This window comes from Nocardioides sp. (assembly GCF_014360585.1).
In the GTDB taxonomy this organism is placed as follows: Bacteria; Actinomycetota; Actinomycetes; order Propionibacteriales; family Nocardioidaceae; genus Nocardioides.
Map to the genome: position 1 here is coordinate 1 of NZ_JACIXG010000043.1, position 43,595 is coordinate 43,595.

Genomic DNA, 43,595 nt, shown 5'->3' on the forward strand with positions numbered 1-43,595 from the left:
GCGTGGCGAGGGCGTCACCACCCAGGCCAAGGCCGACTACGCCGACTACTCGGCCCGTTTCGACCAGGCTCGCTCGGACGCTCTGGCCGGCGGGATGACGTACCCCTACACGAAGGACTCCTTCTCCGACCCCGGCGCCGAGATCCGCTCCGGTGCGCTGGAGATGTTCGAGACCGCCAAGAGCGACCTGAAGGTCGCCGCCGGTCGCTGTGCCCGGGAGGTGCGCGTCGGTTGCAAGGACGCGCCCGAGAAACGCAACTGGTTCGAGTCCGGGCTCGCCTTCGTCGGCGGCATCTTCGAGGGCGCCGGCGAGGCAATCTGGGACATCGGCAAGATGATCTACAACGTCTCGATCCTCCACGACATCATCGAGCTGGCGTCAGGTGACCTCACCCCCGAGGAGATCGCCGCCCAGAAGTCGATGATGCTCGAGGACGCCGAGGCGCTGTGGCAGGCGCTCAAGTCCGATCCGCTCGAGTTCGGCAAGCAGCTCGGCAAGGGTCTGCTCGACTGGGACACCTGGGCCGACGATCCCGCCCGAGCGATCGGCCACCTCGTCCCGGACATCGTCGCTGGTGTGCTGACTGGAGGGACCGGAACTGTCGCCACACGTGGCATCAAGGGCGGTGCCGACGCGCTCGATGCGCTCGGCGACATGTCCTCCGGCCTCAAGGGCCTCGACAACCTCGACGGCCTCGGTGACGTCGGCAAGCTCGACAACGCCATCGACGACCTCGACGATCTCGGCAAGCTCGACGACGTCGGCGATGGCGCGACGGGCGACTCTCCTCTTACGGATGCCCAACGTGACGAAATTCTGGAGATCGAGAAGGGCGATCGCCCCGACCCGTCTACGTACCTTCCGCCCGAGTACATCGAGCAGCACCTTGGAAAGTTCGATGACGGCGCAACCAGGTTCATGACGGAGACCAACCTGGACAAGTACGGGATCGCGCAGCGGGACGGTACGTCATATGTGATGCCTAAGGCGGAGGTCGACGCACTGTTTGAAAAGACGGGCGGTGACCCTCGAGCAATGGAAGAAGCACTGGGCCTCCCAGAGGGCTTCTTCGAAAACGGTGTCGTACGGGTCGACATTCCAGATGCCCGTGACCATGGCCTCCGTATGCCCTCGGGTAACGAGGCAGGAGCGAATGACCAGTGGCTGCCAGGGGGCAAACTGCCAACGGGATTGTCGGAGGCTGTCATCGACTGCGGGGATATCGCGCCAGGCGGCTATAGAGTCACACCGGTCGAGTAGATAGGACGGACGAGCATGAAGTTCACGGATAGCTACTTCTCGCGGGAAGACAGGTTCTCGCTAGGGATCGAAGAGGAGACAGGACGCTTCTATGCGTCCATCCCCGTTAGCAATGGCGTCGTTGACTACGAGGAGTACTACGAGCTCACCAAGGAGCAGTACGACACGTACCTTGCCGCCCCCAGCACGGCCGTGTCCTTCATCGAAGACTGCCGCAGGCGCAAGCATGACGCTCTACTCATTCAGAAGCCAGGCTGGAACCGCGGCACACCAGTTTGATCTTTCCGGGACGCCGACGACGTTGATGTCGACGCAATACGACGCCATCCGACGCGGATAAGGGCACGATGACAGACAACGACGAACCGTTTGAGGCCAGCAACGTCAAGAAGCAGGTCAATGCGGACTGGCCCCAGACAAACTGGGCTTCCCCACTGCTCAAGCGCGCCTGGGTGCGTATACGCAACGGCCACGACGTACGCGATGGCCGCGTGCTCGGCAGCCGAAAGTTGGTAGGCGAGAACGCCATGATTCCGGTTGCGTTCATCGCCGGCATCGGACTGCATGCATTGCGTGCTGCCGAGGGCATCCGCCGCTTTGAAGATCCTGACGACAGCAGGAAGGAGTACGTACCGATGATCCTCTGGCCGGTCGAGGACTCCGCCGAGATACCCGAGCCCGGTCCGGACGCCGCCGAGTGGTGGGTGCGCGCGGCTTGGAAGCAGGAGCACCTGTGAACCCCGACGCATTCCTCAAGACACTGGAGAAGCTTCCACCGTTCCAGGGAGTCGTGTTCCGCGGTTGCCCGGCCGACGCGGGATTCGCCCACGACGGCCAGGTGACGGTGACCACCGGCTTCACCGCGACCACGCGACGTCCGGATCTGGTCGCGGGCAGCGGGACGATCTACGCCATCTACACGACCACCGCCCGTGAGATCTCGGCGTTCTCGGCACAGAAGGACGAGTACGAGACGGTCATCCTGCCCGGCACCACCCTCGCGCTCGCCGAGACCCGGCGGCTCGCCGGCCTCGACGTACGACTGGTCTTCGAGTTCACCCCCGGTCAGCAGATCCCGCCCGAGACGGTCGAGACCGTCGCGACGACCGTCGAGTCCTGGCTCGCCGATATCACTCCGTCAACCGAACCCCGCCCCCGCTTCGTCGGCGACATCGCCTGATGGGTCTCTGAGCGAAACTGAGTCGCGGGAGCGGCAGGGTGCGTGTGAGGATCGGGGCCGTGAGTGATCTGAAGACGTTCATCGCAGGACTGCCCAAGGCCGAGCTGCACGTCCACCACGTCGGGTCGGCGTCGCCGCGGATCGTGGCGGAGCTGGCCGCGCGGCACCCGGGGACCGTGCCGGCCGATGTCGAGCTGCTGCGGGAGTACTTCACCTTCAGCGACTTCGCGCACTTCGTCGAGGTCTACCTCTCGGTCGTCGACCTGGTGCGTACGCCGGAGGACATCCGCTACCTGACCTACGAGATCGCGCGGGACCTGGCCCAGACCCAGCAGGTCCGTTACGCCGAGCTGACCTGCACCCCCTACACCTCCGTCCGCCCCGACCTGGCGGTTCGAGAGCCGGGCACCGGACACACCGGGATGGCGATCGAGGCCTACACCGAGGCGCTCGAGGACGCCCGGGTCAGCGCCGAGCGCGACTTCGGGATCACGCTGCGCTGGATCTACGACATCCCGGGCGAGGCGGGGATGCCGGCGGCGGATGCGACCCTGGCGTACGCCGCCGACCACGGCCCCGAGGCGCTCATCGGCTTCGGTCTCGGCGGGCCCGAGATCGGGGTTCCGCGGCCGCAGTTCGAGAGGCACTTCGACGCCGCCCGCGCTGCCGGGCTCCGCTCGCTGCCGCACGCCGGCGAGTCCACCGGACCACAGACCATCTGGGACGCCCTGACCGTCCTGAAGGCGGAGCGGATCGGCCACGGCACCTCGGCCGCCCAGGACCCCGAGCTGCTCGCCCACCTCGCCGAGCACCGGATCCCCCTCGAGGTCTGCCCGTCCTCCAACGTGGCCACGGGTGCCGTCGCGTCGCTCGAGGAGCACCCGCTGAAGACGTTCGTCGATGCGGGCGTGCCGGTCACGATCAACTCCGACGACCCGCCGATGTTCGCGACCACGCTCAACCAGGAGTACGAGATCGCGGCCGACCTCCTCGGCCTCGACACCGCCGGCGTCGCCGACCTCGCCCGTGCCGCGGTCGACGTCTCCTACGCTCCCGACGACCTCAAGGCCCGGCTGCGCGCCGAGATCGACACGTACGCCACGCCTTAACCGCTTGACGCGGCTCGACCCCGCCCGTTTGCTGGTCGGCATGGGTGAACTGACACTGGCGGTCAACGGGATCGAGCTGTGCGTCGAGACGTTCGGGAGTCCTGGGGACCCGCCGATCCTGCTCGTCGGTGGGATGAGCGCCTCGATGGACTACTGGGAGGACGACTTCTGCCAGGCGCTGGCTACTGGCCGAAGGTTCGTGATCCGCTACGACCATCGCGACACCGGCCGCTCCACGACCTGGCCGCCGGGAGAGCCGGGCTACACCGGGCGCGACATGATCGCGGACATCCCGGCTCTGCTCGATGCCTTCGGCCTCGACAAGGGCCACATCTTCGGCATCTCGATGGGCGGGGCGCTGGCCCAGTGTGCGGCGGTGCTCTATCCGGACCGGGTGGAGACACTGATCCTCAACGAGACCTCACCTGCCTTCGACGGCGTACCCGACCTGCCGCCCATCGGCGAGGAGATGGCCGACTTCTTCGCGAAGGCCGCCGAGAGCACGGTCCCGGATCCCGACGACCACGAAGCTCTGGTGTCGATGCTGGTCGAGGACCAGCGTGCGTTCGTCCCCGAGGGCTACGACGAAGCCCGGATGCGGGCGGTCGTCGAGCGGGTCGTACGCCGCACACCGGACATGCGGCCGGGCTTCGCCAACCATCAGGCGATGAGCGACGGCGAGCCGATCGAGGCGACCTTGGCCGACATCGCCGCCCCGACGCTGGTCATCCACGGCACCCGCGACCCGCTGTTCCCGATCGGTCACGGCGAGATCCTCGCCCGCGGCATCCCCGACGCGACGCTCCTCGTCCTCGACGGTGTCGGCCACGAGCCGCCGCCTCCCTACACCTGGGAAGTGGCCATCCCGGCGATCCTCGAGCACACGGCCCCGTAGTCGACTCCTAGGACGGCTCGATCTTCCCGAGCACGTCACCGATCGCGACCGTCGCGCCCACGTCGGTGCCGCGGGAGAGCACGCCCGCACGGTGTGCGGCGACACGGGTCTCCATCTTCATGGCGTCGATGACCGCGATGTCCTGGCCCTCGGAGACCTGCTCGCCGTCCGGGACGAGCCAGTCGACCAGGGCGCCGGGCACGGGAGCCTCGATGACGGCCGGGTCGGCGACGGCGGTCGCCGGGGCGGCATCGGCCGTCGACGTACGGCCCGCGGCGATCCCCCGCAGGAGGTCCTCGGGCAGCCCCAGCATCACCCGGCGACCGTCGATCTCGATCGGCACCCGCCGCAGTGGCTGCGCTGGCGCCGGCTCGGGGCGGCGCTGGGTCTCGAGCCGCGGCATCAGCGTGGTCTCGATCCACTGCGTGTGCACCGCGAACCCGGCGGTCGAGAAGGCCGGATCGTCGAGCAGCACCCGAGCGAAAGGTACGACGGTCGCGACTCCTTCGACCGACAGCTCGCTGAGCGCGCGGCGCGCCCGTACGACGGCGGTGTCCCGGTCGGGCGCGTGCACGATCAGCTTGGCGATCAGCGAGTCGAAGGCGCTCTGCACGGTGTCGCCCGCCTCGATCCCGGCGTCCCAGCGCACCCCGGGCCCGGCGGGGACGCGCAGGCTCGTCACGATGCCTGGGCTCGGCAGGAAGCCGCGGCCCGGGTCCTCTGCGTTGATCCGCAGCTCGATCGCATGACCTTTCGGCTCCGGCGTCTCCGAGAAGGAGAGGCCCTCGCCGGCGGCGATCCGCAGCTGCTCGGCGACGAGGTCGACGCCGGTCACCGCCTCGGTGATCGGGTGCTCGACCTGCAGGCGGGTGTTCACCTCGAGGAACGAGATCACGCCGTCCTCGCCCATCAGGAACTCGACGGTCCCGGCTCCGCGGTAGGAGACCGCCGCACAGATGTCGCGCGCGGCCTCGTGGATGCGGCGGCGCTGCTCGTCGGTCAGCCCCGGCGCGGGTGCCTCCTCGACGAGCTTCTGGTTGCGGCGCTGCAGCGAGCAGTCCCGGTCGCCGACGACCACGACGTTGCCGGTGCCGTCGCCGAGCACCTGCGCCTCGATGTGCCGGGGACGCTCCAGGAACCGCTCCACGAAGCACTCGCCCCGACCGAACGCGGCCTGCGCCTCACGCGAGGCGGAGTCGAAGGCATCGGCGACGTCGTCGAGCTCGCGGGCGACCTTCAGCCCGCGCCCACCACCGCCGAAGGCGGCCTTGATCGCGATGGGAAGCCCGTGCTCGCGCGCGAACGCGACCGCTTCGTCGGCCGACTGCAGCGGCCGGTCGGTGCCGGCCACCAGCGGAGCACCCACGCTCTGCGCGATCCTGCGCGCGGTGATCTTGTCGCCGAGGCTGTCGATGCTCTCAGGACTCGGCCCGATCCAGATCAGCCCGGCGGCCTCGACGGCGCGCGCGAACTCGGCGCTCTCCGACAGGAACCCGTAGCCGGGATGCACCGCATCGGCTCCGGACGCCTGCGCCGCGGCCATCAACCACTCGATGCTGAGGTAGGACTCGGCGGCGGTGGACCCGCCGAGCACGTAGGCCTCGTCGGCAAGCCGCACGTGCAGCGCGTCGGCGTCCTGGTCGGCATATACGGCGACCGACACGAGGCCGGCCTCGGCGACCGCCCGCACGACGCGGACGGCGATCTCTCCCCTGTTGGCGATGAGCACCCTGCGCATGTCAGTCTCCTCGGATCTCGGCGGTCGACCCAATGGGCACAATCGGCACAGTTGGCGCGACCGGACGGAAGCGGATACGGACCCCGGGCGGCAGCTGCCCGGCCAGGTCCAGGTCGCGGTCGACGACCGCGCCGATGATCGGATAGCCGCCGGTGAGCGGGTGGTCCGGAAGGAACAGCACGGGCTGTCCGTCGGGCGGCACCTGGATCGCGCCGGTCACCGCCCCCTCGCTCGGCAGCTCGCCGGCGACGTCCCGTTCGAGCGGGTCGGCGCCTTCGAGACGTACGCCCACGCGGTCCGAGCGCGGCGTGACGGTCCATTCCTGCTCGACGAGAGTGCGTACGCCGGCCGGGGTGAACCAGTTCTCGCGCGGGCCGAGCACGATCCGCAGCTCGACCGTGTCGCCGGGAGCGGGCAGCAGCTCGGCGGGAGCGGGGTCCGGATCCACCGCATGGGGCGCGGCCGCGGGGCCGTGCAGCGGCACGACGTCCCCCGCGCGCAGCGGCCGGCCGCCGAGGTCACCGGGGCCGAGGCCCGCGAGCGTGTCGCTCGAGAGGCTGCCGAGCGCCGGCGGAAGATCGAGACCGCCCCGGACCGCGATCACGGACCGCAGGCCGATGCTCACCGAGCCGAGGCGCAGCTCCTCGCCGTCCTCGAGCGCGGTGGGGGCGCCGTGCTCGACCGGGAGCGGCGGGCCGTCGCTGCGTACGATCGTCGTCTCGGCGGGCGCGCCCGCGACCGCCACGACCGCGGGGCCGGTGAAGCGCAGGACCGCGCCACCGCCGGCGAGCTCGAAACCTGCCGTTCCAGGAGCGTTGCCCACGGCGCGGTTCGCGGCCCGCAGGGCGCGGCGGTCTGCTGTGCCCGACGCGGAGACGCCGAGCGCGGCATGGCCGGGGCGGCCGAGGTCCTCCAGCACCAGCTGCAGGCCGGGGCGTACGACCTCGACCGCGAAGGCGGCTGTGTCGGTCTCGACACGACTCCGCCTAGCGGCTCCGTCGGCTCGACCAGCGAACTGCTGGTCGAGCCCGCGAGCGAAGCGAGCGGTGTCGAGACCAACACGGTCGGTTCCGGCGCCGGCCAGCGAGACCGAATCCCGCTCGAGCCGCTCGAACCGCACGGTCATCCCCGGCGCGAGCAGCGCCGGCGGGTCCCGGTGCAGGTCCCACATCGGCGCGTCCGCACGCCCGATCAGCTGCCAGCCGCCAGGGCTCTCGCGGGGGTAGACGCCCGAGAACGTTCCCGCCAGCCCGACGGAGCCGGCGGGGATCCGGGTGCGCGGCGAGGAGCGTCGCGGCACGTCGAACAGCGGGTCGTCGCCGACGAGATAGCCGAAGCCCGGTGCGTACCCGGTGAAGGCCACCCGCCAGGTCGCGGCCGCGTGACGCGCGGCGACCTGCTCGGCACTGACCCCCAGCAGCTCGGCGACCTCGTCGAGATCCTGCCCGTCGTAGTGCACGCCGATCGTCACCGAGCCCGCCGTCGGCAGACCGCCGTGGACGGGTTCGACGCGGGACAGCTCCTTGGCGAGGGTCGCCTCGTCGACCAGCGTCGGATCGAACCGGACCAGCACCGTCCGGGCGGCCGGCACCAGCTCGACGACGCCGAGCGGCGGCGCGGCCGCGAGCGCGGCGTGCAGCCGCATCGCGCCCTCGAGGTCGTCCTCCTCGACCAGCAGCGCCTGATCCGATGCGTCGAGCACACGCCTCACGCCAGATACTCCGAATCCCGTACGTCGGTCATGCCGCCGGTCCCGCGGGCCCGGCGAACGGGGCGATCACGACGCCCTCGGCCTCGAGCAGTGCCCGGGTCGCCGCGGCCATCCGGATCGCGCCGTGGCTGTCACCGTGGACGCAGATCGAGTCGGCGCGTACGGCGACGTCGGTGCCGTCGATCGCCTCGACCACACCCTCGCGGGCGAGCCGGAGCATGCGGGCCGCGACGGCGTCGGCGTCGTGCAGCACCGCGCCGGGCTCGGCGCGCGAGACCAGCTCGCCGCCGGGTGTGTAGGCGCGGTCCGCGAAAGCCTCGGCCGCCGTGGCGAGCCCGGCGCTCTCGGCCACCTCGAGCACGACGCCGCCCGCGAGCCCGAGCAGCACGAGGGACGGGTCGATGGCCTTGACCGCGGCGACGACGTCCCGCGCCTGCCGCTCGTCGCGGGCGATCGTGTTGTAGAGGGCGCCGTGCGGCTTCACGTAGCGGACGGAGCCGCCGACCGCCGAGGTGAGGCCCAGCAGGGCGCCGAGCTGGTACTCGACGTGTGCCTGCAGGGTCGCCGAGTCGATGTCCATGTTGCGACGGCCGAAGCCCTCGTAGTCGCGGTAGCCGGGGTGCGCCCCGATCGTGACGCCGTTGGCGACGGCATCGGCGAGCGTCGTACGGATCCCTTCCGGGGTGCCGGCGTGGAAGCCGCAGGCGACGTTGGCGCTCGAGACGATCGCGAGCATGGCCGCGTCGTCGCCGACCACCCGGTCGGGCGCGTTCTCGCCGAGGTCGGAGTTCAGGTCGATGGTTGCCGCAGGGTTCGTTGTCACAGTGCTCACACTCCAATACCGATGAAGGCGAAGATCGGGCGCACCGAGACGATGCCCATGTACCAGGTGAGCAGGGTCGCGAGCGTGCCCACGACCAGCAGCCACCGCGGGTAGTGGTAGCCGTTCAGGACGTCACGCTGACGGAACCAGCCGATGTACATGAAGATCGTCATGCCGATGGGCAGGATCAGGCCGTTGAAGCCGCCGACGAAGACCAGGATAGCCGCGGGCGCAGCGCCGATCAGCAGGTAGAGGACGAGGGAGACCAGGATGAAGGCGACCGTCGCGATCTGCAGCGGCCACCCCGCTCCCAGCTTCTTCGAGAAGGTCGAGATGAAGGTGGCCGAGGTGTAGGCGGCACCGATGACCGAGGTGATCGCGGCGGCCCAGAAGATCGCGCCGAAGATGCGGATGCCCGCGTCGCCGAGCACGGCCCCGAACGCCTGTCCGGCCGGGTTGGCGGCCTGGCTCGAGAGGTCGAGGGTGACACCGGAGGCCACGACGCCGAGGATCGCGAGGAACAGTACGTAGCGCATGATCCCCGTGACGAGGATGCCGCTCATCGAGGCGCGGTGCACGGCCGGCACGTGCTCGGGGCCGACCTTGCCCGAGTCGAGGTAGCGGTGGGCGCCCGCGTAGGTGATGTAGCCACCGACGGTGCCGCCGACGATGGTGGTGATCGTCGCGAAGTTGAGCGTGTCGGGGACGAAGGTCTGGCGCAGCGCGTCGCCGACAGGAGGCTGTGACGCGAACGCGACGAAGAGCGTGAGCGCGATCATCGTCGTCCCGAGCACGAGCACGACGATGTCCACGGCCCGACCGGCTCGCTTGTAGAGGAAGATCCCGATCGCGAGCAGGGCCGAGAGCAGTCCGCCGACCTTCGGCTCGAGGCCCAGCAGCGCGTTCAGGCCGAGACCCGCCCCCGCGATGTTGCCGATGTTGAACGCCAGTCCGCCGATCACGATCAGCGTCGCGAGAAGGTGCCCGGAGAACGGCAACGCTTCGTTCGCCAGGTCGCCGGCGCGCTTGCCGGAGACTGTGATCAGGCGCCAGACGTTCATCTGCAGCGCGAAGTCGATCAGGATCGAGACGAGGATCGCGAAGGCGAACGCCGCGCCGAGCTGCGCGGTGAAGGTCGCGGTCTGGGTGATGAAACCGGGGCCGATGGCCGAGGTGGCCATCAGGAAGATGGCGCCGAGGATCGGGCCTCTGCGGGAACTGGCGAAACTCTTCGCGCGCTCGGCGCTGGTTGTCTCGGGCATGGGGGACTCCTGCCATCAGCGGGCTATGTGGCTGACACCACATTTCGATGTGTAGTACAAGATGGCACAAGTTGTTCAACAATAATAGCGGCGATCGTTAAAATGATGTTTCGATTGTTCACGGATGCGATTCCCCTAGGATGCGGACATGACCGACGTCGACGACACCCTGACGAACGTCCTGCGCCGACGGATCATCGACGGCGAGTTCGCACCCGGCACCCGGTTGTCGGAGATCTCCCTCGCCGAGAAGCTCGGGGTCTCGCGCAACACGCTTCGTGAAGCGTTCCGTGTCCTGTCCGAGCAGGGACTGGTCGAGCACGTACCCAACCGCGGTGTCTCGGTCGCCTCGCCCACCGTGGCCGACGTCGTCGACATCTATCGGGCCCGGCGCTACGTCGAGCCTGCCGCACTGGCCGCGGGCTCCCCGCTCCACCCCGCGGTTTCGGCGATGCGCGCAGCGGTGGAGCAGGGCGAGACCAGCCTCGAGGCGCGCGACTGGCGCACGCTCGGCACCGCCAACATGGCCTTCCACGACGCCATCGTCGCCCTCGCCGACAGCCCGCGGCTGGAGCGCCTGTTCCGCGACATCGCCGCCGAGCTGAGGCTCGCGTTCCTCGAGATCGACAACCCCGAGGCCCTGCACGCTCCGTTCGTCACCCGCAACCGTGCCCTGCTCGAGACCTTCCTCGAGCAGGGCGGACCCGCAGCTGCCACCGAGCTACAGGACTACCTCGTGCTCTCTGAGCGCACTGTCCTCGGCGCCTTCACTCGCCTCCGCCACTAGGCATGGGCGATCGCCGGAACGTCAGGCGGTCTTGAGGTGCCGGAGTCGAGCCACCGCATCGGCGCCGACCCGGCGGTGAGGTCCTTCAGGAAGGGTCTCGAGATGGCCTTCCAAGGCATCGACGACCGCTACAGATACGGTCTCCGGCGCTCGCTCGATCAGCTCGATCAAGGACGTCAGGTATTCACCTGCGTCGATGTCGTCCGCAATGACTTCGAGCACATCGGCGGGGATGGACGGCAACGCCTCCATCAGCACGCCATAGGCGAAGTCCTCGATGTTCATGACTACCATGCTAGCCCTCGCTGTCCACCGGATAGGCGTTCCAGATCTCGGGCGGTTCCTTGTCGCTCCGCACCTGCACCCGGACGAGTTGACCGTCGACGACCCGCTCGAAGCGAATCTTGTCGCCGAGACGCATCGGCGAGCGGTCCGGGTCGGCAAGCGCCAGATCTACCGCAGCGATGATCTGATCTGCGCTCCATTCCGCGGGAAACTTCGACTTCTTCGGCCACTCCCGTTCAGACTCAGAAGTCGCTTGGTGCCGCTCGAGGATGTGTGCGCGCATCCATGCTGAGATCTGTGGGCGCTCCGACGGACGGAACGGCACACTCGTGCCGTCCGTCATCGTCGGGTAGCTCCATCTCACGCACAGGAACAGTAATCCGGACCACCGACATTCTCGGTCGCCTCGCGCTCTGCTGCTGCGAGTCGGTGGCGGCGTACCACCGCCTCCATGTCACGCCAGATCACGCGGTGATCAGACCGCGCAGTCGCTCGTCGCGCGGCCAGGCGCCGGCCCAGACGAGGACGGCGGTGGCGATCGCGAAGACGGTGTTGAAGGCCGGCTGCTCGAAGACCAGGTTCACGGTGACCGCACCGCCCAGGTAGGCGGTGATCAGGATCGTCCCCATCGCCCGGGCGGCCGGGAAGTGGTAGGCGATCAGCGACAGGCCGAGGACGGCGCCACAGACGACCGGGAACCAGCCCGGTGCCCCGATCTTGTCGTTGAAGTCCATGACGGACTCGACGCGGAGCAGGTGGATGACGATGTCGAAGGCAAGAAACAGGGTGACCAGCACGGTGATGACCCAGCCGGCTCGTTGTGCGTTGGTGCTCATCTCGATCTCCTCAGAGGTGGGTGGTGTTGCTCTTACCCACGCGTCGAGCGTGCACCAGGGATCTCGACATCGCCTCCGTCACTTCTTCGTCTTTTTCTTCAGCGCGGCCGCAGCGACCTTCAGATCGGCGACCAGACCGTCGTACGTCGCCTGCCTCTCGTCCTCCGCGCGGAGGACGGCGGAGGGGTGGGTCGTGGCGAGGACCCACGGGTCGAGGGTCGGCGTGGCGATGGCCTCGGGCCAGTCGATGAGGTGGCCACGTGATTCGCCGACGCGGAACGACGAGCCGTACAGCGCCTTGCCGGCGGTGCCGCCGAGCAGGACCACCCCGGCGGGGCGTACCAGATCCAGCTCCGCCGCCAGCCACGGCGCGCAGGCGCCGACCTGCTTGCTGGTGGGCGACTGGTGGATGCGGCGCTTGCCCGAGAGCCGATGGCGGAAGTGCTTGACGACATTCGTCGTGTACGTCGCCTCCGGCTCGATCCCGGCCTCAGCCAGCGCCTCGTGGAGGATGCCGCCCGCCGGACCGACGAACGGCTCGCCCTCGCGGTCCTCCCGGTCGCCGGGCTGCTCACCGAGAAGCATCAGCGGAGCCGGCGTAGGGCCCTCCCCCATCACGCCCTGGGTGGCGTCGCGGTAGAGCTCGCAGCCGCGGCACTCCTGGACGGCGCTGCGCAGATCGGCGAGCGTCGGCGACTCCGGCACCCACTCCGCGGCGCTCACGCGACGCTCACGGGACGAGCGGGTCGTGACCGACGTTCATCAGCCGGCGCCGCCACTGTGCGTCACCCGCGGTCGGCTCCCACTGGCCGGTGTCTCCGCCGCGCAGGTCGGTGACCTTGTCGACGACCCGCTGCATGACGTCGACGTCGTCGGGGGTGACATCAGAGCGGCGCTTGCCCAGGATGTCGGCCACCCGGTGACCGAGCTCGCTACCCGCACGGTCCGGTTCGGTCTCGGTCGTCTCCCCCGCACCCTGCACCGCGAGCCACTGCCGCAGGTCCCGCGAGGTCATGTTCACCGCGCGGTGGAAGTTCTCCCAGAGCCTGTCGTCGACGATCGTCTCGGCCATGTCGTGCCTCCTGCCTGATCTACTGTGCAGCGGTTCCGGTACCCATCCGGGCGGCAGGACACACGGCCTCACGTCAGGAGGGTCTGAGCCTCCGGAGAGTCGTAGAAGCTCGACAGCCGGCGGCGGACCAGCTGCTCGAGAACACCCGCCTCGGCGAGCGCCTCGATGACCGGCGGACCGAAGCGGAGGGCCTCCTCGACGAGGTCGTCGCGGTCCAGGCCCCACTCCTCGAGGAGCCGGTCGAGGGTGAAGCTCCCATAGGTGTCGAAGAAGAAGTCGACACCCGTGTCGACCAGGGCCTGCAGATAATCGGAGTCCCGGACGTCGAGCCAGACCTGGTAGAGACCGACGAAGACCGCGACCAGCTGCTCGTCGTCGATCAGGTCGGCGAGCTCACGCACCGGGCGGGTCGAGAGCGCGTCCCAGACCTCCAGCAGAGCGTCGTGCACCTCCTCGTCGGTGACCGAGCTCGCGGCGGTGTCGGTGAGGTAGCCGAGCAGCGCTCCGGTGCCGCGCTCCGCGAGCTCGCGGGCGCTCTGGTCGACGGCCGCCCCGACCGGGGTGCCCTTCACCGTGTTCGCCATCCGACCGGCGACGCGTTCGGCGATCGAGAAGCCGAGGGAGCCGCCCGGAAGGTTGTCGGCGAGCCTGCGGCCGGTGTCGACGGCGCCCTTCGCGCTGCCGCGCACCAGGGTGCCGACGCCGGCCTGGATCCCGGAGTTGTCGGCCAGGCTGCGCAGGATCTGCTGGCGCAGCGTACGCATCTCGACGAGGGCCTCGACCAGCTCCGCGACCCGCGGCCTGCTCACCACCTCACCCAGCGGCGTCTCGTTTGCGGGATGGGCCTTCAACCGGGTCGCGATCGCACCGGCGACCTCCGGGATCGCGCCCGGCAACCGGAAGGTGCTGACGTACTTCAGCGCGACCTCCTTGATCAGGTCGCGGTGCATCACCTGGTCGAGGGTCAGGTCGCTGGCAGCGCGCAGCGCGAAGTCGATCTCGCCGGTGACGAGATCGAGGAAGCGTACGCCGCGCAGTGCCGCCAGCTCGTGGGCGACATGTGCGTCGAGGAGTCGCTGGGCGAGGTCCGGCTCAGTCATGGACGACATTGTCCACGGCCGAGACCTGCTACCGAATCATTCCCACTCGATGGTGCCCGGCGGCTTCGAGGTGATGTCGACGGTGACCCGGTTGATCTCGCTCACCTCGTTGGTGATCCGGGTGGAGATGCGCTCCATGACGTCGTAGGGCAGCCGGGCCCAGTCGGCGGTCATCGCGTCCTCGGAGGTGACCGGTCGGAGCACGACCGGGTGGCCGTAGGTGCGACCGTCGCCCTGGACGCCGACCGAGCGGACGTCAGCGAGGAGCACGACCGGCATCTGCCAGATGTCGCGGTCGAGGCCGGCCTTCGTCATCTCCTCGCGGGCGATGGCGTCGGCCTCGCGGAGGATGTCGAGGCGCTCCTTGGTGACCTCGCCGATGATGCGGATGCCCAGGCCGGGGCCCGGGAAGGGCTGGCGCTGGACGATCTCGTCGGGCAGGCCGAGCTGGGAGCCGACGGCGCGCACCTCGTCCTTGAAGAGCTCACGCAGCGGCTCGACCAGCTCGAACTCGAGGTCCTCGGGGAGCCCGCCGACGTTGTGGTGGGACTTGATGTTGGAGGTGCCGGCGCCGCCGCCGGACTCGACGACGTCCGGGTAGAGCGTGCCCTGGACGAGGAAGGCGACCTTCTCGTCACTGTCGCCGAGGATCTCGACCTCGGCGCGCTCGAAGCAGCGGATGAACTCGCGCCCGATGATCTTGCGCTTCTCCTCCGGGTCGGTGACCCCGGCGAGCGCGTCGAGGAACTCCTTCTCGGCGTCGACGATCTTCAGCTCGGCGCCGGTCGAGTCCCGGAAGGCCTTCTCGATCGCGACCGACTCGTTCTTGCGCATCAGGCCGTGGTCGACGTAGACGCAGGTCAGTCGGTCGCCGATGGCTCGGGCGACGATGGCTGCGGCGACAGCAGAGTCGACGCCGCCGGAGAGCGCGCAGATCGCGCGGTGGTCGCCGATCTGCTCGCGGACCCGCTCGATCTGCTCCTCGGCGATGTTGCCGATGGTCCAGGTGGGTCGCGCGCCGGCGATCTCCCACAGGAAGTGCTCGAGAACCTTCTGGCCGTGCTCGGAGTGGAGCACCTCCGGGTGCCACTGGACGCCGGCCAGCTGCTTCTCGACGTTCTCGAAGGCCGCCACCGGAGTGTCGGCGGTGCTCGCGAGCACCGTGAAGCCCTCGGGCGCCTCGGAGACGGAGTCGCCGTGCGACATCCACACGTTGTGGGCCGGCGGGATGTCCTTGAGGAGCGTGCCGGGGACACCGACGGTGACCGGGGTGCGTCCGTACTCCCGCGCGCCGTTGTCGTCGACCGTCCCACCCAGGCCCTGCGCCATCAGCTGGAAGCCGTAGCACATCCCGAAGACCGGGGTGCCCGCGGTGAACAGGCTGTTGTCGATCCCAGGGGCTTCGTCGGCGTACACGCTCGAGGGGCCGCCGGAGAGGATGATCGCCTTCGGGTTCTTGGCGAGCATGTCGGCGACCGGCATCGAGTGCGGCACGATCTCGGAGTAGACCCGCGCCTCACGCACTCGGCGGGCGATCAGCTGCGCATACTGCGCGCCGAAGTCCACCACGAGAACCAGATCGTGCTCTTCCGCCCCAGGAGCCTGCGTCATGGACGAATCCTAACGAGGGTCTTGGCGATACGCCGACTCGGCGTGAGCCCGTACGCCGCGGGGCCAGCGTGACCGCCCGGCCAGGCGTTTCCGTACGGCCCTGCTCAGCAGAGTCCGATCTCTGCGTCCGGGTCGGCGTACTCCGGCATCCTCTCGAGCACATCACGATGGGAGGTGCGCGTCTGCCACGTCGCGAGCGGCCACCGCCCCTCGGTGGAAACCGTGTCGAGGTGGACCTCTCGATCACCGTCATCGGTCACGCCCGACCACCAGACCAACGCAAGGCCTTCGTCGTTGTCGTGGACGGTGTGGTCGCAGTGCCCGAACCGCCCGAGGCCTTCATGGCGGATCTCGAGGACACGCGGATCCCTGAGCCCCTGGTCGACCGCCTGGCCGTGGACCATCTCCTCGATGCGTCGATCCATCAGCATCCGCGACACCGGTTGCCCGACGATCTCGACCACGATGACCACGAGCACGACGAGCGCGAGGATCCAGAGGACCCGGGCACGGGTGCCCCTCCGGTCATACTCCTGGTTGCGTCGCTCGCCCGCCCAAAAGCCCTCCAGCACCCGCAGGAGCCTAGCGACCGGGCGCCGCGACCGCAGCAAAACGCACCAGGGCCCGGCCGGGGAGGGAGGTGGCCGGGCCCTGATTGCCCGAGACAAGAAAGGCCCGGACGTAAGACCCGGCATGTATTAGGGAGGGAGCAATCCCGGGTCTGATCACTCCAACGAACTCTCTAAACCGTGGTTACGGGCCAATCAGAAACTTCCTGTCAGAAAATTCCGGCGCTACGGTCCGTGTCACCATCGCAACAGCTCAGTCACCGAACCTCAACAATGGGCAGCTGGAGAGCAGCCGGTGCCGTCGCCGGCACGGCGGGCGTGACCGGCCGGACCGGCTGGATCCGCGCGTAGCCGGCACCCAGAGCCGGGCGCGGGTCGGCCTGGTCCTTGTTGGGCCAGAACGACATCGCCCGCTCGGCCTGCGCGGTGATCGTCAGCGACGGGTTCACGCCAAGGTTGGCGGAGATCGCGGAGCCGTCCACGACGTGCAGTCCGTCGTGGCCGTAGAGCCGCTGGTAGGGGTCGATCACACCGGTGGCCGCCGAGTCGCCGATGGTGCAGCCGCCGATGAAGTGGGCGGTCATCGGCTTGTTGAATGGCTCCCCGATGGTGCCACCGGCATAGCCCGGCTTCTCGCCCGAGCTCATCACCCCGGCCATCTTCCGCACGGCGTCCAGGCCGGCGGGGATCCAGGTCGGGTTGGGCTTGCCGTGGCCCTGCTTCGACGACATCCGCCACCCGAAGATCGTCCGCTTCGGGAACGTCGTGATCGAGTTGTCCAGCGCCTGCATGACCAGCGCGATGACGGTGCGCTCGGACCAGTGCTTGAAGTCGTAGAACGTACGCAGCGACCGCCGCTGCAGCCACATCTCCTTGAGCCACCGGCGGAACCGTCGGGGACCACCCTCGGTGAGCACCGTCTGCATCGCCGCGATCGCGTTGCTGCCGTGGCCGTAGCGGACCGGCTCGATGTGGGTGTGCTCGTCGGGGTGCCACGAGGAGGTGATCGCCACGCCCTCGCTGTAGTCGATGTCCGTGTCCGGAGCGATCGCGCCGAGGATCGACTCGGAGTTGGTCCGGGTCAGCTCGCCGAGACGGTCGGAGATCTGCGAGAGATCGCCGGTGCGCTTGAGCTTGTGGAGCAGCTTCTGGGTGCCGAGCGAGGCCGCCGAGAAGATCACCTGGTCGGCGGTGAACCGCTTCGTTCGACCGATGCCCAGCTTGGCCTTCGTGGAGCGGGTCTCGACGACGTACCCGCTTCCGGTCTTGGCCGGGTAGACGCGGGTCACCGTGGTCATCGGGTGCACCTCGGCGCCGTTCTTCTCGGCCAGGTAGAGGTAGTTCTTGACCAGGGTGTTCTTCGCGTTGTGGCGGCAGCCGGTCATGCACTCGCCGCAGTTGGTGCACGCACGCCGGTCGGGGCCCTCCCCGCCGAAGTAGGGGTCGGGCACCTCCTGCCCGGGCACGTGGCTCGGCCCGCCGAAGAAGACGCCGACGGGGGCCTTGTGGAAGGTGTCACCGCGTCCGGCCTCGGCCGCGACCTTCTGCATGACCTCGTCGGCCGGGGTCAGGTGCGGGTAGAGGGTGACGCCGAGCATCCGCTTGGCCTGCTCGTAGTAGGGAGCGAGCTCGTCCTTCCAGTCGGTGATGTGACTCCAGGAAGGGTCCTCGTAGAACGGGTCGAGGGGCTCGTAGAGGGTGTTGGCGTAGACCAGCGAGCCGCCGCCGACCCCGGCGCCGGCCATGATCACGGCGTCCTTGACCATGTCGATGCGCTGGATCCCGTAGCAGCCGATCGCCGGCGCCCAGAGGTATTTGCGCAGGTCGAAGGAGGTGTTGGGCAACTCGTCGTCGCTGAACCGGCGACCGGCCTCGATCACCCCGACGGAATAGCCCTTCTCGGTCAGGCGCAGCGCGCTGACCGAGCCGCCGAAGCCCGACCCGATGACGAGTACGTCGTAGTGACTCCCGCTCATGCCCGGCCCAGCGACTTCAGCACCCGCAGCGATGCGGTCATGAACTTGGCGTAGGCCTGGTCGCTCATCCCGAACTGCGGGGCGAAGCGGAGGATCGCCTGGGAGGCGACCGACTGGGTCTCGGTGTAGCGCAGGATGCCCTCGACGCCCTGACGACGGCCCTGGCCGGACTCGCGCATGCCGCCCATCGGGGCGTCGATGCTCGCGAAGGTGGCGCCGAACGCCTCGTTGATGTTGATCGTGCCGCACTTGATCTGGCGGGCGATGCGCCGGGCGCGGGCGGTGTCGCGGCTGTAGATCGAGCCGTTGAGGCCGTACTCGCCGTCGTTGGCGCGCTCGATCGCCTCCTCCTCGCTGTGGAAGCGGTAGAGGGAGACGACCGGGCCGAAGGTCTCGTTGCCGAAGCAGGTCATCTCCGGGGTGACGCCCTCGAGGATGGTCGGCTCGAAGAAGAACGGCGCCAGGTCGGGGCGGGCCTTGCCGCCGGCGAGCACGCGGGCGCCCTTGGAGACGGCGTCCTCGACGTGAGCGGTGGCAGTGTCGACTTGGGCCTGCGAGATCATGGTGCCCATGTCGTTCTCCCACCCGAGGGTGGCGCCGAGGGTCATCGCCTGGGTGCGCGCGACGAAGCGCTCCACGAACCGGTCGTAGACCTTGTCGTCGACGAAGAGCCGCTCGACGCTCACGCACAGCTGGCCGGAGTTGGAGAAGACCGCACGGGTGGCGCCCTCTGCCGCCTTCTCGATGTCGGCGTCGCGGAGCACCAGCATCGGGTTCTTCCCGCCGAGCTCCAGGCTGGCGCCGATCAGCCGCTCGGCGGCCTGCTTGGCGACGATCTTGCCGGTGTTGGTCGAGCCGGTGAAGCAGACGTAGTCGGCGCGCTGGATGATGCTGGTGCCGACCTTCGAGCCCGGGCCGGCCACGACGGTCCACAGGTTCTCCGGGAGCCCCGCCTCGGCCAGCAGCTCGGCGCCGAGGAGCGCGCTCAGCATGGTCTGCGAGTCGGGCTTGATGACCACCGCGTTGCCGGCGGCGATCGCGGCGATGCCGTCGCACAGCGCCATCGTGAACGGGTAGTTCCACGGGCTGATGATGCCGACGACGCCCTTGGGGACGTGGTTGAGGTCGACCCGGGTGAGCACCGGGATGACGCCGAGCTTGCGCTCGGTGTCGAGGATCTTGCTGCTCTTGCGCCCGTAGTAGCGGGCGGTCAGCGCGATGTGCAGCGGCTCGTCGAAAGCGTGCTTGCGGGCCTTGCCCGACTCCAGCACGATCAGGTCGAGGATCTCGTCCTGCCGGTCGAGGACGAGGTCGTGAAGCTTGATCAGGATGCGCTCGCGCTCCGCGACCGGGGTCGCGGCCCACTTCTCCTGCGCGATCCGCGCCTTGGCGAAGGCCGCGGCGACGTCGTCATCGCTCGACTGCGGGATGTGCGCCAGCGGCGCCCCATTGAGCGGGCTGATGACCTCGCGGGTCTCCCCGGTGGTCGCCACGACGCGCTCGGTCAGGCGGGCGACGTAGTCAGGCTCGAGGGCCAGGGACGCCGTGGCGTCGTGCTCGGGATCGAGCGGGCCCTCGACGATCGGGCCGCCGGAAGGGGTCGGGTTCGATGCGCTCATGTACCGAGAGTATGTGACCGGCGTCTCGGAAGCCAGACACGAGTCCCACTAACTCACGATGCGAACATCGCGGCCCACCACAGATAGTTGTAGCGCTCGGCGGGAAGGTCGATGTCGACGCGGTCCAGGGGCAGCCGGTCGAGGGCGTGCACGGTGCGCTCCTCCGCGGGCGCGACCCGGTAGAGATAGGCGTCCAACGGCCATTGCGTACGCAGCCACTCGTCGAGCCGCTCGGAGACCGACTCGGTGAGCCCGGGCTCCCGGTCCTGGCGGAGCCAGTAGCTCACCCGGGCCGTTGCTCCCCCTGCGTACCTCAACAGCGTCTGGGCGTCGGCGCCCATCGCCTCGAGGTAGGGGAACAGGGGCTGTACGTAGAGGCAGCCGAGCGAGGAGGTGCCCGCGGGGTCCAGGAAGAGGTAGGTGAAGGCGCGTCTGGCCTGGTGGTCGGACCAGTGCCGGATCACCAGCGGCAGGTTGTCGTCGCTGCGGAATCCCGCCACCGGCCACCTGCCGTAGCTGTGGTCGCGGATCACGTCGGGGCTGGCCAGGTAGGCCTCGGTGTCCAGATCGAGCAGGTCCGGCTGGAGCGGCGCGAGGAAGAAGTCGTCGGTGGCCAGCGGCGCGGGGGGATCTGCGACCAGGCGGTGGCCTGCGCCTGCCGAAGGGAACATGCGATCAGAGTGCTACGTCAACTGCTTGCTCCGCCACGACAATTCGCCCACCTGGTCCAGATCAGACGCGATCTGTGGACCAGGCGGGCGCGCTGTCAGGAATCAGCGCATCGCCGGCACTGGGTGCGTCGACGAAGGAAGTAGGCGATCGCCGCCGCGCCGAGCAGCGGCCCCCAGATCGGGAAGGGAACGAGCAGCAGCGTTACGTCGCCCAGCACGGCGATGCCGCCATCACCCGCGGCAACGGGCTGAAGGACCGAACGTCCTGCCAGCGTGATGGCCCCTGCCACGACGAGCGCCGCGGCAGCAGCAGGCCCCGCCGGCACGCTGCGACCGCGCAGCACAGGGATCCAGCGGGGGAAGACCTCGCCCCAGCGGCTGATGAGGCCGAGCGTCAGAACACTTCCCGCGAGCGCGGCGAACCCGAGGCTCAACCCGAAGACCCGCAGCCCGGGGTCGGCTTCGAGCACGGCCGCCTCCATCGACACCGGCCACGGCGTCATCCAGGTCATCCGGAGCAGGACATAGGGCAGCGGACACAGCGCGGCACCGATCGTGACCCAGCGACCCCAGGTGGCCACGTTGCCGGCGAGGCCGCGCGCCGGATGGCCGCAGCCCACGCACTGCTCACGCAGCCGACGGAGGTGGCGCACCGTGCTGGCAAGCCACAGCGCGCCGCCGATGAAGGCGCCCCCGACGAACAGCATGGCGGGCCCTGCCTCGGCGAAGCCGCCGGCCAGCTCGTCGGTCATGTGGCTGAAGGAGTCCGCGTTGGCACCGAAGACGACCAGGCCGGTCGCGATGGCTGCCGCGGCAACGGTGATGACGACCAGGTTGCGACGATTCCCCCGGGCGCCGGCGATCAGGATGCCGAACACGAGCACCGGGCCGGCAAGCGCACACACGTAGCCCATCAGGATGAGCAGGCGGATGTCGGGCACGATCGCGGTGAAGACCAGGGTCTCGAGGGCGCCGATGGCGACGAGGCCGTACCCCATCCGCGCGGAGGGGAGCCGGGCCGACATCGTCAGGGCGGCGCCGATACCCACCACCCCCAGCATCACGGCGATCAGGCCGACAGCTCGGGTCGGCACGTCTGCGAGCAGGGAGAACCCGGCACTCGGATCGTTGCTGCCGAGCGGATACCAGCTGGGCTCGACGAGGATCCATGCGCCGACGACGACGGCTAGGACGCTCCAGAGCGCGGTGGCGATCTCGACAGCGGAGGTTCGCGGCGCTGCTGTGGCCGCTTCGGACGTACGGGGCGGTGTTGGCGTTGGTGTCGATGTCATGGATCCAGCGTCTTGGCCAACCCCGTCGGGCCAGATCACCCTCGTAGGTGGACCGCCTCCCCCGCGCGGGTGATCTGCCGGGGTGTGGCTTGTTGAAAGGATGGCTGCATGCTGACCTCGGCGGTGACCTATCTGCGGATGGTCTTCGTGCTGCTCGGCGCCGGCGTGGCGCTGGCCTTCATGATCCTCGACTTCACCGTCGTCGTCCTGATCACCCAGAGCAACGAGGTCCCGCTGGCCATCACGGTCGTCCTCGCCACGCTGATCCCGGCCGTCTCCATCGCCTGTCTCGGCCTCATCCCCGGGGTTCGCCAGATCGAGGCGACCGCTGCCCAGACACTGCTCGAGACGGACTTCCCAGGGGGCCTGCCGGGGCCAGCGCACACCTGGCCGGATCGTCGGCGCACGCTGGTGTGGTTCGTGCTGCACCTGCTGTCCGGCGCCGTCATTGTGGTTCTCGTCGCCGGGGCGATCGGCGCAGGCTTCGGAGCGCTCGGCCTTATCGCTATCGTGACCGCCTTCGTCCTGGCCTCGGGCCTGGGCTACGCGCTGGGGCTGGTCGCACCGGGCCTGCTCGGACCGTCGTACGACGAGCGGATCGCCCGGCTGGAGTCGGAGACGGCGCGTCTGGCGGAGCGCAACCGGCTGGCCCGCGAGATCCACGACAGCATCGGGCACGCCCTGTCGCTGATCACCGTCCAGGCAAGCGCGGCTGCGCTCGTCATCGACCGGGACCGCGACTTCGCCGTCAATGCTCTGGGGGCCATCGAACAGGCGTCACGTTCCGCTGCCGACGACCTCGACCACGCCTTGGGCCTGTTGCGCGAGAACGGACGTTCCGACCGTACGCCGGCACCGGACCTGCGCGCGCTCGAGCCGCTCATCACCTCTGTCCGGGCGGCCGGGCTCGACGTCAGTGCGACCACCGACGGCGACCTGACCACGTTGCCGGCGGTCATCAGCCGTGAGGCCTATCGGATCATCCAGGAGGGGCTGACCAACGCGATGAAGCACTCGACGGACCGCACCGCCGCGCTCACCGTCTCGGCGGGATCGGAAGAGCTCGCCATCAGGTTGTCCAACACTCCTGCGCGCGCCCGGTCGAAACAAGGCCGGGGGCTGGCGGGGATCACCGAACGCGTGGCCATGCTGGACGGTTCCGCGGAGCACTCTGTCGTCGACGGAGAGTTCCGTCTCGACGTCAGGATCCCGCTGACGGCCCGGAGGGGCGACTCGTGATCACCGTCGTTCTGGTCGACGACGAGCCGCTGGTACGCAGCGGCCTCCGCGCGATCCTCGAGTCCGCGTCCGACATCACGGTCGTGGGAGAAGCCGACGACGGAGCGGCCGCGCACGCGCTGGTCCGCAGTCTCCGCCCGGACGTGGTGCTCATGGACGTGCGGATGCCGAGAGTCGACGGGATCGCCGCGACCCGACTCATCGTCGAGCTCGACCGGCCGCCCGCCGTGGTCGTGGTGACCACGTTCGAGAACGACGACTACGTGTACGACGCCCTGCGGGCGGGGGCGCGTGGCTTCCTGCTCAAGCGGGCGTCGGCCCAGGACTTCGTCAACGCCGTCCGGACCGTCCACGAGGGTGACTCGCTGCTGTTTCCGGGCGCCATCCGCTCCCTGGTCACTGCCGTCGGCGCGCCCGGTGGAGGCGGGCTCGACGGCGCTCGGCTCACCAACCGGGAGGCCGAGGTGCTACGCCTCCTGGCCGGCGGCCTCTCCAACGCCGAGATCGCCGACGAGATCCATCTCGGAGTCGAGACCGTCAGGACCCACGTCGGCAACATCCTGGCCAAGCTCGGCGTCCGCGATCGCGTGCAGGCGGTCATCGCGGCGTACGAGAGCGGGTTCGTCTCGTCTCGATGAGGTCGTCTGGGCCGGCCTGGATGGGTCAGACGAGGTCTTCCACTTCCAGGCGCGCGTGGTCGGCGTCCTCGTCGGTGACCTGGAGCTGGGAGCGGCGCTCGGCCTCGATGCGGCGCATGTAGTGGTCGACCTCCTCCTTGGTGCGCTGCTCGTCCCAGCCGAGCTCCTCGGCCATCAGCCGAGCAACACCGGGAGCGGCGGAGACGCCGCGGTCGAAGGTCTCCATGGAGATCCTGGTGCGGCGCTCGAGCACGTCGTCGAGGTGGCGGGCGCCCTCGTTGTTGACGGCGTAGACGACCTCGGCGGCCAGGTAGTCCTCGGCCCCCTCGAGCGGCAGGGCGAGCGGGCGCCGCTGCTGGATCAGGTCGAGCACATCGTCGATGAGGCCACCGTGGCGACCGAGGAGATGGTCGATCCGGGCGACGTGGAGCCCGGATCGTCGGGCCAGCAGGACCCGCTGGTTCGAGCGGGTCTCGAAGCCCTCGGCGCCCACCAGCCGCACCTTGTCGGTGATCGAGTCGCGCAGGGTCATGTTGGTGGTCGTCCCGAGCGAATGAGCCGCGGCGTCGACCGCGTCCTTGGCCATCACCCGGTAGGTGGTCAGCTTGCCGCCGGCGATCAGGACCAGGCCCGGAAGCGGCGTGACGACGGTGTGCTCCCGGCTCAGGCCCGCGGTCTGGTCGGACTCGCCGGTGAGGAGCGGGCGCAGCCCGGCGTACACGCCTTCGACGTCTTCGAGGTCGAGCGGCACCCGCAGGATCGCGTTGACGTGCTCGAGGACGTACTCGATGTCGGTCTTGGAGGCTGCCGGGTGAGCGAGGTCGTAGGTCCAGGGGGTGTCGGTGGTGCCGATGATCCAGTGGCGACCCCAAGGGATCACGAAGAGCACCGACTTCTCGGTGCGGACGATGAAACCCGACTCGGAGCGGATCCGGTCGCGCGGGACGACCAGGTGGATGCCCTTGGAGGCCTTGACGTGCAGGGCACCGCGGCCGCCGACCATGTCCTGGATGTCGTCGGTCCACACGCCGGCGGCGTTGACGACGGTCTTGGCCCGGATGACCAGGTCCTGGTCGTGCTCGAGGTCGCGGGCCCGGACCCCGACGACCCGCTCGCCCTCGCGCAGGAACCCGGTCACCTGGACCCGGGTCGCGATCTGGGCGCCGTGGGAGGCCGCGGTGCGCGCGATGGTCATCACCAGACGGGCGTCGTCGACCTGGGCGTCGTAGTACTGGATCGCACCGGTGATCGTGTCGGTGCGGAAGTCGGGGGCGATCCGGGCGACACCGCGACGGGTGAGGTGGCGGTGTCGCGGCAGGCCGGACTTCCCCATCCCGGAGAGCGGGCCGAAGCTCGCCATCCCGTCGTAGAGGGCGAGCCCCGAGCCGATGTAGAACCGCTCCCACACCGGGTTGGTCAGCGGGTAGAGGAACGGCACCGGCCGGACGAGGTGCGGGGCCAGCGTGTTGAGCAGCAGCCCGCGCTCCTGGAGCGCCTCCCGGACCAGCTCGAAGTCGAGCATCTCCAGGTAACGGAGCCCGCCGTGGACCAGCTTCGAGCTGCGCGAGCTCGTGCCCGAGGCCAGGTCGCGCTGCTCCACCAGCCCCGTGCTCAGGCCTCTGGTGACGGCGTCCAGCGCCACCCCGGCGCCGGTCACACCTCCGCCCACCACGAGTACGTCGAGCTCGGGTTCTCCCGCCGCACCGACCATCGTGCCGATCGCGAGATCGCGGCTCTGTGGACTCAATGCCCCAGTACGAGTCATACGATCGAAGTTAACTCACCACGCCGAATTGTCACTTCTGGCGCGCGAGAATTCACCGGCGCTGACGCAAGACGTCACAGACGAGCGGCGCTGACGAGGGTGGCGACACGATCGGCGGGCATGGGCTCCTCGACGACGAGCATCTTGTCGCCGTCTGCGTGGATCATCGGACGGGTGCCGTCGGTCTCGGGAGGCGCGGTCGCGATGGCGACATGCACGACGTAGCCGTCCGGGCGGGCGAAGAAGTAGAGGTCGCCCGCGGTGGCGTCGTCGAGGTCGACCGCCGTGAGGGCGACCGCCTGGTCGCGGGCGTCCCGCGGGAGCCGTACGCCGATGGCCTCTGCGGCTCGGAAGACCAGGCCGGAGCAGTCGATCCCGGCACCCGTGGTGCCGCCCCAGACGTAGGGGACGCCGAGGAAGGTGCGCGCCTTCGCCAGCAGGGCCTCGACGCCTTCGGCGGTCTCGGCAGTCTCGACGGGCCGCTCGGCGTCGTCGGCCAGGGCACCCGCCGGCATCCAGCCGGGGTAGCCGCGGTCGTCCTTCGAGGACGCGTGCGAGGGGACGACGACGTACGTCCACTCCCCCTGCGTCTCGACGACGACGACCTGCTCGCCGGGGACGACCTCGGTCTCGTGCTCGGCGTCGTCGGCGGGGGCGGCCACCACGAAGGTGGGTTGGCTGACGGTGGTCATGTGAGGACTCCTTCGATACCGAGACCGTTGGCTTGGGGGAAGACGATGCGGGGGCCGTCGTAGGTGACACCGCCGGCGTACGGGCTGGTCTTCGCCCACCAGCCCGCGTCGAGGTCCTGCGCGCCGGGGATGCCTGCCGCGGCGACCAGGGCCGCCGCCGCGCCGATGCCGAGATGGGACTCCATCATGCAGCCGACGAGGCGGTCGAGGCCGTGCTGCTTCGCGACCTCCAGCAGCTCGATCGCAGGAGTGATCCCGCCGCACTTGGCGAGCTTGACGTTGATCGCGTCCGCCGCGCCCGCGCGGATCACGTCGACGAGGTCCTCGAGGTCGAAGACCGACTCGTCGGCCAGGATCTTGTAGGGCTGATGACGACGGACGTACGCCATCGCCTCCAGGTCGCGCCGGGCGACCGGCTGCTCGACGAACTCGAGCTCGACGTCCTGGTCGGCGAGCTTGCTGAGCACCGCGACCGCCTCGTCCGCGCGCCAGCCGGTGTTGGCGTCCAGGCGGAGTACGCAGCCCGGGACCGCCTCGCGGACCGCGAGCACGCGCTCGGCGTCCCCTGTCGCGTCCGTCCCGACCTTGATCTTGAGCGTCGTGAACCCGTCTCGTGCTCGAGCCGCTGCCGCTTCTGCCAGCTCAGCGGGGGTGCCTACGGAGAGGGTCATGTCGGTCAGTAGCTGTGTTGGTTTCGACACGCCTCCGCCTAGCGGCTCCGGCGGCTCAACCACCGGATGGCCGGCGTTGGTCGAGCCGGGCGAGCGCCAGCGAGTCCGTGTCGGGACCAACACATCCAGGTGCTCGACCATGGACACCCCCACCCGCCGAGCGACGAGGTCGTGGAGCGCGATGTCTGCGGCCATCTTGGCCGACCGGTTGCCGACGACCGCGCCCTGGATCAGGCCGGCCGAAGACAGATCAGCGGCGGCACCGACCAACATGTCGGAGATCGGCCCCTCGAGCGCGGCAGCGGAGCCGGCCAGCGACTCGCCGGTGACCTTCCAGACCTGCGGCGCCTCGCCCCACCCGACGCACCCGTCGGAGTCCTCGACGGTCACGACGACCGTCTCCGCGAAGTCCGTACGCCGCAGCGCGGTCACGAACGGGGTGTGCAGCGGCACCCGGACCCGCTGGGTGCGCACCGCGACGATTCGCGGCACCGTCACAGGGTCGACCACAGATAGCGAGCGACCTCGCTGATCCGGAACTCCGACTCGTCGTCGTCCAGACCTGTGGTCAGCACCACCATCACCTGCGGATCACCCTGGGCGGGCCGGATGATCGCCATGTCGTGGCGGACGCCGTCGACCCAGCCGGTCTTGTTGCCGACCACGGCGTCCTCGGGCACCCCGAGCGGGATCGCGTCGCGATACTCCTGGGCGATCAGGATCCCCTCGATCTCGGCGGTCGACTCGGGCGACAGCAGCCGACCGGAGACCAGCTTGGTGAGCAGCTTGCCCATGTCGTTCGCGGTCACCAGGTTCTGCAGCCCGGCCTCGCGCGCCGGCGCGTCCTCGATCCCCCGCGAGACCGTCGTCATCGGCGTGACGCCGGCGTCCGCGAGCACCGCGGCGACCTCTTCGAGCCCGGTCCGCTCGAGCACGAGGTTGACGGCCAGGTTGCCGGAGACGGTCAGGGAACGGCGTACGAGATCACCCAGCGGCAGCTGGGCACCGAGCGCCGCCCAGGTCTCCGGGTCCTGGTCGTCAGCCTGATCCATCTCGAACCGCTCGCCCACCACAGCGGAGTCGAAGTCGGAGTGCACCGTGATGGGCTCGTCCAGCGACAGCAGCCCGCGATCGCGCAGCCGATAGGCCGCGATCGCGACCGGCAGCTTCATCAGGCTCGCCGCATAGTGCTGCTGGTTGACGTTCTGCGCCTGCGTCGGGATTCCGTCGAGGCCGCTGAGCCAGGTCGAGACGAGTGGTTCCATGACTCGAAGACTAGTCGGCGTCGAGCTCCTGCCGGATGCGGTTCACACCATCCAGCCAGGCATCGACATCCGTGGCACGAGCCGCGTACTCCTCGGCCACGTCGGGCTCGAGCGAGATCCAGAACTGCGAGCTCTGCCCGGCATCCCAGACGGCGTCGGCGACCTCCTCGGCGGTGAGCGCGCCCTCGGCCGAGCGGAAGCCGGGGAGTCCGGAGGAGCGCTCGAGCATCGCCGTCTTCACGCTGCGCGCGACGATCGCCTGAGCGACGATGCCCTGGTGCCGGTAGGTGCCCGCCAGCCACTCGGCGAAGGAGATCTCGGCGTGCTCGGTGGCCGCGTAGGAGGGCGAGCCGAGCAGCGTGAGGAGCCCCGCGGACGAGGAGGTGACCACGAACCGGCCGGCCCCGCGGGCAACCCACTCGGGCAGCAGCAGCCGTGCGGCGCGTACGTGGGCGAGGACGTTGACCTCGTAGGAGGTCAACCAGGCGTGGTCGGACGCCTCCAGGCCGCGGCCGCGCTCGACCCCGGCGTTGCCGTACCAGGCGTCGATCTTGCCGAGCTCTTCCCGGGCCGCATCCACGAGCGCCGCGGTGCCGGCGGCCGAGGCGGCATCGCCGGGGACCGCGAGGGCGCCGATCGAGTCGGCCACCGAGCCGAGCTCGGCGGCGTCGACGTCCGCCACGACGACGCGGCATCCCTCCGCAGCGAACCGCGTGGCCATGGCCTTCCCGATTCCTCGGGCTGCTCCGGTCACAACCACTCCGCTACCGGGTGCGAGTACGTTCACGGACCGACCACCTCCAGTGGCGTTAGTGAGGGTTAATCACTGTAACCGAGGCCGGTCCGTGAACGTGCAGCAACCTACTGATCAGTACGCGTTTGGGGTCTCGACAAGCTCGACCACCGGTGAATCAGTACGCGTTTGGGGTCTCGACAAGCTCGACCACCGCTGAATCAGTACGCGTCTGGTGTCTCGTACTCACTCAGGGAGACCCGACGAGGGCGGAGCGTCCGAGGCGGCGCTGTCGTCCTCCTTGATCTCAGCGTCGCCGATGTCGGTGACGAGCACCGGGGTGAGCGGCTCGGACGCGCCGTTCTTGAGCTCGACGACGCTCGCGCCGGAGATGCCCATGTGCGAGTCCTCGGAGAACCGGAACGGCGCGAGCCCAGGCCCCTCGAAGGAGGCGCCCTCCTTCTCGATCGTCTCCACGATCGACTCGCGGGTCAGGTCCTTGCCATTGGCCTGCAGCGCCTGGACGAAGGTGTAGGCCTGCGACATGCCGTAGATCCGGTAGTTCGTCAGCTTCTCCGAGCCCTTCTTGGAGTACTCGTCCCAGACCTTCTGCCAGAGCTTGACCCACTCGTCCTCAGGAGCGTCGACGCCCGGGATGTACTCGGTCGTCATCATCCCGTCCATCAGCTTCACGCCCTGCTCGGCCGGGATCTTGCCCTTGGTCATCGAGGCGAGCAGCCCACCGACGAGCGCCGGGTCCGAGCCGACGTTCGAGTAGAACCACTTCGACTTGAAGCCGACACCCTGCGCCGCGATCTGGCTCAGCGCCGTGTAGGAGGGAGTGTTGAAGCCGAGGACCAGGTCGACGCCCTTGGACTTGAACGAGGACATCTGCGGGGAGAAGTCGGTCGACCCGCCCGGGGTGTACTTCTGCACGTCGACGATCTGGGAGTCGAGGAACTGTCGCGCGCCCTTCTCGCCGTCCTCGCCGAAGTCGTCGTCCTGCAGGAAGAGACCGACCTTGGCGTCGGGCATGTTCTCCTTGACGTACTGCCCGATGATCTTGCCCTCGATCTCGTAGTCCGGCTGCCAGCCGAACGTCATCGGCGAGCTGGCCGGGTCGTCGCCCCACTGCAGCGAGCCGCTGGAGACGAACAGGTCGGGGATGCCGTCGTCGTTGAGCCGCTGCACGACCGCGCGGTGCGTGGGGGTGCCGAGGCCGGCGACCATCGCGAAGATCTCGTCCTGCAGGATCATGTCGTTGGTGACGGCGCTGGTGTTGGTCGGGTTGTACGCGTCGTCCTTGACGACCATCTCGATCTCACGTCCGTGGACGCCGCCGTTGTCGTTGACGTACTCGTAGAACGCCTGGTGACCCGACGGGATCTCCGAGTAGCCGGGCGCTGCCGGGCCGGTCAGCGGGAAGTGCGCACCGACCTTGATGGTGGAGTCTGTGACACCAACCGCCGTCCCGTCCTCGGAAGGACGCTCCTTCCCCGCGCCGCCACAGGCCGCGAGGAGGGAGGCGGTGGTGAGGACACAGACGACCTGTACGGCTCTGCGTGCAGTGGTTCTCATGTTGTCTTCTCCTTGGTTGACCCGAGAGATGAGCGCGCGAGGAACGTGCGCAGGCTGCCGACGATCCCCGCTGGAGCGAGGAGGATGACGAGCATCAGCACCAGCCCGTAGACCACCGGGGTGACCTCCGCGGCCTGGGTTGCGCTGAGCCCGACCGATTCCCCGAGATCGGTGGCGAAGTGAGGAAGAAAGGCGAGGACGCCGGCCCCGATGAGCGCCCCGGTCAGGCTGCCGAGCCCACCCAGGACGACCGCTGCCAGCAGGGTCAGCGAGAGGGTGATCGTGAACGCGCCCGGCGCCGTGAGACGTACGTTCATGGCCATCAGCCCGCCGGCGAGCCCGGCGCACATGGCGCTGACGGTGAAGGCGACCACGCGGGCACGGCCGAGGTGGATGCCGGCCAGCTCCGCGGACACGTCGTCGTCACGGACCGCCCGCCAGCGCCGGCCGACCCGGGACCGGCTCAGGTTGGCGAGCGCCACGAAGGCGAGGACCAGGAGCCCCCAGCCGAGGTAGGCGAGGAAGGAGTACTGGTCGATCTCGGCGGCGGTGAAGAACCAGACCAGGTCCTGGATCCACACCGGGAGCTCAGCGGCGCGCGGCACCGGCACCTGGAGCCCCTGCTCGCCACCGAGGAAGTCCCACTGGTTGGCCAGGCGCGGCACGGCGACGGCCAGCGTCAGTGTCGCGCCGGCGATGTAGGGCCCGTGCAGCCGGGCCGCCGGGACCCCGACGATCACCCCCACCACCGCACAGACGGCGATCGCCACCAGCAGGGCGAGGAAGACGTCGGCCAGGGTCTCACCGCCGGTGCGCTCGAGCACCAGGGTGGCGGCGTACGCCCCGACAGCCATCAGGGCGCCGTGGCCGAGCGAGAGCTGGCCGGAGAGCCCGGTCAGCAGGGTGAGACCGCCTGCGGCGATGGCGAAGAAGGCCATCTCGGCGTAGCGGGTCTGCAGATACTGGCTGGAGGAGCCGATGATCGCGACAACCACCAGGAATGCGATCAGGGCGACGAGGAGGTGCCGGACCAGCGGCACGCTCCGGACCGGGCCGGCGAGTGAACGTAGACGCTCCATGAGTCAGACCCTCCTGGCCGCAGCCGCTGCGAAGAGGCCGCTGGGACGTACCAGCAGCACCAGCATCAAGATGCCCAGCGCGACGAGCGGCGCCAGGTGCTCACCGACATAGCCGGTGACGTAGGAGAGCGAGAGCCCGAGGATCAGCCCGCCGATCACCGACCCGATCGGCGAGTCGAGGCCGCCGAGCACGGCGGCGATGAAGCCGTAGATCACGAACGGGTCCATGAAGGCCGGGTTCACCAGGTCGCCGCCGGCGATGAGCAACCCGGCCACCGCGCCCACGGCGGCGGCGAGCGCCCACCCGAGGGTGAGCATGCGGCCGACGCGTACGCCCAGGAGCCGGGAGACCTCGCCGTTGAACGCCGAGGCCCGCATCCGCAGGCCCAGGTCGGTGAAGCGGAAGAGGACGACGAGCCCGGCCATCACCACGGCGACGATGACGATCGTGAGGACGCCGAACGGGGTGATCCCGATCGAGGTGTCCCCGACCTCGATCGCGCTGGTGCTGACCGGAGCCGGGAAGCCGCGGTGCTGGACGCCGAAGACGAGCGCGGTCAGCCCGTGCAGCACCATGAACAGCCCGAGGGTCAGGATCACAGCGTTGAGGTCGGCCTTCCCTTCGACCGGGCGGATGATCAGCCGCTCGACCAGGGCGCCGAGCATGAACCCGGCGGCGATCGCGGCGAGGAAGGCGACCCAGTAGGGGACGTCGACGTTGATGAGCGAGAGCGCGATGTAGGTGGTCACCATCGCCATCGCTGCCTGGGCGAAGTTGACGATCCGGGTCGAGCGCCAGATCAGGCACAGGGCCAGCGCGAACGCGGCGTAGACCGCGCCCAGCACCAGCCCTCCGAGGGTGGTGTCGAGAAACTGCTGCATGTCTGCTCCTCAGAACCCGAGATAGGCGTGACGGAGCTGCTCGTCGGCGGCCAGCTCGGCGGCCGGCGCCGAGGCGACGACCTTGCCGAGGTTGAGCACGACGCCGTGGTCAGCGATGGACAGGGCACTACGGGCGTTCTGCTCGACGAGCACGACGGTGAGGTGCTCGTTCTGCACCAGCCCGCGGAGCAGGTCGAAGATCTGGGCCACCACTCGAGGGGCGAGTCCCAGGGACGGCTCGTCGAGCAGGAGCACGGTGGGTCGCGCCATCAGCGCGCGGCCGATGACCAGCATCTGCCGCTCACCGCCCGAGAGCATGTGGGCGGTGGCCTCGCGGCGCTCGCCCAGGCGTGGGAAGAGCTCGAAGATCCGCTCGATCGGCATCGGCTCGGAGCCCGTCGCGCGGTGCAGACCGCCGAGGCGGAGGTTCTCCACCACGGTCAGCTCGGCGATGACGCCGCGTCCCTCCGGGACATGGGAGAGGCCGTACGAGGTCAGCTTCTCGGTCGCGGTGCGGGTGATGTCCTTGCCGTCCAGCGTGACGCTGCCGGCGGTGGATCTCACCAGCCCGGAGACGGTGCGCAGCAACGTGGTCTTCCCGGCGCCGTTGGCGCCCAGGACCGCGGTGACCTGCCCTCTATCGGCGGTGAAGCTGACGCCGTTGAGCGCCTTGACGGGCCCGTACGCAGCGCTCAGGTCCTCGACGGCGAACATCAGGCCTCCTCCCCATCGTCGGTCGAGCCTGTCGAGACCAGCGCGTGGACCTCGGCGTCGTCGTCGTGGTCCACCTGGTCGCCCAGGTAGGCGGCGAGCACGGCCGGGTCGTTGCGGATCTCGTCGGGTGTGCCGGCCGCGATGACGCGGCCGAAGTCGAGCACGGTGATCCGGTGGCAGACCGACATCACCAGGTCCATGTGGTGCTCGACGAGCATCACGGCGGTCCGCTCCGTCAGGCCGGAGATGATCTCGCCGAGCTCGGTCATCTCCTCGGCGCTCAACCCGCTGGCGGGCTCGTCGAGGAGCAGCAGCTCAGGCTCGGCGACCAGCGCGCGGGCGAGCGCGACCTTCTTGCGGATCGGGTAGGGCAGGCTGCCGGGGTAGCGGGCGGCGTACGACTCGATCCCGAGCTCGCCGAGCACCTCCCGCGCCTTGGCGGCGAGACGGGCGTCGTCACGGTGACCGAGGCCGAGCAGGCCGCGCATGAAGCCGGCGCGGGCGAGACGGTCGGCTCCGACCATGACGTTGTCGAGCACCGTCATGCCCTCGAACAGTCCGAGCCCCTGCAGGGTCCGGGCGATGCCGTGACCGGCGAGCTGGTGCGGACGGAGAGCGGGGATCGTCTTGCCGCGCAACCGGAGCTCGCCCTCGCCCGGGCTCACGAAGCCGCACACGACGTTGAACAGGGTGGTCTTACCCGCACCGTTGGGGCCGATGACGCCGTGCACCTCGTGAGGCGCGACCTCCAAGGAGACGCCCTCCAGCGCGCGTACGCCTCCGAACCGGACCGAGACCCCCTCGGCCGCGAACAGCGGCGAGGTCTGAACTTGGTGGCCTTCGCCAGGCTTCTGCATCGTGCTCCCTTCACCCTATGTGACGGGTCTCACTTTGGACTCTCCGCACAACAGGGGATATAGGCAATGTGCACAAAATGTTTCAGGCGCTCCGTCTGGGATTCCCAGGTTCGCTGGCGGAGGCGGCAGTCGCCGTGGGACGCTCCGCACATGGATGTGATGCGTGACACATCTCCCGACGCGGACCTTCGTCCGTTGGTGGAGCGTGCCTGGGCCTCCCTGGTGAGCCAGGCCGATGCGATCGCCGACGACATCACTCTGACCCTGATCGCGATCCAGCCGGAGTGGCACCAGAACGCCGAGCCGACGGTCCGGGCAGACCTGCGCTCGAGCACCCGAGAGCACGTACGCCGCGGGATCCGAGCCATGGCCGGGCTCACCCCCGGAGCCAATCCCGTCGACCTGTGGCGCGACACCGGTCGGCGGCGCGCGCGCCAGGGCGTACCTCTGGAGTTCTGTCTCAACGCCTACACCGTCGGCACCCGGATGCTGTGGGAGGCGATGGTCCACCAGCAGGAGGCGCTGGGGATCGACGACCGGGTGATGGTGCTCGCCGGCCGTCAGGTCTGGACCGACCTGGACGTGCAGAACTCGGTGATGTCCGGGGCCTACCGGAAGGAGGCGGCGCTGCTCCAGCGTCGCGACCTGCAGCTCCAGGGCCGGCTCCTGGACGGGCTCGCGGAGGGCCGTGGTGGCGACCCGGCCTTCGCCGCCGAGGTGCAGGACATCCTCGGGGTCGCCGCCGACGCGCAGATGGCCTGCGTCGTCGCCGCCTTCGACGGCAGCCGCGACTCACCGCTGCGCAACCCCGACGACCGGCTGGAGAAGACCGGGCTGGTGTCGTTCTGGCACGTCCGCGGTGACCACCACTTCGGCCTGGTCCCGCTGGGGTCGCGGCCGGTCGCGGACGCCGTCGCCGATCTGGTCGCGCAGCTCTCCGGCTGCAACTCGGGCCGGGTCGGGATCGCAACCGCCGACGACCTGAGCGGCTTCGGCACGGCCTTCCAGCTCGCCACGCACACGGTCGAGACGGTGCCGCGGGGGCGTACGGACATCGCGGTCGTCGACGACCGCCTCCCGCAGGTGCTTCTGACCGCCTCCCCCGCGGTCTCCCACCTGCTCGTCCGCCGCACCCTCGGTCCGATCCTGGCCCAGCCGTCGCACCAGTCAGACGTGCTGCTGGCGACGCTCCGCGCCCTCATCGCCCACGGCGGCTCCCCCACCCACGCCGCCCAGGATCTGATCTGCCACCGCAACACGGTGATCTACCGCATCAAGCAGATCCAGGACCTCACCGGCAGGAGCATCACCAACCCCCACGACCGCCTCCTGTTCGCGCTCGCGCTGATGGCCCTGGAGAAGTAACTCCTCGCTGGTCGAGCCGTCGTCGTGAGGAACGAACGACGACGGCTCGAGACCAACACAGTCGAATCGAGCGCCGATGGGACTGTGTTGGTCTCGACACGCCTTCGCCTAGCGGCTCCGGCGGCTCGACCAGCGGTCTAGATGTCGACCAGCGCCCCCAGACGGTCGCGGTGGGCGCCAGGGAGGCCGTACGCGATCTGGTCGGCCTTGGCCCGCTTGAGGTAGAGGTGGGCGGGGTGCTCCCACGTCATCCCGATGCCGCCGTGCAGCTGCACCGCCTCCTCGGCCGCGGTGACGGCGAGGTCACCGCAGTACGCGGCCGCGACGTTGGTCGCGATCTCGGCCTCCTCGGCGCTCCCGAGAGCCAGCGCCCCGGCGGCGTAGCGCGCGGCCGCGCCGGCGCCCTCGACGCTGGTGTAGAGGTCGGCGAGCCGGTGCTTGAGCGCCTGGTAGCCACCGACGATGCGGCCGAACTGGCGCCGCACCTTCAGGTACTCCACCGTCGTGGTCAGGCACCACTGCGCCGCCCCGACCTGCTCCGAGGCCATCAGCGCGGCGCCGGCCAGCAGGCCGGAGCGTACGGCGTCGGCTCCGTTCTCCGCCGCGACCACGACCTCTCCGGCAGCCGGGTCGACGGTCACGTCGGCGAGCTGACGGGTCATGTCGAGCGAGGAGACCGGTGTGATCGTCGCCTGCTCGGCGGAGAGGGCCCGGATCTCGATGCCAGCAGGCGTCGCGACCGGCACCAGAAGGGTGTCCGCCTCCAACGCGCCGGCCACGGAGCGAACGGTGGCCGAGCTCGCCGAGACCCCCGAGGAGGCCGCCGCCGAGAAGGCCGCGACCGACAACGGCACGGTCAGGGCAGCGGTCCGCTCCCCCGAGGCCAACCCGGCGAGCAGGTCGGCACCTGCCTCGGTCGGCCCGGCCAGCAGCACCGAGGCAGCCACCACCGAGCTGGTCAGGAACGGCACCGGAGCAGCCGCCCGGCCCAGCTCCTCCAGGACCACAGCGGCCTCGCGGGCAGACGCTCCGGCACCGCCGTACGTCTCCGGGATCAACAGTCCCGCGAGCCCGAGCTCGACCGCCAGCCCCTTCCACAGGACCTGAGTGAGCGACCGGTCGCCGTCGTACGCCTTGACGACCTCCGTCGGATCGCAGCGCTCGGCCAGGAACGACCTGACCGTGGAACGCAGGTCGACATCGACCTCGTTGTCGAGCAGCTCGACGTCGACTGTGCTCATCGCGGACTCCTTGATCGGTGCTGTGCTCATCGGGGGATGGCCTTCCAGGCGACGTCCTTGTCGACCCGGTGCTCACCGGGAAGGCCGAGGACGCGCTCGGCGACGATGTTGCGCAGGATCTCCGAGGTGCCGCCCTCGATGGAGTTGCCCTTGGCGCGCAGGTAGCGGTAGACGGCGTCGCGGCCGGAGAAGTCGACGTGCTCGGGGCGGACCATCGCCCAGCCGTCGCCGTCCTCGTAACGGAGGCCGTCCTCACCGCTGAGCTCGAGATCGAGCCCGGTGAGCCGCTGGTTGACGTTGGCGAACGTCAGCTTCATCGCCGACCCCTCGGGACCGGGCTGGCCAACGGCCAGCTTCTGCCGCAGTCGCGACCCGGTCAGCCGAGCCACCTCAGACTCGACCCACAGCTTCAAGAGCCGGTCGCGCAGCTCCGGGGTGTGGTTCTCCGGCTGCGTACGCCACGACTCGGTCACGATGCCGAGCAACCCGCCCTCGCGAGGCATGGCGGCGCCACCGATGGCGACGCGCTCGTTGTTGAGGGTGGCGTTGGCGACCTCCCAGCCCTGGCCGACCGCACCGAGCCGGTGGGCGTCAGGGATCCGCACGTCGGTCAGGAAGACCTCGTTGAACTCGGCCTCGCCCGTGATCTGGCGCAGCGGCCGCACCTCGACGCCCGGATCGTGCATATCGCACAAGAAGTAGGTCATACCGCGGTGCTTGGGAACGTCCGGATCGGTGCGGGCGACCAGGATCGCGAAGTCCGCGTTGTGGGCCCCTGAGGTCCACACCTTCTGCCCGTTGACGACCCACTCGTCACCGTCGAGTACCGCCCGGGTCGCCAGCCCGGCGAGGTCGGAGCCGGCGCCGGGCTCGGAGAAGAGCTGGCACCAGATCTCGTCACCGCACCACAGCGGCTCCAGGAACCGCGACTTCTGCTCCGGGGTGCCGTAGGCGAGGATCGTCGGCGCGGCCATGCCGAGCCCGATCCCGTTGCGGCGCGGGTTGTTGTCGGGTGCGCCGGCTGCCGCGAAGAGCTTGTCGACCTTCGGCTGCATCGCCCGGGACAGCCCGAGCCCGCCGTAGCCCTCCGGGAAGGCGACCCAGGCCAGGCCGGCCCGGTAGCGGGCGTGCAGGAAGGCGCTCGGCTCGGTCGTCTCGACCGGGTGCTCTGCCAGGAACTCCGCGACCAGGTCGCCGAGCCTGTCGAGATCGCTGTCGTGCGACATCACTGTCGTCCTTCCCGGCGCGCGGCCTGCTTGCGCAGCTCCGCCTTCGCCAACGCGTTCTTGTGGACCTCGTCGGGGCCGTCGGCGAACCGGAGGGTCCGGATCCCGGCGTACGCGCGGGCCAACGGGAAGTCCTGCGAGAGCCCGCCGGCGCCGTGCGCCTGGATGGCCTTGTCGAGGATCCACTGGACGGTCGCCGGGGTGGCGATCTTGATCGCCTGGATCTCGGTGTGGGCGCCCTTGTTGCCGACGGTGTCCATGAGCCAGGCGGTCTTGAGGACGAGGAGCCGCAGCTGCTCGATCCGCACCCGGGACTCGGCGATCCAGTCCCGGATCACGCCCTGCTCGGAGAGCTGCTTGCCGAAGGCGACCCGGTCCTCGACCCGGGCGCACATCAGCTCGATCGCCCGCTCGGCGAGCCCGATCGAACGCATGCAGTGGTGGATGCGGCCCGGACCCAGGCGCGCCTGCGCGATCGCGAAGCCCATGCCCTCGGTCCCGATGAGGTTGCCCGCCGGCACCCGGACGTCGGAGAAGATCAGCTCGGCGTGACCGCCGTGGTCGTGGTCGTCGTAGCCGAAGACCTCCATCCCGCGCTTGATCTCCAGACCCGGGGTGTCGCGAGGCACCAGGATCATCGACTGCTGCTTGTGGCGCTCGGCGGTCGGGTCGGTCTTGCCCATCACGATGAAGATCTTGGCGTTGGGGTTCATCGCGCCGGTGATCCACCACTTGCGGCCGTTGATGACGTACGCGTCGCCGTCGGCCACGATCGAGGTCTCGATGTTGGTCGCGTCGGAGGAGGCGACGGCCGGCTCGGTCATCGCGAAGGCGCTGCGGATCTGTCCCTCCAGGAGCGGCTCGAGCCACTCCTTCTGCTGCGCGTCGTTGCCGAAGTCGTGCAGCACCTCCATGTTGCCGGTGTCGGGCGCAGCGCAGTTGAGGGCGGACGGGCCGAGGTGGCTGCGGCCGGTGATCTCGGCCAGCGGGGCGTACTGCAGGTTGGTCAGCCCGGCGCCGCCTTCACCCGGGAGAAAGAGGTTCCACAGGCCACGCTTGCGGGCCTCGGCGCGGATCTCGCCGAGGACCGGGACGGAGTCCCAGGCCCACTTGTCGTCCTGGGCCTCGAGCTGCTCGTGGAAGACGGCCTCGTTCGGCTCGACGTGCGTCCTCTGGAAGTCCTGCAACGAGGCGATGAGCTCCTCGGTCCTGGCGTCGCGTGCGAAATCCATGCGTCAGTTCTCCTTCATCGCGTTGATGCCCATGTCGAGGAGCGGGTGGATCCCGTCCCCGATCGTGTCGAATCCAGGCCCCACGGTCTGGCCCTTCAGGTAGCGGTAGTGGATCCCCTCGAGGATCGCGGCGAGCTTGTAGGCCGCCAGCCCGCGGTAGAAGCCGAACTCGCTCAGGTCACGCGGGCTGGCCGCGTCGTAGCGGGCGATGATCTCGTCCTCGGTGAGCCAGCCGGGCGCGTTGCTGACGTCTGTCACGGTGCCGTCGCCGGAGACTTCTGCCATCTGCTGGTAGGTGAGCAGGATCGCCAGGTCGGTGACCGGGTCGCCGAGGGTGGCCATCTCCCAGTCGACGACGGCGCGGATCCGGTCGTCGCTGTCGGTGAGTACGTTGTCGAGCCGGTAGTCGCCGTGCACGATCCCCGGCCCGGTCGAGGCGGCCTCGGCGGCACCCACCCGCGCCTCCAGCAGCGAGTGGAGCTCGTCGGCAGCGGGCAGGTCGCGGGAGTGGGACGCCTCGAGCTGCTTCTTCCAGCGTCGGACCTGCCGGGAGAGGAATCCCTCGGGGCGGCCGAACTCGCTCAGCCCGACGTCGGCGGGGTCGACCGCGTGCAGCGCGGCCATCACGTCGATGAGCTGCTCGGAGATCGCCCGGGTCCGCTCGGGGCCGAGCGGCTCGAGCTCGCGGGCGTAGCGGTAGGGCCGACCGTCGACCTTCTCCATCACGTAGAACGGCGCCCCGAGCACCTCCTCGTCGCCGCAGAACGCGTAGGTCTGCGGCACCGGCACGTCGGTGTCGCGCAGCGCGGTGATCACGGTGTGCTCACGCTTCATGTCGTGCGCGGTGGCGAGGACGTGACCCAGTGGCGGGCGCCTGACGATCCACTCGTGGGTGCCGTCGGAGACGACGTACGTCAGGTTGGACTTGCCGCCGGAGATGTGGGTGGCACTCAGCTCGTGGCCGGCGCCTGTCACATTCTTGGCCAGCCAGGGGCCGAGCCGGTCCAGGTCGAGTCCGGGCAGCGATTCGGCCGTGGTTTTCGGGGTCGCCGCGGCGCCCGGAGCGGAGCGAGGACGTCTTGGGATGTTACTCACGCGGCACCTCCGAGGGTGGGGATCATTCGGGTGAGCGCTGCGCGGGTGCTCGCCGGGTCTGTGTGCAGCAGTGCGCCGAGACCGACCGCCCGGGCGCCCAGGACGTTGGGCTCCGCGTCGTCGATGAAGAGGCACTCCTCGGCCGAGAGACCGAGCCGGTTCAGGGTGCGGTCGAAGATCGGGGGCTCCGGCTTCCGCATGGCGACCTCCTCGGAGATCACCACGACCTCGAACAGCGCGTCGACCTGCTTGCGGGGGTAGAAGTTGCCCCAGCTGTTGGAGAGCAGCGCCAGCCGGATGCCGGCGTCGCGGAGCTCCTCGGCCAGCGCGAACATCTCCGGGTTGGGCCGCATCCCGGCGAAGAGCCGGGACAGCACGCCCTCGGGATCGACCGGGCTGCCGTCGTACGTCTCCAGGCGAGCCGCCAGGAGCCTGTCGAACTCCTTGACCGAGAGCTCGCCGAGCTCGAGGCGGTGGATCGGGGTGCCTGAGTCGGCGTAGCGGCCCAGCCACTCCTTGAGCACCTTCGTGAAGGTCTCCGGCTTGATGCCGTCAGCCTCCAGCCAGGCCCGGATCGACTCGCCGATGGGCGTGGTCAGCACCCCGCCGTAGTCGAAGATGACGGCGCGGAGTCCCGTGGCCGTCATGATCTCGCCCCGTAGACGACTCGGCCCACGGTCTCGCCGTCCGCCAAGCGCTGTACGCCGTCGGCCACCTGCTCCAACGACAGCGTCTCGCTGACCAGCGGCTTGATCGAGCCTTCGTCCGCCATCCGGGTGAGCTCGCGGTGGCACTCGGCGACCAGAGCGGGCGCGAGAGCGTTGTAGAGACCCCAGTGGAGCCCGACGATCGAGTAGTTCTTGATCAGCGAGTGGTTGAGCGCTGCCTCCTGGATCCGGCCGCCGGCGAAGCCGATGATCAGGATCCGGCCCTCGAAGGCGATGCACTTGGTCGAGCGGTCGTAGGTGTCGCCGCCGACCGGGTCGTAGATCACATCGGCGCCCTTGCCGCCGGTGACCTCCTTGACCACCTTGACGAAGTCCTCCGTGTGACGGTCGATGACCACGTCCGCACCGAGCTTCTTCGCGACCTCGGCCTTCTCCGGCCCACCGACCACGCCGATCACCGTGGCCCCGGCGGCCTTGCCGAGCTGGATCGCGGCGCTGCCGACACCACCCGCAGCGGCGTGCACGAGCAGCGTCTCGCCGGGCTGGATGTTCGCGCGGCGGTGGAGCGCGAACCAGCCGGTCTGGTAGCCGATGTAGAGGCTCGACGCCTCGGCGTCGGTGAGCGCCTCCGGCGCCGGGAAGGTCGTCGCGGCGTCCATCAGCGCGAGCTCACCGAAGCCGCCGTACGGCAGGGCGGCGCCGCCGATCACCCGGTCCCCGATCTGGAACCCCTCCACCTTCTCGCCAAGGGCGACCACTTCACCGCACAGCTCGACGCCGGCGGTGAACGGCAGCTCGGGCTTGACCTGGTAGAAGCCACGGCACATGAGTACGTCGGGGAAGTTCGCCGGGCTGGCCAGCACCTTCACGACGAGCTGTCCGGCTCCCGGGGTCGGGTCGGCCACCTCCTCGAGCTTCATCACGTCCTTGGGCTCGCCGAGCGAGCCGATCCGCCACGCCTTCATACCTGTCCTTCCACGTGCTGCCAGAGTCGGTTCATGCCGCCGAGCCACTTGTCGGTCTGCGTCGCCCGGGCGGCGTAGTAGTCGGCCACCTCCGGGTGCGGCAGCACCAGGAAGCGGTCGTCGGCCGTCGCCTCCCAGGCCGAGTCGGCGACCTGCTCGGGCGTCAGCGCTCCGTCGCGACTGAGCAGGCCCGCCATCTGTCCCGCCCGCTCGAGCATGCCCGTCTGTACGCCCTGCGGGCAGATCGCCTGGACGACGATCCCGTGGTGACGGTAGGTCGCCGAGAGCCACTCCGCGAAGGCGACCGCGGCGTGCTTGGTGACCGAGTAGGTCGGCGTACCGACCATCATCAGCAGCCCCGCCGCGCTCGCAGTCACCACGTAGCGACCGGAGCCTCGCTCGACCCACTCGGGGACGAGGAGCCGGGCTGCCCGGACGTGCGCCATGACGTTGACCTCGTGCGACGCCTGCCAGTCCTCCTCGGGACAGTCCAGGCCGTGGCCGCGGTCGATGCCGGCATTTCCGTACCACGTGTCGATCTGACCGAGGTGGTCCTTCGCCGCCCCGACGAGGCGGGCCACGCCCTCGACGGAGGCCGCGTCACCGGCCACCGGATGGGCACCGATCTGGTCGGCGGTCTCGGCCAGGCGTACCTCGTCGATGTCGTTGACCACGACGCGAACGCCCTCGGCGACGAGGCGGGCGGCCAGGGCACGGCCGATGCCGCCCGCGGCGCCGGTGACGACCGCCGTGCTGTCGGGAAGGATCGGCATCAGACGCGTCCGCCGGCGAGGGTGAGGCCGCCGTCCATGGTGACGAGTTGGCCGGTCATCCAGCTGGCGTCCTCGGAGAGGAGGAACGCGGCGGCGCCGGCGATGTCCTCCGGGGTCCCGAGGCGCTTGAGCGGGTAGGCGGCCGAGACCTCGGCCTCGCGGCCCTCGTAGAGGAGCTCGGCGAACTTCGTCTTCACCACGGCCGGGAGGATCGCGTTGACGCGTACCTTCGGGCCGAGCTCGACGGAGAGCTCCTGGGTGATGTAGCTGAGCATCGCCTTGCTGGCGCCGTACGTCGCGATCAGCGGGGTCGGGGCGAGGCCAGCGACCGAGGAGATGTTGACGACCGCGCCGCCGTGCTCGGACATCCACTGCCGCCAGACCTGCTGGGTCCAGCCGATCGGCGAGAGGCAGTTGACCTCGACGGTCTTGCGGGCCGACTCGCGGTCCATGTCGATCAGCCCACCGGCCTTCGGGTTGATACCGGCGTTGTTGATCATGAAGTCGGCGCTGCCGAAGGTGTCGATGGCCGTCTTCACGACCTCCTCCTGGTGAGCGGGGTCGTCGGCCTTCCCGGCGATTCCGAGCGCCTTCGCGCTGCCGCCGAGGGTCTCGACGGCTTCCGCGAGCGCCTCGGGCTTGCGCGCAGTGATGACGACCCTGGCCCCCTCGTCCACCAGGCGCTGGGCGATACCCAGCCCGATCCCCCGACTGGCCCCGGTGATGATCGCCGTACGTCCCTCGAACCTCGACATGTTCAATCCCTCGTCTGTGCTCGGCTAATCTAAGCGCTTGCTTAGGTGGTGATGACGGTCACTCTACGGGGTAGCCCAAGAACATGGAAGGTCAGAGTTCGAAGCAATGCCGAGAAGTCAGCCCCGTCGGCCGAAGCGTCACTTGCGCCGAGCGAGACGTCACTTGGGACGGCCGAGTTGGCACCGCGGTGACCACTCGGCCGACGTAAGTGACGTCTCGGCGGGCGGGCGGCGGCTCGAAGGGTGGCGCACTTTCGCGCCACGGCGGGGATCTGTGGCGCTGGGATGCAGCCAGCCATGCTGAATCTGTAGTTGTGGCGGGTCGAAAAAGCAGTTGTGGGCGACGAAACTAGAGTTTCGTCGCC

Annotated in this window: 44 protein-coding genes; 10 read left to right on the forward strand and 34 right to left on the reverse strand. The window is 69.4% G+C overall.

Annotated elements, in window-relative coordinates:
• The 6 genes from H5T77_RS15070 to H5T77_RS15095 form a co-directional block, all read left to right on the forward strand.
• The coding region (locus H5T77_RS15070; protein WP_292650560.1) for a hypothetical protein at positions 1–1,261 on the forward strand (1,261 nt) is incomplete at its 5' end.
• A 15-nt stretch (positions 1,262–1,276) separates the two neighbouring features.
• Positions 1,277–1,540 carry a hypothetical protein gene (locus tag H5T77_RS15075; protein ID WP_292650562.1) on the forward strand — a complete coding sequence of 88 codons (264 nt, stop codon included), beginning with the start codon at positions 1,277–1,279 and terminating at the stop codon, positions 1,538–1,540.
• Positions 1,541–1,608: 68 nt separating this feature from the next.
• On the forward strand, positions 1,609–1,998 hold the full coding sequence (locus H5T77_RS15080; protein ID WP_292650564.1) for a hypothetical protein: 390 nt from the start codon (positions 1,609–1,611) through the stop codon (positions 1,996–1,998).
• Entirely contained in the window at positions 1,995–2,441 is a 447-nt protein-coding gene (locus H5T77_RS15085) for a hypothetical protein (protein WP_292650565.1), read from the forward strand. The genes H5T77_RS15080 and H5T77_RS15085 overlap by 4 nt, the downstream gene beginning before the upstream one ends.
• A gap of 59 nt (positions 2,442–2,500) precedes the next feature.
• Entirely contained in the window at positions 2,501–3,550 is a 1,050-nt protein-coding gene (locus H5T77_RS15090; protein WP_292650567.1) for an adenosine deaminase, read from the forward strand.
• Between the two features lie 40 nt (positions 3,551–3,590).
• A complete protein-coding gene (locus H5T77_RS15095) occupies positions 3,591–4,445 on the forward strand; it encodes an alpha/beta fold hydrolase (RefSeq protein WP_292650569.1) in 855 nt (284 codons plus the stop codon).
• Between the two features lie 7 nt (positions 4,446–4,452).
• Here the strand turns inward: H5T77_RS15095 and H5T77_RS15100 are convergent, their stop codons facing one another.
• From H5T77_RS15100 to H5T77_RS15115, 4 genes are read right to left on the reverse strand one after another with little or no spacing between them, the layout of a single operon-like run.
• Complete coding sequence (locus H5T77_RS15100) at positions 4,453–6,183, reverse strand: acetyl/propionyl/methylcrotonyl-CoA carboxylase subunit alpha (RefSeq protein ID WP_292650571.1); 1,731 nt, start codon at positions 6,181–6,183, stop codon at positions 4,453–4,455.
• A 1-nt stretch (position 6,184) separates the two neighbouring features.
• Positions 6,185–7,885, reverse strand: a complete 1,701-nt coding sequence (locus tag H5T77_RS15105) for a 5-oxoprolinase subunit B/C family protein (RefSeq protein ID WP_292650573.1) — start codon at positions 7,883–7,885, stop codon at positions 6,185–6,187.
• Positions 7,886–7,922: 37 nt separating this feature from the next.
• Positions 7,923–8,717 carry a LamB/YcsF family protein gene (locus H5T77_RS15110; protein ID WP_292650575.1) on the reverse strand — a complete coding sequence of 265 codons (795 nt, stop codon included), beginning with the start codon at positions 8,715–8,717 and terminating at the stop codon, positions 7,923–7,925.
• Positions 8,718–8,722: 5 nt separating this feature from the next.
• A complete protein-coding gene (locus tag H5T77_RS15115) occupies positions 8,723–9,979 on the reverse strand; it encodes an NRAMP family divalent metal transporter (RefSeq protein ID WP_292650577.1) in 1,257 nt (418 codons plus the stop codon).
• 148 nt (positions 9,980–10,127) lie between these two features.
• Between H5T77_RS15115 and H5T77_RS15120 the strand changes: the two genes are divergently transcribed.
• Complete coding sequence (locus H5T77_RS15120) at positions 10,128–10,766, forward strand: GntR family transcriptional regulator (protein WP_292650579.1); 639 nt, start codon at positions 10,128–10,130, stop codon at positions 10,764–10,766.
• Positions 10,767–10,787: 21 nt separating this feature from the next.
• Here H5T77_RS15120 and H5T77_RS15125 read toward each other — a convergent pair whose 3' ends face one another.
• From H5T77_RS15125 to H5T77_RS15180, 12 genes are all read right to left on the reverse strand, one after another.
• Positions 10,788–11,051 (reverse strand): hypothetical protein, encoded by a 264-nt coding sequence (locus H5T77_RS15125; protein ID WP_292650580.1) that lies wholly within the window; start codon positions 11,049–11,051, stop codon positions 10,788–10,790.
• 10 nt (positions 11,052–11,061) lie between these two features.
• Positions 11,062–11,394, reverse strand: a complete 333-nt coding sequence (locus H5T77_RS15130; RefSeq protein WP_292650582.1) for an EndoU domain-containing protein — start codon at positions 11,392–11,394, stop codon at positions 11,062–11,064.
• Positions 11,395–11,515: 121 nt separating this feature from the next.
• Positions 11,516–11,887: a DoxX family protein gene (locus H5T77_RS15135; protein ID WP_292650584.1), complete on the reverse strand. Its 372-nt coding sequence runs from the start codon at positions 11,885–11,887 to the stop codon at positions 11,516–11,518.
• Positions 11,888–11,965: 78 nt separating this feature from the next.
• Positions 11,966–12,610: a UdgX family uracil-DNA binding protein gene (locus H5T77_RS15140; RefSeq protein WP_292650586.1), complete on the reverse strand. Its 645-nt coding sequence runs from the start codon at positions 12,608–12,610 to the stop codon at positions 11,966–11,968.
• Positions 12,611–12,617: 7 nt separating this feature from the next.
• The gene (locus H5T77_RS15145) at positions 12,618–12,959 is read right to left on the reverse strand and encodes a DUF3140 domain-containing protein (protein WP_292650587.1); all 342 of its coding nucleotides are present in this window, start codon (positions 12,957–12,959) and stop codon (positions 12,618–12,620) included.
• Positions 12,960–13,027: 68 nt separating this feature from the next.
• Positions 13,028–14,059 (reverse strand): hypothetical protein, encoded by a 1,032-nt coding sequence (locus tag H5T77_RS15150; RefSeq protein WP_292650589.1) that lies wholly within the window; start codon positions 14,057–14,059, stop codon positions 13,028–13,030.
• Positions 14,060–14,095: 36 nt separating this feature from the next.
• Positions 14,096–15,670, reverse strand: coding sequence for a glutamine-hydrolyzing GMP synthase (gene guaA / locus H5T77_RS15155; RefSeq protein ID WP_292650591.1), 1,575 nt, complete (start codon positions 15,668–15,670; stop codon positions 14,096–14,098).
• A gap of 104 nt (positions 15,671–15,774) precedes the next feature.
• A complete protein-coding gene (locus H5T77_RS15160) occupies positions 15,775–16,242 on the reverse strand; it encodes a hypothetical protein (RefSeq protein ID WP_292650593.1) in 468 nt (155 codons plus the stop codon).
• A 254-nt stretch (positions 16,243–16,496) separates the two neighbouring features.
• Entirely contained in the window at positions 16,497–18,215 is a 1,719-nt protein-coding gene (locus H5T77_RS15165; protein ID WP_292650595.1) for a GMC oxidoreductase, read from the reverse strand.
• Positions 18,212–19,834 (reverse strand): succinic semialdehyde dehydrogenase, encoded by a 1,623-nt coding sequence (locus tag H5T77_RS15170; protein WP_292650597.1) that lies wholly within the window; start codon positions 19,832–19,834, stop codon positions 18,212–18,214. Before H5T77_RS15170 ends, H5T77_RS15165 begins: the two co-directional genes overlap by 4 nt.
• A 53-nt stretch (positions 19,835–19,887) precedes the next feature.
• The gene (locus H5T77_RS15175) at positions 19,888–20,505 is read right to left on the reverse strand and encodes a hypothetical protein (RefSeq protein WP_292650598.1); all 618 of its coding nucleotides are present in this window, start codon (positions 20,503–20,505) and stop codon (positions 19,888–19,890) included.
• A gap of 95 nt (positions 20,506–20,600) precedes the next feature.
• Positions 20,601–21,797, reverse strand: a complete 1,197-nt coding sequence (locus H5T77_RS15180) for a hypothetical protein (RefSeq protein WP_292650599.1) — start codon at positions 21,795–21,797, stop codon at positions 20,601–20,603.
• Positions 21,798–21,905: 108 nt separating this feature from the next.
• Here H5T77_RS15180 and H5T77_RS15185 point away from each other — a divergent pair, with 108 nt between their 5' ends.
• Positions 21,906–23,036: a sensor histidine kinase gene (locus H5T77_RS15185; RefSeq protein WP_292650600.1), complete on the forward strand. Its 1,131-nt coding sequence runs from the start codon at positions 21,906–21,908 to the stop codon at positions 23,034–23,036.
• The gene (locus H5T77_RS15190; RefSeq protein ID WP_292650602.1) at positions 23,033–23,674 is read left to right on the forward strand and encodes a response regulator transcription factor; all 642 of its coding nucleotides are present in this window, start codon (positions 23,033–23,035) and stop codon (positions 23,672–23,674) included. The genes H5T77_RS15185 and H5T77_RS15190 overlap by 4 nt, the downstream gene beginning before the upstream one ends.
• A gap of 25 nt (positions 23,675–23,699) precedes the next feature.
• Here the strand turns inward: H5T77_RS15190 and H5T77_RS15195 are convergent, their stop codons facing one another.
• From H5T77_RS15195 to H5T77_RS15240, 10 genes are all read right to left on the reverse strand, one after another.
• On the reverse strand, positions 23,700–25,439 hold the full coding sequence (locus H5T77_RS15195) for a glycerol-3-phosphate dehydrogenase/oxidase (protein WP_292650604.1): 1,740 nt from the start codon (positions 25,437–25,439) through the stop codon (positions 23,700–23,702).
• A gap of 74 nt (positions 25,440–25,513) precedes the next feature.
• A complete protein-coding gene (locus H5T77_RS15200) occupies positions 25,514–26,131 on the reverse strand; it encodes a C40 family peptidase (RefSeq protein WP_292650605.1) in 618 nt (205 codons plus the stop codon).
• Complete coding sequence (locus H5T77_RS15205; RefSeq protein WP_292650608.1) at positions 26,128–27,294, reverse strand: dipeptide epimerase; 1,167 nt, start codon at positions 27,292–27,294, stop codon at positions 26,128–26,130. Before H5T77_RS15205 ends, H5T77_RS15200 begins: the two co-directional genes overlap by 4 nt.
• 2 nt (positions 27,295–27,296) lie before the next feature.
• A complete protein-coding gene (locus tag H5T77_RS15210) occupies positions 27,297–28,067 on the reverse strand; it encodes a serine hydrolase (protein ID WP_292650609.1) in 771 nt (256 codons plus the stop codon).
• A gap of 10 nt (positions 28,068–28,077) precedes the next feature.
• Complete coding sequence (locus H5T77_RS15215; RefSeq protein WP_292650611.1) at positions 28,078–28,854, reverse strand: SDR family oxidoreductase; 777 nt, start codon at positions 28,852–28,854, stop codon at positions 28,078–28,080.
• 192 nt (positions 28,855–29,046) lie between these two features.
• Entirely contained in the window at positions 29,047–30,378 is a 1,332-nt protein-coding gene (locus H5T77_RS15220) for an ABC transporter substrate-binding protein (RefSeq protein WP_292650612.1), read from the reverse strand.
• A complete protein-coding gene (locus tag H5T77_RS15225) occupies positions 30,375–31,457 on the reverse strand; it encodes a branched-chain amino acid ABC transporter permease (RefSeq protein ID WP_292650613.1) in 1,083 nt (360 codons plus the stop codon). The genes H5T77_RS15220 and H5T77_RS15225 overlap by 4 nt, the downstream gene beginning before the upstream one ends.
• Before the next feature lie 3 nt (positions 31,458–31,460).
• A complete protein-coding gene (locus H5T77_RS15230) occupies positions 31,461–32,339 on the reverse strand; it encodes a branched-chain amino acid ABC transporter permease (protein ID WP_292650615.1) in 879 nt (292 codons plus the stop codon).
• Between the two features lie 9 nt (positions 32,340–32,348).
• Positions 32,349–33,053 (reverse strand): ABC transporter ATP-binding protein, encoded by a 705-nt coding sequence (locus H5T77_RS15235; RefSeq protein ID WP_292650616.1) that lies wholly within the window; start codon positions 33,051–33,053, stop codon positions 32,349–32,351.
• Entirely contained in the window at positions 33,053–33,910 is an 858-nt protein-coding gene (locus H5T77_RS15240; protein ID WP_292650618.1) for an ABC transporter ATP-binding protein, read from the reverse strand. The genes H5T77_RS15235 and H5T77_RS15240 overlap by 1 nt, the downstream gene beginning before the upstream one ends.
• 150 nt (positions 33,911–34,060) lie before the next feature.
• Between H5T77_RS15240 and H5T77_RS15245 the strand changes: the two genes are divergently transcribed.
• Positions 34,061–35,275, forward strand: coding sequence for a PucR family transcriptional regulator (locus H5T77_RS15245; protein WP_292650619.1), 1,215 nt, complete (start codon positions 34,061–34,063; stop codon positions 35,273–35,275).
• Between the two features lie 137 nt (positions 35,276–35,412).
• On the opposite strand, the gene H5T77_RS15250 is transcribed toward H5T77_RS15245, so the two are convergent.
• From H5T77_RS15250 to H5T77_RS15285, 8 genes are read right to left on the reverse strand one after another with little or no spacing between them, the layout of a single operon-like run.
• Positions 35,413–36,516 carry an acyl-CoA dehydrogenase family protein gene (locus H5T77_RS15250; protein WP_292650621.1) on the reverse strand — a complete coding sequence of 368 codons (1,104 nt, stop codon included), beginning with the start codon at positions 36,514–36,516 and terminating at the stop codon, positions 35,413–35,415.
• A gap of 26 nt (positions 36,517–36,542) precedes the next feature.
• Positions 36,543–37,742 carry an acyl-CoA dehydrogenase family protein gene (locus H5T77_RS15255; RefSeq protein ID WP_292650623.1) on the reverse strand — a complete coding sequence of 400 codons (1,200 nt, stop codon included), beginning with the start codon at positions 37,740–37,742 and terminating at the stop codon, positions 36,543–36,545.
• Positions 37,742–38,974, reverse strand: coding sequence for an acyl-CoA dehydrogenase family protein (locus H5T77_RS15260; protein WP_292650625.1), 1,233 nt, complete (start codon positions 38,972–38,974; stop codon positions 37,742–37,744). The genes H5T77_RS15255 and H5T77_RS15260 overlap by 1 nt, the downstream gene beginning before the upstream one ends.
• 3 nt (positions 38,975–38,977) lie before the next feature.
• The gene (locus H5T77_RS15265; protein WP_292650627.1) at positions 38,978–40,069 is read right to left on the reverse strand and encodes a phosphotransferase family protein; all 1,092 of its coding nucleotides are present in this window, start codon (positions 40,067–40,069) and stop codon (positions 38,978–38,980) included.
• Complete coding sequence (locus H5T77_RS15270) at positions 40,066–40,716, reverse strand: HAD family hydrolase (protein WP_292650629.1); 651 nt, start codon at positions 40,714–40,716, stop codon at positions 40,066–40,068. Before H5T77_RS15270 ends, H5T77_RS15265 begins: the two co-directional genes overlap by 4 nt.
• A complete protein-coding gene (locus H5T77_RS15275; protein ID WP_292650631.1) occupies positions 40,713–41,702 on the reverse strand; it encodes an NADPH:quinone oxidoreductase family protein in 990 nt (329 codons plus the stop codon). The genes H5T77_RS15270 and H5T77_RS15275 overlap by 4 nt, the downstream gene beginning before the upstream one ends.
• Positions 41,699–42,475 carry an SDR family NAD(P)-dependent oxidoreductase gene (locus tag H5T77_RS15280; RefSeq protein WP_292650632.1) on the reverse strand — a complete coding sequence of 259 codons (777 nt, stop codon included), beginning with the start codon at positions 42,473–42,475 and terminating at the stop codon, positions 41,699–41,701. The genes H5T77_RS15275 and H5T77_RS15280 overlap by 4 nt, the downstream gene beginning before the upstream one ends.
• Positions 42,475–43,230 carry an SDR family oxidoreductase gene (locus tag H5T77_RS15285; protein WP_179661218.1) on the reverse strand — a complete coding sequence of 252 codons (756 nt, stop codon included), beginning with the start codon at positions 43,228–43,230 and terminating at the stop codon, positions 42,475–42,477. The genes H5T77_RS15280 and H5T77_RS15285 overlap by 1 nt, the downstream gene beginning before the upstream one ends.
• Between the last annotated feature and the right edge of the window lie 365 nt (positions 43,231–43,595).

What these genes read in the sequence shown, in the direction of transcription:
- H5T77_RS15135 (WP_292650584.1), bottom strand. Translation starts at nt 11,887, where the DNA reads ATGAGCACCAACGCACAACGAGCCGGCTGGGTCATCACCGTGCTGGTC.
- H5T77_RS15130 (WP_292650582.1), bottom strand. Translation starts at nt 11,394, where the DNA reads ATGACGGACGGCACGAGTGTGCCGTTCCGTCCGTCGGAGCGCCCACAG.
- H5T77_RS15195 (WP_292650604.1), bottom strand. Translation starts at nt 25,439, where the DNA reads ATGACTCGTACTGGGGCATTGAGTCCACAGAGCCGCGATCTCGCGATC.
- H5T77_RS15285 (WP_179661218.1), bottom strand. Translation starts at nt 43,230, where the DNA reads ATGTCGAGGTTCGAGGGACGTACGGCGATCATCACCGGGGCCAGTCGG.
- H5T77_RS15260 (WP_292650625.1), bottom strand. Translation starts at nt 38,974, where the DNA reads ATGGATTTCGCACGCGACGCCAGGACCGAGGAGCTCATCGCCTCGTTG.
- H5T77_RS15280 (WP_292650632.1), bottom strand. Translation starts at nt 42,475, where the DNA reads ATGCCGATCCTTCCCGACAGCACGGCGGTCGTCACCGGCGCCGCGGGC.
- H5T77_RS15210 (WP_292650609.1), bottom strand. Translation starts at nt 28,067, where the DNA reads ATGGAACCACTCGTCTCGACCTGGCTCAGCGGCCTCGACGGAATCCCG.
- H5T77_RS15185 (WP_292650600.1), top strand. Translation starts at nt 21,906, where the DNA reads ATGCTGACCTCGGCGGTGACCTATCTGCGGATGGTCTTCGTGCTGCTC.
- H5T77_RS15125 (WP_292650580.1), bottom strand. Translation starts at nt 11,051, where the DNA reads ATGAACATCGAGGACTTCGCCTATGGCGTGCTGATGGAGGCGTTGCCG.
- H5T77_RS15080 (WP_292650564.1), top strand. Translation starts at nt 1,609, where the DNA reads ATGACAGACAACGACGAACCGTTTGAGGCCAGCAACGTCAAGAAGCAG.
- H5T77_RS15235 (WP_292650616.1), bottom strand. Translation starts at nt 33,053, where the DNA reads ATGTTCGCCGTCGAGGACCTGAGCGCTGCGTACGGGCCCGTCAAGGCG.
- guaA (WP_292650591.1), bottom strand. Translation starts at nt 15,670, where the DNA reads ATGACGCAGGCTCCTGGGGCGGAAGAGCACGATCTGGTTCTCGTGGTG.
- H5T77_RS15255 (WP_292650623.1), bottom strand. Translation starts at nt 37,742, where the DNA reads ATGTCGCACGACAGCGATCTCGACAGGCTCGGCGACCTGGTCGCGGAG.
- H5T77_RS15270 (WP_292650629.1), bottom strand. Translation starts at nt 40,716, where the DNA reads ATGACGGCCACGGGACTCCGCGCCGTCATCTTCGACTACGGCGGGGTG.
- H5T77_RS15180 (WP_292650599.1), bottom strand. Translation starts at nt 21,797, where the DNA reads ATGACATCGACACCAACGCCAACACCGCCCCGTACGTCCGAAGCGGCC.
- H5T77_RS15145 (WP_292650587.1), bottom strand. Translation starts at nt 12,959, where the DNA reads ATGGCCGAGACGATCGTCGACGACAGGCTCTGGGAGAACTTCCACCGC.
- H5T77_RS15095 (WP_292650569.1), top strand. Translation starts at nt 3,591, where the DNA reads ATGGGTGAACTGACACTGGCGGTCAACGGGATCGAGCTGTGCGTCGAG.
- H5T77_RS15250 (WP_292650621.1), bottom strand. Translation starts at nt 36,516, where the DNA reads ATGAGCACAGTCGACGTCGAGCTGCTCGACAACGAGGTCGATGTCGAC.
- H5T77_RS15245 (WP_292650619.1), top strand. Translation starts at nt 34,061, where the DNA reads ATGGATGTGATGCGTGACACATCTCCCGACGCGGACCTTCGTCCGTTG.
- H5T77_RS15120 (WP_292650579.1), top strand. Translation starts at nt 10,128, where the DNA reads ATGACCGACGTCGACGACACCCTGACGAACGTCCTGCGCCGACGGATC.
- H5T77_RS15220 (WP_292650612.1), bottom strand. Translation starts at nt 30,378, where the DNA reads ATGAGAACCACTGCACGCAGAGCCGTACAGGTCGTCTGTGTCCTCACC.
- H5T77_RS15230 (WP_292650615.1), bottom strand. Translation starts at nt 32,339, where the DNA reads ATGCAGCAGTTTCTCGACACCACCCTCGGAGGGCTGGTGCTGGGCGCG.
- H5T77_RS15100 (WP_292650571.1), bottom strand. Translation starts at nt 6,183, where the DNA reads ATGCGCAGGGTGCTCATCGCCAACAGGGGAGAGATCGCCGTCCGCGTC.
- H5T77_RS15150 (WP_292650589.1), bottom strand. Translation starts at nt 14,059, where the DNA reads ATGACTGAGCCGGACCTCGCCCAGCGACTCCTCGACGCACATGTCGCC.
- H5T77_RS15175 (WP_292650598.1), bottom strand. Translation starts at nt 20,505, where the DNA reads ATGTTCCCTTCGGCAGGCGCAGGCCACCGCCTGGTCGCAGATCCCCCC.
- H5T77_RS15200 (WP_292650605.1), bottom strand. Translation starts at nt 26,131, where the DNA reads ATGACCACCGTCAGCCAACCCACCTTCGTGGTGGCCGCCCCCGCCGAC.
- H5T77_RS15115 (WP_292650577.1), bottom strand. Translation starts at nt 9,979, where the DNA reads ATGCCCGAGACAACCAGCGCCGAGCGCGCGAAGAGTTTCGCCAGTTCC.
- H5T77_RS15225 (WP_292650613.1), bottom strand. Translation starts at nt 31,457, where the DNA reads ATGGAGCGTCTACGTTCACTCGCCGGCCCGGTCCGGAGCGTGCCGCTG.
- H5T77_RS15075 (WP_292650562.1), top strand. Translation starts at nt 1,277, where the DNA reads ATGAAGTTCACGGATAGCTACTTCTCGCGGGAAGACAGGTTCTCGCTA.
- H5T77_RS15240 (WP_292650618.1), bottom strand. Translation starts at nt 33,910, where the DNA reads ATGCAGAAGCCTGGCGAAGGCCACCAAGTTCAGACCTCGCCGCTGTTC.
- H5T77_RS15165 (WP_292650595.1), bottom strand. Translation starts at nt 18,215, where the DNA reads ATGAGCGGGAGTCACTACGACGTACTCGTCATCGGGTCGGGCTTCGGC.
- H5T77_RS15275 (WP_292650631.1), bottom strand. Translation starts at nt 41,702, where the DNA reads ATGAAGGCGTGGCGGATCGGCTCGCTCGGCGAGCCCAAGGACGTGATG.
- H5T77_RS15170 (WP_292650597.1), bottom strand. Translation starts at nt 19,834, where the DNA reads ATGAGCGCATCGAACCCGACCCCTTCCGGCGGCCCGATCGTCGAGGGC.